Source organism: Pseudoalteromonas sp. C8, assembly GCF_011378685.1.
Lineage (GTDB): Bacteria > Pseudomonadota > Gammaproteobacteria > Enterobacterales > Alteromonadaceae > Pseudoalteromonas > Pseudoalteromonas arctica.
The window spans coordinates 1-57,671 of sequence record NZ_WTKT01000010.1 but is presented as its reverse complement, the minus strand read 5'-3'; the positions used below and the strand labels follow the sequence as shown (position 1 = coordinate 57,671).

The 57,671-nt window shown below is 40.1% G+C and carries 46 protein-coding genes, 1 other RNA gene and 1 pseudogene (1 of these 48 running past the window's edge); 19 read left to right on the top strand and 29 right to left on the bottom strand.

Going from position 1 to position 57,671, the window contains the following annotated elements:
* Positions 1–799, top strand: partial view of an ester cyclase gene (locus GQR39_RS11350; RefSeq protein ID WP_165721632.1) — the 3' portion only. Its footprint begins 224 nt before the window's first position; 799 of the gene's 1,023 nt are visible here — the last part of the coding sequence; its start codon lies beyond the left edge, outside the window; its stop codon occupies positions 797–799.
* Between the two features lie 65 nt (positions 800–864).
* On the opposite strand, the gene GQR39_RS11345 is transcribed toward GQR39_RS11350, so the two are convergent.
* Positions 865–1,878, bottom strand: a complete 1,014-nt coding sequence (locus tag GQR39_RS11345) for a nuclear transport factor 2 family protein (RefSeq protein ID WP_010553711.1) — start codon at positions 1,876–1,878, stop codon at positions 865–867.
* Positions 1,879–2,116: 238 nt separating this feature from the next.
* Here GQR39_RS11345 and GQR39_RS11340 point away from each other — a divergent pair, with 238 nt between their 5' ends.
* The 5 genes from GQR39_RS11340 to GQR39_RS11320 all read left to right on the top strand — a co-directional run bounded on the left by GQR39_RS11340 (position 2,117) and on the right by GQR39_RS11320 (position 7,090).
* Entirely contained in the window at positions 2,117–3,727 is a 1,611-nt protein-coding gene (locus tag GQR39_RS11340; RefSeq protein WP_010553712.1) for a sodium/solute symporter, read from the top strand.
* 10 nt (positions 3,728–3,737) lie between these two features.
* Positions 3,738–4,703 (top strand): ester cyclase, encoded by a 966-nt coding sequence (locus GQR39_RS11335; protein ID WP_010553713.1) that lies wholly within the window; start codon positions 3,738–3,740, stop codon positions 4,701–4,703.
* 9 nt (positions 4,704–4,712) lie between these two features.
* On the top strand, positions 4,713–5,816 hold the full coding sequence (locus GQR39_RS11330) for an ester cyclase (RefSeq protein WP_010553714.1): 1,104 nt from the start codon (positions 4,713–4,715) through the stop codon (positions 5,814–5,816).
* Positions 5,813–6,667, top strand: coding sequence for a hypothetical protein (locus tag GQR39_RS11325; protein WP_165721631.1), 855 nt, complete (start codon positions 5,813–5,815; stop codon positions 6,665–6,667). The genes GQR39_RS11330 and GQR39_RS11325 overlap by 4 nt, the downstream gene beginning before the upstream one ends.
* A gap of 105 nt (positions 6,668–6,772) precedes the next feature.
* Complete coding sequence (locus tag GQR39_RS11320) at positions 6,773–7,090, top strand: hypothetical protein (protein WP_010553716.1); 318 nt, start codon at positions 6,773–6,775, stop codon at positions 7,088–7,090.
* A gap of 78 nt (positions 7,091–7,168) precedes the next feature.
* Here the strand turns inward: GQR39_RS11320 and GQR39_RS11315 are convergent, their stop codons facing one another.
* From GQR39_RS11315 to GQR39_RS11305, 3 genes are all read right to left on the bottom strand, one after another.
* On the bottom strand, positions 7,169–9,574 hold the full coding sequence (locus GQR39_RS11315; protein WP_010553717.1) for a TonB-dependent receptor: 2,406 nt from the start codon (positions 9,572–9,574) through the stop codon (positions 7,169–7,171).
* Positions 9,575–9,912: 338 nt separating this feature from the next.
* Entirely contained in the window at positions 9,913–12,267 is a 2,355-nt protein-coding gene (locus GQR39_RS11310; RefSeq protein ID WP_165735667.1) for a TonB-dependent receptor, read from the bottom strand.
* Positions 12,268–12,735: 468 nt separating this feature from the next.
* Positions 12,736–14,934, bottom strand: coding sequence for an exonuclease domain-containing protein (locus GQR39_RS11305; RefSeq protein WP_165735666.1), 2,199 nt, complete (start codon positions 14,932–14,934; stop codon positions 12,736–12,738).
* Between the two features lie 90 nt (positions 14,935–15,024).
* Here GQR39_RS11305 and GQR39_RS20305 point away from each other — a divergent pair.
* A pseudogene (locus tag GQR39_RS20305) lies at positions 15,025–15,214 on the top strand (protein phosphatase); the annotation flags it as partial.
* Between the two features lie 132 nt (positions 15,215–15,346).
* On the opposite strand, the gene GQR39_RS11300 reads toward GQR39_RS20305, so the two are convergent.
* Positions 15,347–16,090, bottom strand: coding sequence for a competence protein CoiA family protein (locus GQR39_RS11300; RefSeq protein ID WP_165721627.1), 744 nt, complete (start codon positions 16,088–16,090; stop codon positions 15,347–15,349).
* Positions 16,091–16,152: 62 nt separating this feature from the next.
* Complete coding sequence (locus GQR39_RS11295; RefSeq protein WP_096793441.1) at positions 16,153–16,608, bottom strand: hypothetical protein; 456 nt, start codon at positions 16,606–16,608, stop codon at positions 16,153–16,155.
* 426 nt (positions 16,609–17,034) lie between these two features.
* Here GQR39_RS11295 and GQR39_RS11290 point away from each other — a divergent pair, with 426 nt between their 5' ends.
* The 5 genes from GQR39_RS11290 to GQR39_RS11270 all read left to right on the top strand — a co-directional run bounded on the left by GQR39_RS11290 (position 17,035) and on the right by GQR39_RS11270 (position 22,107).
* Positions 17,035–18,450: a sugar porter family MFS transporter gene (locus GQR39_RS11290; protein ID WP_165735665.1), complete on the top strand. Its 1,416-nt coding sequence runs from the start codon at positions 17,035–17,037 to the stop codon at positions 18,448–18,450.
* 385 nt (positions 18,451–18,835) lie between these two features.
* Positions 18,836–20,095, top strand: coding sequence for an outer membrane protein transport protein (locus tag GQR39_RS11285; protein ID WP_165735664.1), 1,260 nt, complete (start codon positions 18,836–18,838; stop codon positions 20,093–20,095).
* 2 nt (positions 20,096–20,097) lie between these two features.
* On the top strand, positions 20,098–20,511 hold the full coding sequence (locus GQR39_RS11280) for a YeeE/YedE thiosulfate transporter family protein (RefSeq protein WP_165735663.1): 414 nt from the start codon (positions 20,098–20,100) through the stop codon (positions 20,509–20,511).
* A 3-nt stretch (positions 20,512–20,514) separates the two neighbouring features.
* On the top strand, positions 20,515–20,916 hold the full coding sequence (locus GQR39_RS11275; protein ID WP_165721623.1) for a DUF6691 family protein: 402 nt from the start codon (positions 20,515–20,517) through the stop codon (positions 20,914–20,916).
* A gap of 96 nt (positions 20,917–21,012) precedes the next feature.
* The gene (locus GQR39_RS11270; RefSeq protein ID WP_165735662.1) at positions 21,013–22,107 is read left to right on the top strand and encodes a mechanosensitive ion channel family protein; all 1,095 of its coding nucleotides are present in this window, start codon (positions 21,013–21,015) and stop codon (positions 22,105–22,107) included.
* A 34-nt stretch (positions 22,108–22,141) separates the two neighbouring features.
* Here GQR39_RS11270 and GQR39_RS11265 read toward each other — a convergent pair whose 3' ends face one another.
* The 6 genes from GQR39_RS11265 to GQR39_RS11240 form a co-directional block, all read right to left on the bottom strand.
* On the bottom strand, positions 22,142–24,277 hold the full coding sequence (locus GQR39_RS11265) for a TonB-dependent receptor (protein WP_165735661.1): 2,136 nt from the start codon (positions 24,275–24,277) through the stop codon (positions 22,142–22,144).
* 219 nt (positions 24,278–24,496) lie between these two features.
* On the bottom strand, positions 24,497–24,808 hold the full coding sequence (locus GQR39_RS11260) for an EthD family reductase (RefSeq protein ID WP_002958288.1): 312 nt from the start codon (positions 24,806–24,808) through the stop codon (positions 24,497–24,499).
* A gap of 173 nt (positions 24,809–24,981) precedes the next feature.
* Positions 24,982–25,161, bottom strand: coding sequence for a hypothetical protein (locus GQR39_RS11255; protein ID WP_240918203.1), 180 nt, complete (start codon positions 25,159–25,161; stop codon positions 24,982–24,984).
* Positions 25,162–25,403: 242 nt separating this feature from the next.
* Complete coding sequence (locus GQR39_RS11250) at positions 25,404–26,930, bottom strand: acetyl-CoA hydrolase/transferase family protein (protein ID WP_165735660.1); 1,527 nt, start codon at positions 26,928–26,930, stop codon at positions 25,404–25,406.
* Positions 26,931–27,227: 297 nt separating this feature from the next.
* Positions 27,228–27,324: signal recognition particle sRNA small type (ffs, locus tag GQR39_RS11245), an RNA gene on the bottom strand.
* A gap of 139 nt (positions 27,325–27,463) precedes the next feature.
* The gene (locus GQR39_RS11240; protein WP_101217226.1) at positions 27,464–28,339 is read right to left on the bottom strand and encodes a DUF3014 domain-containing protein; all 876 of its coding nucleotides are present in this window, start codon (positions 28,337–28,339) and stop codon (positions 27,464–27,466) included.
* 239 nt (positions 28,340–28,578) lie between these two features.
* Here GQR39_RS11240 and GQR39_RS11235 point away from each other — a divergent pair, with 239 nt between their 5' ends.
* Positions 28,579–29,724, top strand: a complete 1,146-nt coding sequence (locus GQR39_RS11235; protein ID WP_007584072.1) for a patatin-like phospholipase family protein — start codon at positions 28,579–28,581, stop codon at positions 29,722–29,724.
* A gap of 28 nt (positions 29,725–29,752) precedes the next feature.
* Here the strand turns inward: GQR39_RS11235 and GQR39_RS11230 are convergent, their stop codons facing one another.
* Positions 29,753–31,726, bottom strand: coding sequence for a monovalent cation:proton antiporter-2 (CPA2) family protein (locus GQR39_RS11230; protein ID WP_165735659.1), 1,974 nt, complete (start codon positions 31,724–31,726; stop codon positions 29,753–29,755).
* Positions 31,727–31,859: 133 nt separating this feature from the next.
* Here GQR39_RS11230 and GQR39_RS11225 point away from each other — a divergent pair, with 133 nt between their 5' ends.
* Positions 31,860–32,756 carry a GGDEF domain-containing protein gene (locus tag GQR39_RS11225; protein WP_024590733.1) on the top strand — a complete coding sequence of 299 codons (897 nt, stop codon included), beginning with the start codon at positions 31,860–31,862 and terminating at the stop codon, positions 32,754–32,756.
* A 29-nt stretch (positions 32,757–32,785) separates the two neighbouring features.
* On the opposite strand, the gene GQR39_RS11220 is transcribed toward GQR39_RS11225, so the two are convergent.
* The 6 genes from GQR39_RS11220 to lpxB all read right to left on the bottom strand — a co-directional run bounded on the left by GQR39_RS11220 (position 32,786) and on the right by lpxB (position 40,743).
* A complete protein-coding gene (locus GQR39_RS11220) occupies positions 32,786–33,139 on the bottom strand; it encodes a hypothetical protein (protein WP_007581020.1) in 354 nt (117 codons plus the stop codon).
* Positions 33,140–34,444: a tRNA lysidine(34) synthetase TilS gene (gene tilS / locus GQR39_RS11215; RefSeq protein WP_165735658.1), complete on the bottom strand. Its 1,305-nt coding sequence runs from the start codon at positions 34,442–34,444 to the stop codon at positions 33,140–33,142.
* Positions 34,445–34,526: 82 nt separating this feature from the next.
* A complete protein-coding gene (accA, locus tag GQR39_RS11210) occupies positions 34,527–35,483 on the bottom strand; it encodes an acetyl-CoA carboxylase carboxyl transferase subunit alpha (RefSeq protein ID WP_007581016.1) in 957 nt (318 codons plus the stop codon).
* Between the two features lie 16 nt (positions 35,484–35,499).
* Entirely contained in the window at positions 35,500–38,991 is a 3,492-nt protein-coding gene (dnaE, locus tag GQR39_RS11205) for a DNA polymerase III subunit alpha (RefSeq protein ID WP_007581014.1), read from the bottom strand.
* Between the two features lie 2 nt (positions 38,992–38,993).
* A complete protein-coding gene (gene rnhB, locus GQR39_RS11200; protein WP_010553737.1) occupies positions 38,994–39,596 on the bottom strand; it encodes a ribonuclease HII in 603 nt (200 codons plus the stop codon).
* Positions 39,586–40,743, bottom strand: a complete 1,158-nt coding sequence (gene lpxB / locus GQR39_RS11195; RefSeq protein WP_165735657.1) for a lipid-A-disaccharide synthase — start codon at positions 40,741–40,743, stop codon at positions 39,586–39,588. The genes rnhB and lpxB overlap by 11 nt, the downstream gene beginning before the upstream one ends.
* A gap of 301 nt (positions 40,744–41,044) precedes the next feature.
* On the opposite strand from lpxB, the gene GQR39_RS11190 reads away from it, so the two are divergent.
* The 5 genes from GQR39_RS11190 to cydC are packed head-to-tail and all read left to right on the top strand — an operon-like array spanning position 41,045 to position 47,462.
* Positions 41,045–42,628, top strand: coding sequence for a cytochrome ubiquinol oxidase subunit I (locus GQR39_RS11190; protein ID WP_010553739.1), 1,584 nt, complete (start codon positions 41,045–41,047; stop codon positions 42,626–42,628).
* Complete coding sequence (gene cydB / locus GQR39_RS11185) at positions 42,625–43,764, top strand: cytochrome d ubiquinol oxidase subunit II (protein WP_024592782.1); 1,140 nt, start codon at positions 42,625–42,627, stop codon at positions 43,762–43,764. The genes GQR39_RS11190 and cydB overlap by 4 nt, the downstream gene beginning before the upstream one ends.
* Positions 43,765–43,776: 12 nt before the next feature.
* The gene (gene cydX, locus GQR39_RS11180; protein ID WP_002958303.1) at positions 43,777–43,941 is read left to right on the top strand and encodes a cytochrome bd-I oxidase subunit CydX; all 165 of its coding nucleotides are present in this window, start codon (positions 43,777–43,779) and stop codon (positions 43,939–43,941) included.
* Positions 43,931–45,724 (top strand): thiol reductant ABC exporter subunit CydD, encoded by a 1,794-nt coding sequence (gene cydD / locus GQR39_RS11175; protein WP_165735656.1) that lies wholly within the window; start codon positions 43,931–43,933, stop codon positions 45,722–45,724. Before cydX ends, cydD begins: the two co-directional genes overlap by 11 nt.
* Positions 45,717–47,462 (top strand): thiol reductant ABC exporter subunit CydC, encoded by a 1,746-nt coding sequence (cydC, locus tag GQR39_RS11170; protein WP_165735655.1) that lies wholly within the window; start codon positions 45,717–45,719, stop codon positions 47,460–47,462. The genes cydD and cydC overlap by 8 nt, the downstream gene beginning before the upstream one ends.
* Here the strand turns inward: cydC and GQR39_RS11165 are convergent.
* From GQR39_RS11165 to GQR39_RS11120, 10 genes are all read right to left on the bottom strand, one after another.
* Positions 47,445–47,837 carry a septal ring lytic transglycosylase RlpA family protein gene (locus tag GQR39_RS11165; RefSeq protein ID WP_010553743.1) on the bottom strand — a complete coding sequence of 131 codons (393 nt, stop codon included), beginning with the start codon at positions 47,835–47,837 and terminating at the stop codon, positions 47,445–47,447. The genes cydC and GQR39_RS11165 overlap by 18 nt on opposite strands.
* 146 nt (positions 47,838–47,983) lie before the next feature.
* Positions 47,984–48,754, bottom strand: coding sequence for an acyl-ACP--UDP-N-acetylglucosamine O-acyltransferase (lpxA, locus tag GQR39_RS11160; RefSeq protein ID WP_007580998.1), 771 nt, complete (start codon positions 48,752–48,754; stop codon positions 47,984–47,986).
* Between the two features lie 2 nt (positions 48,755–48,756).
* Positions 48,757–49,209, bottom strand: coding sequence for a 3-hydroxyacyl-ACP dehydratase FabZ (gene fabZ, locus GQR39_RS11155; protein WP_007580997.1), 453 nt, complete (start codon positions 49,207–49,209; stop codon positions 48,757–48,759).
* A 26-nt stretch (positions 49,210–49,235) separates the two neighbouring features.
* Positions 49,236–50,258, bottom strand: a complete 1,023-nt coding sequence (gene lpxD, locus GQR39_RS11150; RefSeq protein ID WP_165735654.1) for a UDP-3-O-(3-hydroxymyristoyl)glucosamine N-acyltransferase — start codon at positions 50,256–50,258, stop codon at positions 49,236–49,238.
* A gap of 7 nt (positions 50,259–50,265) precedes the next feature.
* Positions 50,266–50,784 (bottom strand): OmpH family outer membrane protein, encoded by a 519-nt coding sequence (locus GQR39_RS11145; RefSeq protein ID WP_007580993.1) that lies wholly within the window; start codon positions 50,782–50,784, stop codon positions 50,266–50,268.
* 11 nt (positions 50,785–50,795) lie between these two features.
* Positions 50,796–53,267 (bottom strand): outer membrane protein assembly factor BamA, encoded by a 2,472-nt coding sequence (gene bamA / locus GQR39_RS11140; RefSeq protein WP_165735653.1) that lies wholly within the window; start codon positions 53,265–53,267, stop codon positions 50,796–50,798.
* A 96-nt stretch (positions 53,268–53,363) separates the two neighbouring features.
* Positions 53,364–54,716, bottom strand: coding sequence for a sigma E protease regulator RseP (gene rseP / locus GQR39_RS11135; protein WP_010553745.1), 1,353 nt, complete (start codon positions 54,714–54,716; stop codon positions 53,364–53,366).
* 1 nt (position 54,717) lies between these two features.
* Entirely contained in the window at positions 54,718–55,923 is a 1,206-nt protein-coding gene (gene ispC / locus GQR39_RS11130) for a 1-deoxy-D-xylulose-5-phosphate reductoisomerase (RefSeq protein ID WP_165735652.1), read from the bottom strand.
* Positions 55,920–56,786, bottom strand: a complete 867-nt coding sequence (locus GQR39_RS11125; protein WP_165735651.1) for a phosphatidate cytidylyltransferase — start codon at positions 56,784–56,786, stop codon at positions 55,920–55,922. The genes ispC and GQR39_RS11125 overlap by 4 nt, the downstream gene beginning before the upstream one ends.
* 19 nt (positions 56,787–56,805) lie before the next feature.
* Positions 56,806–57,585 (bottom strand): isoprenyl transferase, encoded by a 780-nt coding sequence (locus GQR39_RS11120; RefSeq protein WP_165735650.1) that lies wholly within the window; start codon positions 57,583–57,585, stop codon positions 56,806–56,808.
* Between the last annotated feature and the right edge of the window lie 86 nt (positions 57,586–57,671).

Sequence of the window (57,671 nt, the reverse complement as noted above, 5' to 3'; positions counted from 1 at the left end):
CATTGTAATGGCGGGTAGCTCAATAAACGACTCTGATTGGGTTGGCTGCTGTGGATACTATACTGGCTCATTTGAAAAACCATGGCTAGGCATTCCACCCACAGGGCATCAAGTAAGCATGCGTTTTCATGAGTTCTATCGCATTAAAAATAATAAAGTGGTGGAATTACAAACTATTTGGGATATTCCCGAAGTAATGATGCAAGCAAACGTATGGCCACTGTCTCCAAGTTTAGGGAAAGAGTGGCATGTCCCAGGGCCTGCCACACAGGATGGGTTAATCACCCGTCCTTATAATAGCGAACAAGCTGCGCAAAGTTTAAAGCTTGTGGGCGATATGTGTGAGCATCTTGGATTTTATGCTAAAGGTGGCATTGAAGCCATGAAGCTAGATCAATTTTGGCATCCGCATTGTAGCTGGTATGGACCAAGCACAATAGGCACTGCACGCGGTATAAAAGGCTTTAGAAATTGGCATCAAATCCCGTTTTTAAATGCCCTCCCCAATCGTGTAGGCGATGCTAATAAAGGTTATTTATTTGCCGATGAAAACTACGTAGGCTTTACTGCATGGCCAGGTATGAGCATGACTATTAGTAACGGTGGTTGGTTAGGTATTGCACCCGCAAATCAGCAAATAACTATGCGTAGCCTCGACTTTTGGCGAGCCGAAAACAATTTAATTCGTGAAAACTGGGTGCTGATAGATATACTCGATGTGTACAATCAAATTGGCGTAGATATATTTGCCCGAATGAAAGAACTAACTAAAGCGCGCTACTTAAGCTTTGCTCCGTAGCCTTTTATATAACCGTTATAAAAGAAAAGCTCTGTCATTACAGAGCTTTTTATAACTTGAAAAAATTAAGTGCTCGGGTTTGCAATACTTTGCGTGCGTTTTAAAATATCTAAACCTTGTTGTTTTAACCAATACGGTAAGTCAATGATTACCCAGTTTTCAACTAATTTGTCACCTTCACGATGATATACATCAACCACGCGCATATCGGCAGGAGTATTAGCTCCAGGTAATCCTAAAAAGCCACCAATGGCGGTATTTGTTAAGTTTGGCCAACCAAAAAAGCATGCATACTCATCTTCAGCAAACCGGCAAATATGGCCATTAAATACTTTACCCGTTAACCCTTCCCTAAACGGATACATATGTTGTTGCTGATAACGCTCAATTGTATATGTAGCGCCAATCCCCGCAGGGCCATACCAAACCATGTTCTCGTCCCATGTTTTTGCAAGCACTTCGGGTGGGCAAGTATTTATACCGCTTTGATTAAGCGCGGTTAGGTTATCAATCATCTGATTAACCAAGTTCATTGTTCGCGTACCTTGCTCATCGCTACCCTTACCTAATCGCACGCCATCGTGGGTACGTGGTCCTGGGTATGTAAAATACTGCCCTGTAGAGAGCGGTAACGGGTTTAAGCCTACTTGCAGCATAACCCCAATAATATCGACAAAAAAACCAGTTTGAATAATTTTACCGTCTTTAACACAGTTAAATTCAGCGTAGCGAATTGTCGCCAATTTATGAGAAGGCGCAATACCTAACCAGTCACGATCAAACAAGCCCATAAAGTGGCCCATACTCATTACCCACTCGCCGCCATCAGCTTCGCTTTGCCCTGCAATAAAAATATCTTCGCGGCGCTGAAGTGCTTTAAAAGAGTGGAATAAAGGCTGCCAAACATGCTCAATTACATCATTGGCATTATTTAATTCATTAAACGGATGCACACCTTTAAAACTGTAATCATCTGCCAAGTATTCTTTAAATACAGCATTTAAATCATTACCTTGCGTTTTTTCTAATGCAGCATGAAACTGACGAACCAACTGCTTATTATTAATTATTTCTGCCATGATGTTCCCTTGTTGTTTGCGCAATCAAATTAACACTCTTAAACCGCAAATAAATACGCATTGCTAAAATGTATTCTATTTAAAGAGTAATTAAAAGCCTGTAAATACTAAGTTATAAATCGATTTAAAATAATACTAATGACAATTGACTTCGAAGTCAAAGTGATTCATGATGATTCAAAATAAAAAGTATAAATAGGCTAATTAGCCCGTAATACCTAATCTAACAGGATTAATTATGAATGATTTTGGATTATTGAATTGGAGCATTCTCATCGGGTACATTATTGCAAACCTCATACTTGGGTTTGTAATAAGTAAAAAGGTGAGCAGTGCTAATGATTTTTATATTGGCCGAAAAAATACACCTTGGTGGGCTATTGGTATATCAGTAGTGGCAACCTATGTTAGTGCGCTTACATTTTTAGGTGCACCAGCGTGGTCTTACAAAGAAGGTTTATCGGTTATTGCCATACACTTAAACTACCCACTCGTTATAGTGGCTGTTGTGTGTTTGTTTTTCCCGTTTTTTTACAACGCGGGTGTCGCCTCAATATACGAATACCAAGAACGTCGTTTTGGTAAAAAGGCACGTATTTTAATATCAACAATCTGGCTTATTTCACAAACGATGGGGTCAGCCGCCGTACTTTATGCAACCTCTTTAGTACTTGCCTTTATTGTTGATATTAACGTTATTACCGCCATATTTTTAGTCACTATTATCGCGCTTATATATACCATGCTTGGAGGTATAACTGCCGTAATATGGACCGATGTAATCCAATCGGCAATATTATTTATTGGCGCCGGCATTATTATGTATGCACTTATTACCTCTATGGATGGCTCATTTAGCTCAACCCTTACTGAATTAAAAGCACAAGGCAAGTTAGACCCTCTTAATTTCTCGTTTGACTTCACAAAAGTCACCACCGTTTGGTCTGGCGTACTAGCAATGTCGCTCTATCACATCACCGTTTATGGTACTAACCAAATGATGGTACAGCGTACCCTTGCAGCTAAAAATATTGGGGATGCTAAAAAGTCGTACTTACTAATGGGCTTTATTGCATTCTTTATTTACCTGTTCTTTATATTTATGGGCGTGTTGTTTTACAGCTATTACGGCGGACGCACATTTGAAAACGACAACCTAATTATTTTACAGTTTGCATCCGACTATGGTCTGCCAGGATTAATGGGAATTATAGCTGCAGCAGTAATGGCTGCTTCTATGTCGAGCCTTGATTCAGCGCTTAATTCGCTTTCAACAATTAGTACTATCGACTTTTACAAAAAGTATTTTGCACCTGAAAAAAACGACGCACATTATTTAGCTGCAACACGTTTATTTACCCTTGGCTGGGCAATCATCATCATTGTACCCGCCATTATGTATCACCTTTACAGCGAAGGCTCTATTTTAGAAATACTCACCAAGGTAGGTTCATACTTTGTAGGTGCTCAGCTAGGTATGTTTGCACTAGGATTTTTCTCTAAGCACACCACCGAAAAAGGCCTACTTATTGGCACATTAGTATCGTTTGTAACCGTTGCAATATGCGCCCTTTACACCGATATAGCATGGCCTTGGTATTGTGCAATTGGTGCCCTAACGTGTGTAGTGTTTAGTATTGTTTTGAGTATCGCTTTTGATGGTTTTCAAGAGGAGTACAACGAGTACACAATTAAAGGCCAGTTAAAAGTATTTAAAGAGCAAAACCGACCAGAAAAAGAAAACGGCTGGTATTTGGTCCCTGGTAAATTTGACTCAATAAACTACTGGTTACTTGGCTTTTTTGTAGTGAGCTTCGCGTCTCTCATGTTATTTGAACATTTTGTATAAGGTGAAATAAATGAATATTTTAGAACAACTTTTTGAAAACTTCAGCGCTGCAAAATTACCAAATCAAGCATTGCTTGCTGATACCGTTCAATGGCAGGTAAGCCACCCTTTTGAACCAATTACATCTAAACAAAATGTAATTAATAATTACTTTGGTGTGCTTAAAAACTCATTACCCGATATAGAACGTAAACCCTTTATTTCTATTAAGGGCGACTACAAAGGCGAGCAATGGATATGTGCAACAGGCTACTTTACCGGCACATTTACAAAACCGTTATTAGGTATTCCAGCCACCGGTAAAAGTATTTTTATTCGCTATAGCGAAATGGCTCAAATAGAAAACAATAAAGTAATTAACGTTTATACCTTTTTAGATTTAATCGATGTAATGAACCAAGTAGGTGTAAACCCGCTGCGTCCAAGCTTAGGTTATCCGGGTTTAATAATGCCCCCCACTACACTTGATGGTGTGCCTGCTACAGCTAAAAACGACGAACTAAGTAAAGCCAACGAACAGCTCGTAATTGATATGCTTACTGAGCTTGGCCGCTACGATGGTAAAGATCTGTACAGCATCAATTTAGAAAAATACTGGCACCCAGATTTTATTTGGTATGGCCCTGCAGGTATAGGAACAACTCGAGGCATTAGTGGTTTTAGAGAACACCACCAAGCTCCATTCTTAAAAGGGTTCCCTGATCGTGGGATCAATAAAACACTCTGCTTAGTAAGCCACGACAACTTTGTAGCAACGGGCGGTTGGCCGCATATGTACGGCACTCATACAGGGGATGACTGGCTTGGTTTACCTGCATCGGGTAATAAGCTGTTTCCGCGTGTTATGGATTTTTGGCGCTGCGAAAACGGTATTTTAAAAGAGAACTGGGTCGCTATCGATATTCCTCACTTATTAGAGGGAATGGGTATTGATATATTCGAGCAAATGCAAAATAAAATAGCAGCAGCAAACTAAGAGATACTTATGAGCACACAAAACACAATTACCCAACCTTACTGGCTGCCTTTATCGAGCGTATTAAATCCGCAAAGTAAAAAACAGCAAGCGCTTGTAGGGTTTGACGAAGAGTTTGTTGATATTGTTGATTACATTTTACGTATTACGCACCGCATTTGGGAGCAAAAAAACATTGGTTTATGTTATCGCTATTACGCTGATGTATGTCCTGTTTTTACACTTGGTGCTTACGGCGAAAATATTGAAGATGTTATTCAAGGCACGCTTAAAACCATTGCCGCATTCCCAGATAGAAGCCTTATTGGCGAAAACGTCATTTTTTCAGAAGACGGTAATGAGCATTACTACTCATCACACTTAATTAGCAGTGTAATGAGTAATACCGGTAACTCAGAATTTGGCCCAGCTACCAATAAAACAGGCCGAGTAACAACCATTGCCGACTGCGTTTGTTTTGAAAATAAAATAGTAAAAGAATGGCTAGTACGCGACAACGGCTTTTTAGTTAAACAACTTGGCCTTAATATTATAAATGTAGCCAAGCACATGGCCAAAATACCAAGTAAAGAAAAACACATACAATGGCTTGATGAAGAGTTTACCCGGGTACAAGCAATTGATCATCGCACGCCAAGCACTCCAATTTTAGACGGTGAACTGGCCGCATTTGCGCATAACTGGTTAGATACGTTATTTAACCAAAAGCAATTTGCTAAAATACACGAGTTTTATAACTTAACGGCCACACAACAATGGCCAAGTGGCAGAATGGCAACCGGCCTTGCACAAATTAATGGTGTCTTTATACAGTTTTTTGCCAATTGCCCTGATGCCAAACTAACCGTCGATCACTTAGCAGTTACCCCCTTTGGTGAGAGCACCACAGATGTTGCTATTCGTTGGTCACTTGCAGGGCATTTCAATCCACAAAGCGATGAACTAAGTGAGCTAAAAAATCTTCCTTATTTTGTGTTAGGCGCCTCACATTTACGTATCAAAAATCAAAAGATTATTGAAGAAGTCACCGTTTTTGACGAAGTTGCGCTACTCGCAAACCTATTTAGATCACACGCATTAAATAGCCAAACAGAATTGGAGGTAAATGCATGATCAACGCAATTATCGATTTATACACCAAAGCAGATATTAAAACTATTTCAAGTAAATTGTTGCGTAGTAGCCGTTGGCAACAACATCACTTTACCGCGATGGGGTCATTGCAAGCACAACCGCTATGGCTTGATTTTTTGGCGCAATATGGCGTATCAGAATTAATATCTAAAACGCACAGTAAAGGCCAGGAACTTGAGACTTTACAGCTGATATTACAACCTAAAAAATTACTAAAACCAGTAAGACTTTCGTTTGTAATTAAGCACAATAATACCTTCATAAAATCAGTGAAATGTGTTGTTGATACGCTATTATTGGCTAACAACGAATTTACAGGTGAGGCAAGTAATAATACGCTGGTGATCCCTAAGTTACCTAAAAGCGACCCTATTATGGTTTGCGATTTAGATAACCAGCTGCACCCAACGACCTTTCATGCAACGCCCAGTGATATTTGTGAATTACCAACGCAAACCGCCGAAACATTAAATAATTGGTGGCAAATTTGGCAGCTTAATAACTTAACTAATTTTGAAAGTGTTTATGCTAAAAATGCAGACGTTATTCTTGCTGGCAGTAACGAAACACAATCAAAAGATGCGCTGTTAAATTGCCATTTAGCGCTTTCACAAACCCTAAGCAGATGCTACGCCCAATTAGAAACCGTACAGTTTGACAGTGCCTTAAACCAAGCAACAATTTGCTGGACACTCGATGGTACTTTTAATGCTAAAAACGTACGCGTTCGCCAACAAATACTCACCGTTATTACAATTACTAACACTCTAATATCAAGCGAAGTAATGCAATTTGACACCCTCGCGTTAAATCAGCAATTCGCACTGTAAACACTTATTACTTCCCTTCAAGCGCTCACTGAGCGCTTTTTTTGTTTATAATTTTAACTTTTTTAGGTACATTAAACCTCAAATTATAATAATTAAGGACAATAAATGAAGTATCTCAGTATCGGTATCGTCTTACTTTTAACTGGCTGCCAATCTACGCCTACATTATGTGAAGTAGAACCCAACGCGCTTTTGTGTGACTCAAGTACTTATAATGTAGCGACGGTAAATGCATTAACCACATTCGAGTCAAGAGCTGGCAGAAAAGCATTCGCACTAGGGAAAACCGAAAATGGTGGCGAGTTTTATGGCTTTTCAGAGGGTTACAGCTCACAATCTAAAGCAAATACAAGAGCCTTGGATGAATGCAAAAAAATACTCGCCAAATATGATACTAATGCTCAGTGCGAACTAATTCGATAGCTTTTTTTAAATAAAAAAGCCAGCTAATAAATTTATTAGCTGGCTGAAAGTTATGGCCATGCGGCCATTTAGGAAACCTTAAAACTGGTATTTCAAGCTCGCACCCCACGTACGCGGGTTGCTCCAGTTTGCTTGTACTGAGTTAGCTGGCAAACCATCAACAATTTGTGAATGCACCACACCACGCGTTAATATGGCTTTGTCACCAATATTCTTAACGTATGCTTCAACCTGTACGCTGTCGTTTATAAACCAGGTTAAACGCGCATCAGCCATTAAATGCGCATCTACTCTTACCTCAGGGATGTTTGTATCAAACGCGTAGTAATCGTCTAAGTAATTCATTTGAATATACGGTACTAAGTACGAATCGCCCCCTAAACTAAACTCATAACGCGCCGAAAGCCCCATGCTGTATTCTGGTGCCATTGCAGGTCGCCAGCCTTCAAAACTAAATTGGCTAGAATTATCGTTTATATCTTGGCGGCCACCTTGGTTACCAAGTGCTAGTAATGGACGAAGTTGCTCGTTACCCACAGCGTAACCATCAGCAAATTCGCTATCCAATAACGATAACGTACCGGTAAGCGTTAAATTATCAATTGGTACCCATTGAAGGTCGGCTTCAAGGCCTTTAGTCTCAACGTCACCGCCATTTTCGTAATATTCGAAAGTTGTGGCTGTACCTGCAGACACACATTCTAAAACGGTATCTCCCGTTGTTGTATCGTTACATGACGTTGCAAACAACTGTGCTTTTACGTCTTCGTACTTATTCATAAATACCGATATATTTAAGCGCATTGCACCATCTAGCAAGTAGCTTTTCATACCCATTTCATACGAAATAACATCTTCGTTATCATAAAGGGGGTCTGCACCACGTGCTACCACGCGCGAATCGTTTGCACCACCCGTTCTGTAACCAGTGGCTACGCTTGCATACACCATTATGTCTTTGTTTATATCGTACTCTGCAGCTGCTTTATATAACATTGCAGAATCATCCCAATCGGGAATGACATCACCAGTAAACGTTTTATCGTCTTGGTTTACACGTAAACCACCTACAATACGTAAGTCTTCACTAATTTGATAACGTAACTGCCCATACGCTGCGATAGATTTAGCTGTATGCGGGTCATAATCTGGATTCCCCCACGAAGGCACAACGACAGAGTCTGATACACCATCACCTGTTGTATCTGCATGCGATAACCAGCTCCAATCTGCTTCTTGATCAAAGTAGTAAAGTCCACCAATCCACGAAAAATCAGAGTCGTCATTATTTGATGCAAACTGTAACTCAGACGATAATGTTTTTTGGTCGTCCACTCGCCCAAAACCACCTACAAAATCAATACCGCCATCGCTATAGTCGTTGTCGTAGTATTGCTTGCCGTTAAGGGTTGAATAGTTAGTCGTCCACTTAATATCAGCAAAGTCGGTATACCACTCAAGTGCTACTGTGGTCGAAAAGCTTTCTTGTTTATCAAGCGAAAAGCTATTGCGATAAACATCATATGGACCAAGGTCGTCATGTTGCGTATCACTTGGCTGATAAATATGCCCAGCTGTAATTGTAGGGTTAGGATCAAATATGCCGGAGCCAGGTGACGTTTCGCTTATTTGGTAACCCGCAATTTGCTGATAGCCCCAAATAGCTTCTGAGTTTGAGTTTTTACGCGAGTAGTCAAAACGTACCGTTGCGTTAAACTTATCGTTTGGTTGCCACTTAGTGACATTACGCATATAAAACTGATTTTTTTCGCGTAAATCATCCGAAGGCCCTGGAATCACTAAGTTATTGATATAGCCATCGTGACGATCAGAGGCCACTACAAAACGGGTCGCGAGCGTATCGCTTACAGGTATATTTATAATACCCTCGTAAGCACTGCGGTTATAACTCCCTGTTTCAACTTTTATACTCCCCAGTAAATCGTCAAAAACAGGTTGATTAGTAATTATATTAATACTGCCAGCAAAGGTGTTACGTCCGTATAGAGTACCTTGTGGGCCACGCAGCACTTCTATGCGCTGCACATCCACCAATGCTCCTAAACCAGATGAGGTAGTCGGTACGTAAATACCATCTTGAAATATACCGACTATTTGCTCAGCAATACCGGTGCCTGCTACACCCACCTCATTAGTGCGTGCGCCGCGCATTGCAGGACGAACCTCACCACCGGATGACCCCATACGTAAACCCGGTACAACCTGCTCAAGACCCGTAACATCAATAATACCTGCACGGGCTATATCAGCCTCCCCTAGTGCAGTGATTGATGATGATACTTCCTGTAGATCTTGTGAGCGACGGTTTGCAGTAACGGCTATGCGTTCAATGGCTGGTTCTTTAATTTGCTGCTGAGTTTGTGTTGATGTTGCTTCTTCGGCGCTGTGAGCATTCATTGTGGTTGCTGTAATAGCAGTTGTTACAGCAAAATGAACGAGAGTCCGTGTAAATTTAGCTTTCATTATAATTATTCTCCCGAGTTTAAAACGTGTCTACTTCTCCCCAACTCTACATTTTCAATTATTACATTAAACAAATTGTATCAATTGAAAATGCATTAATACAAAATAGACTTCGAAGTCAAAAAGATCAACAACTTTCTGCCAAATAATTAACCTGAACTATAAAAAAACATAAATAACAATGATTTAAAATCAAAATAATAATGATTTCGAAATCTATAAAATAAAAAGGCCAGCAATACAATATTGCTGGCCTTTTAAATAATATCCAATTTTATTAATAACTTAACTTTAGTTAAACCCTAACCGAGTATAAAGCAGTTAAAACGATAACTGGCTTAAAAGTTATAACCTATTCTTACGCCATAAGTGCGAGGATTAGCATAGTCAGCAGCCGCTACGTTACCGCCAAAGCGAACCGTTCTAAGCAAGATAAGTTCATCGCCTGCATTTTGAACATATGCGCGTACAGCCCACTCATTATCGGCCGAATACCATGCAATACTGGCATCGTATTTTTGATAGCTACCTTGCGTACCAAACGAAAACGGGAGATCGTTGGTCGTATACGAATCCGATAACTGAATACTGGTAGCAGGCACAATGCGGCCTTTATCACCTAAATCAAACTCGTAACTCGCTAAAAGGGTAATGTTATATTTGGGACTTAACTGCACTTCGTTACCGTCAAGTTGCAGTAAGTTATCTACGCCATTTATAGTCTCTCCGCCTTCTTCAAACACATTTGGCGTAACAAAGTCACCATAAGTAGAATCTGTAAACGCGGCACGTGCACCTAGGCGCAATGCATCACTCGCTTGCCAATCAATTTCAAGCTCAAGACCAGCTGCATCAATTTCGCCCGCATTACCAAAAAATGATACCGCCGTACCGCCTACATTTTGAAAACGCGTAGAAAGTAAATCTTCGTATTGGTTGTAATATAAAGAGGCGTTAAATCTTAATGAATTATCAAGCAGCATGCTTTTAAAGCCTACTTCGTAAGCCGTTACTGTTTGCTCATCGTAACTGTTTTCACCGTTAAAAGCGCCCTGTGCATTACCAGCTAAAAAGCCTGTAGATACTGTAGCGTATAGTAGCTGATCGTTTGTTAAGTCGTGTTCAATACCAACTTTCCACGTTACTTTACTCCAATCGCCATCTGCATCTTTTACCTCTAACTCTGAAAAATCGATCGTGCTTAAATCATTGGTATTTTGACCGTAGATATCCCACTCACGTTTATCATTTGTGTACCTTATACCTGCTATACCGCGTGTATCATCACTAAATGTGTAGTTACCTTGAAAGTAAGCCGCCGCTGATCGCGTTTCTAGCTGAATTTGGTTTAACCATGGTGCATATTGAAGTGCTTGAGGCTGCGTTGTATCGGGTACATTATCAACCACAGCTCCGTAGCTCGCATTTAAAAAAGCGTTATCTAGGTCCTCTGAAAATAAGTAAATACCAGCCACCCATTCAAAATCACTTTCGTAGGTAGAGCTAACTTGTACTTCTAACGAGTTAGTTTTAGATTCAATTGCGTTACCATCTACTGTGGTTGCATAAGTCGAAAAATCACCATCGGTAAGGCGTGTTTCTTCGTAATCCATTGAGGCTGCAATTACTTTTAAATCAACCGACTCAAGCGACCAGTTTAACTCGGCGCTAATACTTACATCGCTCACATTGCGTGATGGCTTATAATCAAACTGCTGAGTAAATGGGTCTGACGATACACCTTGGGCAGTATCAAGCCCAGGCGTTGCTGCATTATCTAGGCCTGCACCAAAACGACCACAATTACTGCCACACACATCATCGCGACCAATGCGCTGAGTTAATGGTGCAGATAAGCTTGTTTTACCTGTCGCTGGGTTTATAGGCACACCTAAAATATGGTAACCAAAAGCACCGCCGCCATTTGACTCGTCCTGCCACGTTTCTACTTTTACATTTAAATTTACATCGTCGTTAAATTCAGTAAATACTTGGCCACGTAAAAAATACATATCGGCATCTTTCAAGCCTGCTGATTCATTAAACGAATTCTCTACGTACGGGTCACGTATTTCTCGCACCCCAGTAAAGCGTACTGCGGTGTCATCGGTTAAAGCAGCATTAAAAAAGCCTTCACCGCGCAAATGGCCATAATTACCAAACGTTGTAGCCATACCACCTGCGGTGATATCAAGTTCAGGCTTTTTAGCTATTACATCAATTGCGCCACCAAATGAGTTACGCCCGAACAACGTCCCTTGCGGGCCGCGTAGTACTTCAACACGTTCTAAATCAACAAAGCCAGCGAGTGCTTGCCCATGGCGTGGGCGATAAACACCGTTAGAGTAAAATGCAATAGCAACATCATTAGCCTCTACTTGCTCTGTTCTGGCACCGCGCATAGCTGGACGGGCATCGCTCCCCGACACACCCGACTTTAAACCCGGCGCTAGGCTATCAAGGCTTAAAATATCGGTAATGCCATTTTCTAGTAAATCTTTAGCCGACACCGCAGTAACTGCTAAAGGCACCGACTGAATACTTTTAACTCGCTTAGTAGAGGTAACAGAAATCACCTCCAGCTCTTTATTGGGGTTTAACTTTGCTTCTTGTGAAAATACAGATGCTGAGCCTAATAACGCCGTATTTACAGCAGCAAAAATAAGTGTTTTACGTAAAATATTCGTCGTCATGAGATAAATTCTCCACCTGTTGAAATGAATTTTATTAAGCATTTATGGACGCTATGCTCCACCACCGAATTTTTATTATTTATAATTATTAAAAACGCAGTATTTAAATGACTATTTTTTCGACTCATAAAAACTACCGCCTTTTGCATTCGAATGCAACAACGATTAATGCAACTTTTACATGTAACTAACAGGTGTTATAAAAACAAAAGCTTAAAACCCACTCAAGCAGCTAATAGTAAACAAATTTAATTTTTATGGCGGATTTAAAATTACTGGTTTGATCAGTTTAATGCGAGGGATTTAAACAAAGAAAAGGAATGAAATTCGAATAGAGCATATAATTTAGACTTCGAAGTCTAAATTATATTAAAGACCCACTTTAAGTGTCAGCACATAATTAATTTTCAATTAAGTGCTGATTATTCATGGCATAACTATTTAGTGGCTTTTAGTTAACCTGAAGATCTATTCACTACTTTGGGATTGCTGAATAAGTAACAATAACTCAGCAGTAGCCGTTGCATCAGCAAGTGCGCGGTGATGGCTGGTTAAATTTAAATTAAAATGCGATGAGAGATTACCAAGCGAATACGACTTTAAGCCTTTAAACGCTTTGCGCGATTCAACCACGGTGCACATTTTTGGCATTTTAAAAAAGTGCCCTGCCATCTCGCATTCTTTTTTAATAAAGCCGTAGTCAAAATTAACGTTATGGGCTACAAAAATACTGCCTGCGAGTTTATCTAATAGCGGCTTGGCTATATCGGCAAATACTGGCGCGTTGCGTACCATGCTATCGCTTATGCCAGTTAGTGACGTTATAAATCCAGGTATATGGCGCTCAGGGTTAACTAAGCTTGTCCAAGTATCAATTACTTTACCGTGCTGCACTTTAACGATGCCAATTTCGGTAATCCGGTTGCCGCCTTTTAAGCCGCCCGTGGTTTCTATGTCAACTACGCTGTAAACACGGTTTGGGTCTACAAACCACTTAACTGCAGCAATATGTACTGTAAAGCCCACATTTTTTAAATTATCAATAGTAGTTAATTGGTTGCGCCTAAGTTTGTCGCCCGGGGCTTTTACCTCTTCAAAATGTACTTGGCCATTATTGATAACCATTAAGTCGGGGTAGCCGTCTTTTAGCTGTAAATAATGTTTGCTCATAGCCGTTAAATGAGTAATTAATGCCTCAAGTGGGCTGTTTAAAATAAGTGCTTCTAGTGGCTCTAATAAATTGCTGCGCCACCTAAACAAACCGTTAGGTTGATCAAAGTATTGCGCTGCATTTTTGCATACTAAATTAAGTAATGCTTGCGACGTTTGGCACTGTGCTAAGCGCTCATTTATCTGTGTTTGCTGCGCTTCATAAAAATTACCAAGTCTTAATACTTGCGGATAAATATCAAACTCATTGCATGGCGGATAAGGCGACTCCACAAATAACTCATGCCAAAATACTAAACCAAACAAACTTTGCCAAAGCGTGTTTTCGGTATTAAATACAGCCATACCTTGGCGAGTATAATAATCGTTTACGCCCTGCTCTACTTCACCTCGGTAAAGTTCATCTATTTCTAGCACGCATTGGGTGTCGGCAAGCATGGCACTTAAACGAGAACGTGTTTTTTTATTAAACTTACGCATTAAAAAATCGTCAGCAAAATACAGTAAATCATCAGTGAGCGGGTTTTCGATAATGGCTTCTAATCGTGCTTTTACCCACTCTTTATTGCCAAGCCTGTATTGCTCTCTTATTTGAATTTCTTGTGCTTCGCTATCATCCGCGCACCCTTCTAGTAAGCTAAAAGCAAGTTCGCTATCAACTGTTTTTAGCTGCCTATAAAGCCTAACTAATAATTTGTTTTTTAATACAATGGCAATTGCACCATGTGCAGCTTGCACTAAAACCTGCGACGCTAAAGCAAGGTAATCACTCTCATCTGTAATATTTTTAAATGCTAACCGGTAACGGTTTAGTAAATAGTTTGATTGTGCTTCGTCAAGTGTTTCAAACCGCGACAAGCTCTCACTGTGTCCTTCGCGCGTAGCGGTTAAGCCTAAGTCTCGCATTACAAAACGGTTTTGATGATTTACATCACCACTGCTTAGTTTGCCTGCAAATAAAAACTCAAAATACTCGTAGTAATCACTGCGGTTGTTAATTACATACTGGCTATAAAGTGGCACAAGCTCTTGTGGGCATGCCTTAAAAAACTCACGCGCAATATCCACCAGCGCGCCTTTAGCGGCGCTCTTTTTAAAGCTTATTTGCTCGTCGTAATTACTTAGTAACTCAACCAAAGAAGGCTTAGTTAGGTGCGCTAAAAGCTGCGAATAATGCTGCTCGTTTGGCTCAAATAAAATGCTCGCTTTTTTTAGCGTATAAATAGCCTGATGCGGCGATGTTATCTCTTCATAATTGAGCGATTGCGCCTGCACCAAATAAGGCTTTCGCGAGTACACGCGCGCTAACATGCACTGGCTTTGCTCATCTAGCTGGTTAATTTTACTAATAAATTCACTATGTTTAGGCTCAAGTAAATGCATACATTTACTTGTTACAAACTCAATAAGCTCTCTAAAATGCGCTAAATAGTATTTTGCTGGTAATTCTTTTTTCATAATACCGCCACAACTGTATATAAAAACAGTATCTAGCATTTGCGCTTATTATTCAATCTTAAACTTGTAATCAGTAATGCTTATAGTTGCCATATAAAAATAATGTAGAGTCGATAAGCACTAAATGTAAAAACCGACATACTACAAGCAATACAATACAATACAATACAAACAAACCATTGCCATACATTGTAAAGACGGCACTGGCCGCACAAGATTGGTCGCTGCACTTATTTTAAATTTGACAGGTTACACATAAGAAGAGGTATACAGCCTAGTACAAGGCATTCGCCCTAAAGCACTCACTATAGAGCTGTAAAAAGAGTACTTTGAGAGCTTTGAGGTGTAAGGCAGAGGTTGGGGAAGATTTAGCACTATAAATAGTGCTAATAATTCTATTTATAGCCTGTAATGAATTAGCACTGATAAGATTGATCACTTGTTATGCAACTCATTTAAACTTTGCCAAGAAATCATTTTTAATACATGCCTTAATACAGAAACTACTATAATTGTTAAAACGCATTAATTGCCAGATGACACCTTGTCCAAAGTCCAAATAAACTGGTTTTGTTGCTTTAAACCAAACATATCTAGGCCTTTTCCACTCAAAGAGGAAGTGTCCTACATGCGTGGATTTAATTATTCCATCTATTTTATCTGAGCTATGTATTTCTACTAACTCATTCGGACCTCGATACTCAGAAATAAAAGAATAAACGAAATGAGTTTTATGATTACTTGAATGAATAGATATATCTTCCATTGATTCATGCAGAGGATCAGGAAGCATCGCACGTAATTTTATGTTTTTCGCTAGATTACGACCATTAATTACCCAAATCATATCCCCGTAGAAATCCTCTCTTGATTTCAACTCAGCTTCAGACATTGGGGAGTTTTGAAATTCAATTACAATATTCTGCTCATTAACAACATCTGCAATATGCTTTTCACCACTTTTATCAAAGTATACTATTTCTTGATTACGATCTTCCCAATGATTTTTCCAATCTCGATGCCATTGGGATTCATTATCCCACCAAGGATCACAACTACATTTTACCTTGTGCGCCCAATGCCATCTAATTTTTGAACCACACTTTGCTACGGTTGGACTACCACAATATATACAAACTCCTTTCATCTTGGGCAGAGGAGCTTGCTTAAATCCGTCAACTAATGAAAATTTCATAAGTACATAACACTCGGTTGTATAATGCCTCAATCAGCCGCTGCTGGATTGGCTTGTTATATTTATTTACCCAATTCAGGAGCGGGTAAAGTTTTTGTAATACTTTTATTTAGCGAATGATTGTCAAATGCTATAGAAACCATTGAAAGCTTCGCCACCAATTTTTTCCCCTTAAATAGAGCTAAATCCGTTCCTAATTCTGCACCGTCAAGATCGGAGAGTGGAAAAGTTTTGTCAATTTTTTTCCAGCCAGATAATCCTTTAAGTAGGATTACTTCACTGTCTATTTTGATTTCGTATTGCCGAAAGCTGAGTACCATCCACCAAGCAAAAATAGATGTTGTAACCAAAGCGAGAATTAACGCCAAAAGTTGTTCATTTGGCGATAACGAAGTATTACTCTCGCTAAGGAATAAAAGAGCGCCAGCATATATTGCAAAGAATCCGATACAGTTAAATAATAGTAAAAAAATTGATTTAAAAATGATTTGAAAAACTGAGCTACGAATTACAGACATGGTATCTCTATAAATATGACAATTTAATCTACGACATTTGACGCTTTATAAACCGACAAATGTCCCTATTTTATAATCTATTAACCTTAACCACCAAATAACCACATGTAAACAATTACTAAACCTCATATCAGTTTATGTAATTGCAAAAACATACCAAAATGGTAGAGAACAGTGATATTGCTCCAACAGGCACTTTCCATAAAGTGCATATTATTCTTTGAAATTTAGTTTTTGTTATTAAAAGGCGCTACTTAATTTCAAAGTATTGAATCTAACGCCTTTAGCTAATACCTTTAAATTGAAACCTTTAAAAACAACTTAATTTATACTTGCCAATCCCTTTATACCCGCACAAGCATATTCAACCATAACGCTTTACGATATTATGCTCTTTTATATTTAATTTAACTTTCAGGGCATATAATGACAACGCACACACCGCCTTCCAACACAGCTGAACACACCTCTCTTTTTTACGTAATATTTATATCGGCCGTGGCTGCTATTGGTGGCTTTTTATTTGGTTTTGACTCGGGCGTTATTAACGGCACGGTATCGGCACTCGGTAATGCGTTTAATTCAAGTAGTGTGGCTACGGGCTTTAATGTTGCCTCTGTGTTACTTGGCTGTGCCTTAGGTGCACTTGCTGCGGGGCCGCTGGCAGATAAGTTTGGCCGCCGTGCAATTATGATCATCACCGCGATTATTTTTGCCATTAGTGCCTTTGGGTCGGGCATTAGCGAAAGCTCTGCGGAGTTTATTTTTTACCGCTTATTTGGTGGTTTAGGTATTGGTGCTGCATCGGTATTGGCGCCAGCTTACATTGCTGAAGTTGCACCACCCGCTCTTCGTGGTCGTTTAGCGACACTACAACAACTCGCTATTGTACTGGGTTTGTTTGCGGCATTTTTAAGTAACTATTTAATTGCTGATGCAGCAGGTAGTGCGCAAAATATTTTAATGCTTGATATAGCCGCTTGGCGCTGGATGTTTTGGGCTGAGCTTGTGCCTGCAGTATTGTTTTTAGTCGGTGTTTTATTTATTCCAGAGTCGCCTCGTTATTTAGTGGCGCAAGGTAAAGTGGATGATGCAAAATCGGTATTTAGCAAAATATCGAACGACAATGCCGATGCGCAAATAAGCGATGTTAAACGCTCATTGCATAGCGACACAAAGCCAAGTATTCGCGACTTATTTATTGATAACAGTAAAAAAGTACACCCAATTGTTTGGGTGGGTGTGGCACTGAGTGTATTTCAGCAATTTGTGGGTATTAATGTGGTGTTTTATTACGGCTCTGAGCTTTGGCAAGCCGCTGGGTTTGATGAGTCGCAATCGTTATTTATAAATGTATTAGCGGGCACCACAAATATTGTATCGACCTTTATTGCCATTGCCCTAGTTGACAAAGTTGGCCGTAAACCGCTGCTGCTTGTAGGTAGTATTGGTATGTTTATTAGCTTAAGCGCGCTTACTTATATATTTGGCAGCGCAGGCCTTGATGAAGCAGGCAAACTTGCCCTTAGCGATAACATGGGTACGTTTGCACTTATTATGGCTAACTTATTTGTGGTATTTTTTGGCTTAAGTTGGGGCCCAATTGTATGGGTATTATTAGGCGAAATGTTTAATAACCGCATTCGTGGTGCAGCCCTTGCTGTTGCAGCAAGCGCACAATGGATTGCTAACTTTGCAATTACTATGACCTTCCCTATTATGCTAGCTAACATTGGCCTTGCCGGTGCTTATGGCTTTTATGCGTTATCGGCACTTATAAGCATATTCTTTGTTGTTAAATACATTAAAGAAACCCGCGGTAAAACGCTCGAATCTATGTGATTTTTAAAAGCGGTGCTATTAATCGTAATCGCCGCTTTGCTTTTACCTACAGTAGTACTATTTAAGAATGATTGTTTAGATGAGCTAAACAATCATTCTTAAATATATTTTAAACTGCTGTTGATACGTAAACGCTGCTTTTACCAGCAAACTTTTAATACCAAAGTGTATAGCTACCGATTGCATACTTAAATATCATTATAGCTCAATACGTTAGCGAACCTTTTAACTTAAGCTAAGGCTGAATAGTAATCTACGCTCATTTATTTAAACTTTATAACCATTGCCGTATTACCTTTTATTATAACTAATCTATTTAAATTCCTTTTTAGAATATCAAAAATTAGCTATTGTCCGCCCATTCCAACTTTATGTATTTACTAAAATGAAAAAACAGTTAATTTCAGGCTTAGCTTTAACGTGTGCGTTAGGTTCGTTCAGTGCATTTGCTACTAATGGTTATTTTACTCACGGCTATGGCATGACCCACAAAGGCATGGCTGGCGCAGGTGTAGCGCTGTCAGAAGAGTTAATGTCTGGCGCTAATAATCCAGCAACTTTTTTACCTAACGGAACAGAGCTATCTCTGGGCTTAGAGCTTTTTTCACCTGAACGAAAATATACTGCATCAAAAGTAGATACTTTTTACCCTGGCGCATTTTATCTTGAAGCAAAAACACAAAAAAGCGACAACACTGTATTTGCAATTCCAGAGTTTGCTATTGGCCATCAATTAAATGAAAAAGTAAATATTGGCTTATTAGTGTATGGCAACGGCGGTATGAATACCGAGTACGGCGCAGAATCCTCTCCTGAGGGGACTTTTTACGCTGGTACAACAGGCGTTGATTTAAAACAACTTTTTATTAGCCCAACAGTAAGCTATAAATTGAATGAACAAACACGCCTTGGTGTATCCCCTATTTACGTGGTGCAACAGTTTGAAGCACAAGGGCTTGGAAACTTTGCTCCTTTTTCGCAATCACCAGAAGCGCTTACAAATAATGGCACCGATACAAGTACAGGCCTAGGCATTCAACTGGGTATTAGCCAAGATATAAATTCGTCATTAAGCTGGGGAGCAAGTTACCGCTCATCAGTGTCTATGCAAGAGTTTGATAGCTATAAAGGTTTGTTTGCAGAGCAAGGCGGATTTGATCTGCCAAGTTCGTTTCAACTTGGTGCTGCCTATAAGCTTACCCCTAGTAATCAGGTTGTATTTGATTGGCAAAAAATAAATTACAGCGAAGTGAAAAGTATTGCAAATCCAGTTAATAACTTGATGTCAGCGCCTTTAGGGGCTGATGCAGGAGCTGGGTTTGGCTGGAACGATATGACTATTTATAAGCTTGGCTATCAATGGCAGCGTACATCGCAACAAAAAATTCGTTTTGGGGTGTCTTACACCGAGCAACCGATTCCTTCGTCCCAAGTTATATTAAATATTTTAGCGCCGGGCGTTCAAGAGTGGCATTTTACAACTGGCCTTAGCCATTCTTTTACCAACAAGGTACAATTAAACGCTATGGCTTTTTATTCGCCAGCAAAAAAAGTAACGGGTGCTAACTACTTAGCGCCTAATCAACAATTATCAATCGAAATGAAACAAACCGGTTTAGGCGTTTCTATTGTTTGGGAAATTTAAAAATGATAACAGAATTCACCCCAGTATCGGCTGCAATAGGCGGTGCATTAATAGGTATAGCGTGTACGTTATTACTGGTTTTATACGGAAAAATTGCGGGCATATCAGGCATTGTTAAGTCTGTATTTGCTAAAGCCAATTCAGACTCTCGTTGGCAATTATACTTTATTTTAGGATTATTGTTGGCAGGTGTAGCGGTAAGAGTATTTGCCCCTTCTTTATTAGAAGGCGAATTACAGTTACCGCCTTGGCTTATTATTGTTGCAGGGCTTTTAGTTGGCGCGGGTACAACTTTAGCTAACGGGTGTACAAGTGGCCATGGCGTGTGCGGCATGTCGCGCTTTTCTGCTCGCTCTTGGGTTGCAACATGTACATTTATGCTTGTTGCCTTCATTACAGCAAACCTTGTAGGATAAATAATGAAAGCAATTATGATGGTTGTTATAGGCTTTATATTTGGCTTAGGGCTTATTATTAGCGGGATGACAAACCCTGCTAAAGTGATTAACTTTCTTACCTATGGAAACCAATGGGATGGAAGCTTAATTATAGTGATGGCTGTTGCCATGCTAATAATGATGCTTACATGGTTATGGGTTGCAAAAAAAGAGAAACCACTTATTTCAGGAACATTTAATTTAAGTAATTTAAAAAATATTGATGCGCGCTTAATTATCGGCTCAGTATTTTTTGGTTTAGGCTGGGGTTTAAGTGGCATTTGCCCAGGCCCAGGCTTGGTTCAATTGGTATCTCTTAAAATGGAATTTTTATTATTTTTTGCAGCCGTCTTAGGCGGTATGTGGTTAGCCAAAAAAGTATAATATTTGCTGCCGACTAAAACTCGGCAGCTACTTTTCCAAACAAAGGTACATAACTTGCTGCAATATATATAAAACTATATTGAACAGGTTTAAGTTATGCTAAATAAAGCGCTGGAATTTTCCAACAGCACCCCCTGGTTAAGCGCGATTTCATCTCTCTTACTTATAGCTATACTACTGTTTTTAATTCGCTTTTTTGTAATGTACTGGCTAAAAAAATGGACTTCAAAAACCAAGTTTATATTCGATACTTTACTAATAGAGTCAATATCTAAACCGCTAACACTGTGCACAATTATTGTGCTGCTCACCATTTTAGAGCACGACACCTTCATTATTAGTACTTCTATTTCTCAACAAATTCCTTTTAATAGTATTAATATTGTACTAGCTCTACTGGCACTTATTATGTTTTTAGACCGCTTTATTATTGGCACTATTAATTACTATGGTAAACAATCTGCCGTTGTTTTTAATTCAAAAAGCATAATTAAAGGCGTGATACGCGTTACATTATCATCCGTAGGAATACTAGTATTAATGGGCACGTTAGGTATTTCTATTACACCCATTATTGCCTCGTTAGGTATTACATCACTGGCTGTTGCCCTTGCTTTACAACCTACCCTCGAAAACTTTTTTTCTGGCGTGCAGCTAGTGATAGATAAACCCATAAGAGTGGGCGATTTTATTGAGCTGGAATCAAAAGAACAAGGCTTTGTAGATCACATAGGCTGGCGATCTACATGGGTTAAAATGCTACCTAACAATATGATTATTATACCTAATAGCCAATTATCTAAGTCGCGTATTATTAATTACTTTTACCCTGAAAAAGAGTTAAGCGTGCCTGTTGATATAAGCGTGCATTACGATTCAGATTTAGAGTTTGTTGAGCAAGTAACACTTGAAGTGGCTCGCGAAATACTTATTTCACACGAATGGGGCGTTGATGATTACAATACCTTTGTGGTTTTTCATACCTTTGATAGATCAAACATTAACTTTACGGTAATGCTTAGAGCTAAAGAATACTTTAATCGCTTTTGGGTAAAATCTGCTTTTATAAAAGCCCTGCATAAACGCTATAAAAAAGAAGGTATTGTAATCCCCTTCCCTATTACGGCTATTAACACTACTCAAGAATCCGCTAAATTTAATAGTGATAAAAAGGTGCAAGGCGATACTTAAAACAAAGCGCGAGAGACTCTCGCGCTAATAAGTATTAAAACTTGTAGGTTATTTGCCCAACAATTTCGCGAGGGCTACCGGGAAAGTGGCCATTACGCTCAGTAAAGCCACTAACCGCGTATTCTTTATCAAACAGGTTATTAATATTTACACTCAATAACACGTCATCAAAGCGACTCGTCCAGCTCATATCAAATACGGTAAATGGTTTTACTTTTTGACCACTTGTACTAAGTTGCTCACTTACGTAATTTGCACCAAAGGCAATTGATGAGTCAATCGAATCCAGTGCGTAGCGAGTCCATAAACCTGCCTGGTGGCGTGGTGCATTAGCAAAGCGCGAACCATCTCCAAATGTATTTGAAAGCGTATCACCCGTTACGCCGTCTACCACTTGCGTATCGTTGTAAGCGTAGTTAGCCGTTACGGTCCAGTGCGCTGATAAATCGCCTACTAAGGTTGTTTCAAAGCCTCGGCTTTCTACTTCACCTATATTTAAAAGTGCAGCAATGCCATCTCCCGCGCCAGTATCGTCTGGGTTGCTCATTACCACGTTTTCTTTATTAATTTGATAAACAGCAAATGTACTCATTATTTTGCCATCAAACCATCTGTTTTTCATACCCAGCTCGGTTTGCTTGCCGGTTTCTGGTTCTAAATTACCTTCGCCTTCTACATCTTCTTGGTCGGCTGATGATGTAGGGTTAAAGCTCTCTGAGTAGTTAATATATACCGATGTGTTTTCTACTGGCTGATAAGTAACAGCAACGCGCGGCGTTATGTCGCTATCTGAGTAACTAAAACCAGTTTCTTGATTAAACTCTTTAAAATGGTCATAGCGCAAACCTGCAATTATTGTCCACTGCTCGCCTATGCTAATTACGTCTTGCGCGTATACACCAAATCGGTCGGTATCAACGCCATCGCGGTTTAAATCGGTGAGGTTATAAGTACTTGGATCGGTTTCACCGTAGTTTAAATTAAAAATATTTAAATTAGCGACGCCATCGGTCTCATATCGGGCGCGAAAGTAGTCATATTCGGTATCAACGGTGTGGTAATCACCACCAAATAAAAACTGATGTGTTAATTGTCCTTGTCCAAAGTTATAAACAAAGTCGGTGGTTAAGCTTGCCTCTTTATTGGCGCGATATTGCTTGCGGTATTCTCGTTTGATGGTTTCGTCATCAATATTGGCAATGCCATCACCGTTTACATCTACCCAGTTTTGCGACTCATGGTAGGCTTGGTCTCGCTCGTTATCCATGTAACGCAGTGTGCTACTTACAGAAAAATCATCACTAAAGTAATGACTTATCTCGGCTTGAAGTACCAAAGCTTCCATATTTTGATAATCAAACGACTCATTGACGTTATAACTTGGGTCAACTAAAAAATTGCCGTTGTCATCTACCGGTACGCCACGTAGGCGGTTTCCGCCTAGGTCTTGTTTAATGTAGTCAACACTTGTGGTTAGGGTTGTTGAATCACTTAAATCAAATAACAATCCACCTGTCAGCTCGGTGTTTTTTGAGTCTGCATTATTACGAAAGCTGTCTTGCTCCTCGTAATAGCCACCTACACGGTACGCCATGGTGTCGGTTAAACCGCCGGTCATATCGAGTGATGCACCACGGGTGTTGTAGTTACCCAAAGTAAGCTTTAATTCACGTTTTTGTGTGTAGCTTGGCTTTTTGGTTACGTAATTAATCATCCCACCAGGTTCGCCACCGCCATACAAAGCAGAGGCTGGCCCTTTTAATACTTCAACACGTTCTACATTAAATAACTGCGGTACACCAAAGCCCGAATATGGGTCGCCACGCACACCATCGTAAAATACATTTGCGTCATCTCTAAAACCACGAAAAGTTACGCCTGAGTAGCTATATTCGCTCACTCCCGCAATAGATCGGTACAAATCGGTAATGTCACGAGCTGCTTGGTCAATTATAAGTTGCTCTGTTAAAACCTGAGCCGATTGCGGAAGCTTAATAAGATCTAAATTAGTTTTAGTCCCAATTTTACTTTCGGTTTCTAGGTAAAATTGCTGGGCACGGCCAGTTACTTCTATTTTTTCAATATCGTTATTTTGCTCTGCAAATGCCATATTAGAAAAAACAGATAAAGACGCAGCAATACTTAATGCCAAATAATTAGGGTTAAACATGATAATTCCTGGGAGAAGTGTAGATAGCCAACAACCTAAATGATAACTTTTATCATTTTCATAATCAACACAAGGGCGGGTTTAATACATCTAAATATTAGAACTAATATTAATTAAAACAGAGCGCTAGCCCTTTTATTGCAGTTAAAATAAAACCCCTACTGTATTAAATACAGTAGGGGTTATTAAGTAATTCTTAAATTAGTTTTAGCGTGTAATTTACCCAGCAATATTGCTAATTTGAATTACTGGAGACACGTTAGTAAAATTAACTAAATCAGCCGCTATTACTTCTTGATGAGGTGCAAAGGCTTGCTGAAAAGATTCTACCGATTCAAACACTAAATGCCCCATAGCAATATAAGTTGGCGCTTCGCCCGGTGCGCCACCAGCTAAACCTGCATCTGCACTACTTGATATAAGCGCTTTACCAACTAACTCTGCAACTAGTGGTAAATGTGTTTTACAGTAGTAGTCCATATCGAAAGTAGCACTTTCATTATTTGGGTATAATACGCTTACTTTAATCATTACATTCTCTCTTTTATTTACTAAAAAATTTAAAGCATCTTTTGAAATAGTATGAATCATACTTAAGTAAAAAGCGCATAAGTGAGCAGTCGCTCAATTATGTAGTATTCATGCTCATAGCGCCAGTAATTTGATTGCAGTGCTTATTTTAATTAAGGTGATACTTCGCTAATTTACTTAAGTACAGGTCGTTTTTTAAAAGGTTTGGGCGGTAAAGGTTCTACAAAGTTAACGCACGTATTTACCCAATATGCTAAATCAGAATCAGACTCAAAACCTTCAGGCAAAATATAAACCAAGCCCTTAACTGGTTTTACTGTAGGTCTCTCTTCTAATCCTCTATCAAACGCCATTTAGTACCTATATTTTTAATAAACACATTACACACTTAATAACGGTAATAGCACTTAAACCTAAGTGAATAAAATAACAGTAATGAAGGTGATTAAGAAAGGTATGCAAAGAGTAGGTATAAAATTATTTTGGACTTACAGTTTATATCAAACCGCACTAATCAAAGCTGATTGAGCTGACACTAGTGCGGTTCAAAAGTAAGTATAAAACTAACTAATTCAATTTTAATAAACCAAAATGCTTATGCAGACAGTTGCACTTGAGCATCGGTTACAGATACTTTTTTCATGCTGCCTTGTTGTTCAAGACGAATATGCCAGCTAAACGCTTCTTCAAGTAAATGAGGGGTGTGCCCACCACGCTCACAAGCGCGATTGTAGTAATCTAACATATCGTCACGGTAATCTGGGTGCACGCAGTGCTTAATGACTTGTATCGCTCGCTCACGCGGCGCTAAACCGCGTAAATCAGCTAAGCCTTGCTCGGTTACTAAAATATCAACATCGTGTTCGTTATGATCAACATGACTCGCCATAGGCACTACGCTTGAAATAGCACCATTTTTAGCAATCGATTTAGTCACAAATATTGCTAAATGAGCATTACGAGCAAAATCGCCCGAGCCGCCAATACCATTCATCATCCGTGTGCCACAAACATGTGTTGAATTTACATTGCCATACATATCAAACTCAAGCGCAGTGTTTATTGCAATAATTCCTAAACGGCGCACTATTTCAGGATGGTTCGAAATTTCTTGAGGGCGTAACACTAGCTTGTCTTTGTATTGTTCTAAATTATTAAATACTTGCGCGTTACAACGCTCTGACAAAACAATTGAGCTGCCCGATGCAAAACTAAGCTTACCTGCGTCAATTAGGTCAAACGTCGAATCTTGTAGTACTTCAGAGTACATTGTTAGGTCTTTAAAGTCAGAGTCGAGTAATCCCATCATTACAGCATTTGCAATGTTACCAATGCCTGCTTGTAGCGGTCCTAAATTAGCTGGCAATTTATTTTGAGCCACTTCGTCTTTAAAAAAGTTAACTAAATGGCGCGCAATAGCGGCGGTGTCTTCATCAGGGTCGGTAACGGTAGAAAACGAATCGCTTTGGTTAGTAAAAACAATACCAACAATTTTTGCAGGATCGATAGGAATAGCAGTGCTACCAATTCGGTCATCCACTTTAACTAACGGCATTGGTTGGCGAGTAGGACGATACGAAGGGATGTATATATCGTGCAAACCTTCAAGATTCGGGTTATGCAGCATATTAATTTCAACAATGACTTCTTTGGCAAAAATAGCAAAACTGGCTGAGTTACCAACCGATGTAGTTGGCACAATATGCCCTTCTTCGGTAATAGCGACTGCTTCAATAACAGCTACATCAGGCATGGTTAATTGATGATTTCGTAGATGCTCAACCGTTTCAGATAAATGCTGATCAATAAACATAACTTCGCCGTTATTAATCGCTTTACGTAAAGTGCTATCTACTTGAAAAGGCATACGACGCGCTAAAATGCCCGCTTCTGTTAATAGCTTGTCGAGATCATTACCTAATGACGCACCCGTCATTAAATTTATTTTGATTGGATTTTTTTTGACTTGCTCAATTAATGCTCTGGGTACTGCTTTAGCTTCTCCGGCGCGAGTGAAGCCACTCATCCCTACAGTCATTCCATCTTTAATAAATTGGCTTGCTTGTTCTGCCGGCATCACCTTGTCGTGCAGGTTACTATTGCGAATACGTTCCAAGTGCATACTGAGCTCCTCTCTAAATTTGACATTATTCTAATCCTAACTTCGTACTACACAATCTAGACTTAAGTCGTATTTACGAATCGAGGATGAGCAACATGTTTAAAAGGGAGGTTAATTTACTTTTAATTAATACTATCATGTAGTTATTAGTAATATTTTTAACAAAAATGACATAACAATCTATAAAGTAATTTATAAAGTAATCTATAAATAAATAGTATTATTTAATTAGAGGAATTATTTTTGAGGAATTAACTTTATTAGTTCAAACACCCAAATGAGGAATTTGGGTGGCAGTCTTACCAGCCACATCTCGGCACACACGTCACAAACTGTGGCTGCTCCCTTCCGGGCCTGACCAGGTTCGCCTGCTAGTGTTGCGAGAGGACCAATAAGACTACCATTGAGGGCCTTGGTTGGCGCGGGAGGGATTATCTCTACTTTTGCTCTGTTATTCAAGGGATAATCTAAAAAGAAAGTGCGATTGCATACTTCATATACAATCGCGGCGTATTTAGCTATTTTAGTGCGTATTAATTGTTCTCTAACTGCGCTTTTATATTACGTAATGCTGCTTTTACTTTTTTCATGTTTTCTGGACCCATACGTAAAAGCTGTTTTTGTGCATCTGGTAATTGCTCCCACTCCGAAAACGCATACTGATACGTTACTGAATCACGAAGTAACGGCAAGTCACCTTCAGGCTCTGGCGTATCAAGTAATAAATCGATTGCATCGGTTAGCGTTTGATTAAACTCGTCATCGCCGTAACCAATTTCACTGTATGCATTATTAATAAGTGGCTTGTACTCTTCGTACATGCGAACGGCTTGCGCTGCACTCATACTGGTAAATATTTTCACATACGGTGTATAACGCTCGTAGCTGTTAGGGTTAATAGTTAAGATATCACCTTCATTCACGCTAAATTTTTCTTCTGGCTGTACAACAGGCATGTGTTTTTTAGCTATTTTTCCTTTTGCTAAGTTATCTACATATACCACACCACGACGAATAACATCGTCGGTCACCATTAAGCTCATTACTGAGTCGCTTAGGTACTCGTCCATTTTAGCAACAACAACTGCATCACTTTCGTTAAGCGTTGGTAGTGGTTTTACTTCAGGCACAGGCTCACTTGGACTTTGTGCTGGTACTTCAAGCTCTGCTGGCTTTTCTGGATTTACAGACGGCGCATCTACCACGGGGTCGTTCTCGGGTTTAAGCTCCATCATAGGTTGTTCTTTAACTGTGGGCTCTACCTCAGTGCGTGTTGCTTGCTCGTCACTGGGTGTTAGCAATACGAAGGCGGCCGCACATGCTACGACTATTAAAATAATAACGGCGAAAAGAATATTGTTATTAGGTGGACGTTTTTGAACATCTGATGCTTCTGGTTTATCTGACATACGAACTCCATAAAAATTAAAATGCGATATCACTTAGAGTACGCTAAGTGGATTAAATTCATTCTTACACAAATACTATTACATTTTATAATACGGCAATTATAGCAAAGTAAGTTACGTACTAAATTGGGTGATTAAACAATGTAATAAGTATTAGGGCAGTTATCCTTTGATTCTTCTAGCTTAAAGACTTACAGTTAATAAATAAAGTAAAGACGTAGAACAGTTTAACCACCAATATGAAAATCAAGCAAGTTGATCCACAAAAACCTAAAATTGCCTTATTACTCACAGGTGGTGGCGCACGTGCTGCTTATCAAGTGGGTGTCCTTAAAGCGCTAGCTCATAGTATGCCTCGTACTGCTCCATTGCCATTTAGAGTAATAAATGGCACCTCTGCTGGAGCTATTAACTCAGCTGCGTTAGCATGTTACGCCTCCTGTGCGCATTTGGCTGTACGAAAGCTTGAATCAGTTTGGAAAAACTTTTCAACCTCTATGGTCTATAAAAGTGATTTTTTAAGTGTATTTGGTCATATTGCGCGTAATATTTTAACGAGCTTTCAGTCAGAACATATTAACCATCCACCAGCGAGCTTGCTAAACAACCGCCCTCTGCGTGGTTTATTAAACGAAATTTTAGATTTACACCGCATTGAGCGCAATTTACATCGTAATTATTTAGATGCGCTGTCTATTACGGCCTCAAGTTATACAACGGGCGACTCTGTTGCATTTTTTCAATCTAATACGCAAACATCTTGGCAGCGTGCTAAACGCGAAGGCCGTGCAACTCGTATTAATGTTGAGCACTTAATGGCATCGAGTGCCATCCCTATGGTGTTTCCAAGTGTAAATATTTATAACCATTACTTTGGGGATGGCTCTATACATCAACTTTCTCCGCTGAGTCCGTCGATTCATTTAGGCGCTGAAAAAATATTTATTATTGGGGTCGACCAACCCAAAGAATTACACCCACCGGGTTACTCGCCACATTATCCGGGTCTATCTGCTGTTGCAGGGCATTTACTCGACAGTGTATTTACCGACACTATGCAATCGGATTTGGAGCGTTTGGCTCGTGTTAACCGAACATTAGGGCTATTACCCGCTCGCGACAAACATCAAGAACTTAAACAAATAGATACCTTTGTCATTAACCCTTCGCAAAACTTTAATGCCATTGCAGCTCAGTATTACGACGATATGCCATGGGCCATTAAAGTATTGCTACGTACCATAGGTGTTAAAAAGCATTCGCAATCGAGTTTAACCAGCTACCTATTGTTTGAAAAACGCTACACCCAGCATTTAATGCAAATTGGCTATGAAGATGGTATGGCGCAGTTGCCTAAGATGCGTGAATTTTTAGAGTTAGATTAATCTTTTAGAGTTAGATTAATCTAAGTCACTATTCGATTCCGTCGAGCAGATAGTGCTCTACCCGCTCAACACGCCTTGGTTTACCTTGTAATACTAAAACGTCATTAGCCAATAATGTTGTTTGCGCTGATGGCGTATCTATTTCGGCTCCTTCTCTGCGCAGTGCTTTTACGAGTACTCGCCGCTTTTCTAAATTAAGATCTTCAATTGTTTTACCCACGGCATAAGCTTGCTGAGGTAGCGCTACAACATGTAAGTATTCTAATCGTTCACTTGAGGCATCTTCGCTATCTTTAAAATACCCTGCGTAAAAGCTTTGCATTAACGGATAACGATTACGACGTTCTTTACTTACTCTACGCACAATACGCGTCATCGGTACGCCCGACATAGACAACACATGCGACACGAGCATTAAGCTCGCCTCTAACGACTCTGGCACTACTTCGGTTACGCCTAGCCCTTTTAAATAATCTAACTGCCTATCGTCACGAGTACGAATAAGTATTTTAACGTTGGGCGCTATTTGTTTTATGGCATCAATAACAACTTGTGCGTGATCAAGCTCTGTAAAAGTAATAATAACCAAGCGAGCTCGCTCTACTCCTGCGCACTTTAAAATATCTTTTTGTTTAACATAGCCAAATATAACAGGCTCACCTGCCGCTTTGCCTTCTTGTACTAAAATTGGGTTACTTTCAATGGCAACGTAGTCTATTGCTTCGGGCTTTAAAAAACGCGCTATAGTTTGCCCAACACGCGAAAAACCACAAATAACAACATGGTCGCTATAAAGTGTACTACTTTGTGGCTCACTCTCCAGCGCTAAACTAGGGCGATCGAGTATACCAAAACGCTTTAAAATAAATGGCGTTTTATCAATCAAAAATGGTGTAAATGCCATTGATAACACACCAAGGGCAATTAAAAATGAAGCTTGCTCTGAGTTTAATAACTGATGCTGGCCAGCAAGTGCTATAAGTACAAAACCAAACTCCCCCATTTGCCACAGCATAATGCCACAGGCGAGCGAGTCTTGGTTTCGCTCATGCATTAGCCGCGCACTAAGTGCTACTACTGTAATTTTTAATACGAGTAACCCAAGCAATGCGCCAATAATTATTACTATATGCGCCAGTACAAATAAAATATCCAACTGCATACCCACAGTTACAAAAAACAGCCCCATTAAAATATCGCGAAATGGACGTATATCGGCCTCTAACTGATGCCTGTAATTGCTCTCACCTAACATCATTCCCGCTAAAAAAGCGCCCAATGCCATAGACAAGCCAAACATATACGTTAAAAAGCCCGCAAATAAGGCGACTAATATAGTGGTAAGCACAAATAACTCATCGGTTCGTACTTGCGCTATTTCTTTAAACACAATGGGCAATACCCATTTACCAATTGCCCAAAGAAGCACGCATACAAATGCGCCCTTACTTAGGGCAAACGCTAAAGCCCAGCCAATACTTTGAGAGTCGCTTGATGCAAATAAAGGAAGTATTATTAATAGAGGAACAACAGCAATATCTTGAAAAAGCAGTACACCAACTGCTAATTGCCCACGGCGCTGATTAAGCTCACCCGTTTCCTTTAATAGCTTAACCACTACAGCCGTAGAAGAAAGCGCCATAATTGTACCAATGGTAAAACTGGTGAGTAGGGAAAAGTCTAAACAATATAAAATAATAATGAAGAGTAAGCTGGTTATACCTACTTGTAACGAGCCCAGCCCAAATACTAGGCTTCGCATTGCCATTAGTCGCGAAATAGAAAATTCTAACCCCAAACTAAATAACAAAAACACAATACCAAGCTCTGCTACAAACTCTATTTCATGAGATTGCGCTAACCAACCAATACCATGACTACCGGCTAAAACCCCCGTTGCTAGGTACGCCAAAATAGGCGGCAAGCCAATGCGTTTAAAAAACCACACAAAAAGAACTGCTGCCACTAGCAAGCCAAAAATTTGAACGTTAATACTCTGCAAATTCGGCCTCACGCGTCAATTAAACCAAGGGACTTACTTTAAATATAGCAACCTTCTGTTTTTCAGCCAGTTTTAAAATATGGCACAAAAATCGCTTAGTAATTGCAAAGTAACACCCTCGGGGGAGAATTTAATGGAAAACGTCCATATTTTGACGCAGCGTGTGTCTGGTCGCGGTGATTTTTTGCCGTTTTCGGCTGAACATTCGCCAACAAATGAAATAACAGAAACACATAAACTCGTTACAGAGCTACAAACTAGCTTAGTGATTGAGGATGTTTTAGCTATATACGCAAAATTTACAAAACAATTGTTAAATTTCTCCGGTTTACAGTTTCAGTCAACACTGGGAACTACGCAAACATCACAGAGTGATACAAATAGTACACCCTATATTTTTGATTTGGCGATTGGTAAAGAACACTTAGGGCAGCTAATTTATTTTAGTAAATTCCCGCTTGGTCAAGCCATTGAGAAAAAGCTACATACTTTACATACTGCGCTGGTTTATCCACTTCGTAATGCGATGATGTACAGCCGAGTATTAAAGCTTGCCACAAAGGATGCATTAACCGGCTTAAATAACCGTAGTCAGTTTAATGACTTTTTACTGCAAAAGCTTGAAAACTGCCGTCGTTACCAGCGTCCATTTAGTTTAATGCTGCTTGATTTAGATAATTTTAAACAAGTTAACGACAACTTTGGCCATAAAATTGGTGACGATACACTTAAAGAGTTTTCAAAAGTACTGTGTAGCAGCATACGCGGCACCGATTCGGTATTTAGATTTGGTGGTGATGAGTTTGCTTTACTTATTGAAGACCCTGAGTTTACAACGAATAAAGTGATTGCTGAGCGGATAATGTGCTTAGTAAGAAAATCGCCTCTAATGTCTAAGTATAAAGTAACAACCAGTATTGGTTTTACTTTAGCTAACAGCCAAGACAGCGAAACTGAAATATTTGCTCGCGCCGATAAAGGTTTATACAAAGCAAAAGCATCTGGTAGAAACTGCGCAAAAGCCTATTAGTCTTTACTTAACTGCATTAAATAAAAAGCCTAGCTTCCCCCGCTAGGCTTTGCACTTACCAATTTATAAATAAACAACGCGGCACAAAAACCAAAAAAGAATCCGCTAATTAAATTAAGTAATGCGGTAATAGTAGCAAGCGGTGTAAATAATACTAAAAGCAGTGGCAGGCTCACGCCTAAAATAAAAAACAATCCACCTTTACCTAACCAATAAGCTAATAAAAGCACTGCAGATACAATTCCACCCGCAACTGCATAACCTAGCGTAACTATATTTAGCTCAAGTAAAATATTAGCAATAATAGCTATAACGGCCGTTATTAGCATACCCATTGGCGCTTTAGTAACTAACGACAAACCAACATGCGGCTGTTTACTCATTTATTTACACTCCCAAAAAATACCATTTTCATCAATATGTTTAGCACTTATAAAATAACCAACCACTTGAACTAATTCATCATTATAAAAAATAAGCGGCACACTGGCGCGAAGCCAGGGCGCTATTTTTGCATCTTTAAACCAATGCTTAACTGTATTACTACCAGGCTTTTTAAGTGGTTTAATGCGTGCGCTATTGCAATCAAAGCGCACTACTACTTGCTCATTAGCGTGTGGAGGTCTTACTCCGCAACCGGTGCTTTTAATTAATAAGCGCCCGTCTGCCAGTTTTAGCTGTGAATGATTCAGCTCAATATCTGTTAATACTTCACTTGGTGTTACAAAATACAAATAACCTTGATGACGACGTATTTGCCCATCGAGCAAATCAATACGCATTTGTGCATCGTTTTTTGCGCGCATTGCTTGATTAATAATTTGCTCAAGCTGCTTTTGCGATGGCATCACTTGTGTAAATAGTGCAAGCCACGCACGTACTATATTTGCAATGCGCGCTGCGCTGTACTCGCTTATTTTGCTAATGCACAGTGCTTGATGCTCGTTAATACACTTATTTAAATCAAGCTGGGTATATTCATCAAGTAGAGTTTGCTGTTGCTGTAGTAGTTCAATGCTTCGTGCAGTGCATTGTTCAAACCCATTAAAGCGCTCAGCTAACACGGGTACTATTTTTGATCGTAAAAAATTACGGTCAAAGCTTTCATCTGTATTAGAGTCATCGGTTATGTGGTTAATATTAAACTGCGCTGCAAACGCTTCTATATCGCTGCGAGCTACATTTAGTAATGGTCTAAAACATATACGCCCACTTTGCAGCAAGCGCTCTTTATACATAGAACCAAGCCCTTTTAAACCTGAGCCACGCTTTAAGCGCAATAAAAACGTTTCTACTTGGTCGCTTAAGTGTTGGCCCAGTAAAATAATGCTGCCTTGTGGGCTTAGTTCATCAAGTGCTTTATAACGGGCGTCGCGTGCTTGGGCTTCAAGACTTGTGCGCGACTGCGGCTCAATAACAACTTTCGCAGCTTCAAAAGGCACATTAAGCTCAATGCATACGTTTTTGCAAAAGTGTTGCCAGTCATCAGCATACTGGCTCAAACCATGGTGAACATAAATAGCCGATACATTAATTGCAGGGTTATCTTCTTTTAAAGTGCGCATTAAATGCAACAGCACCACAGAATCAACGCCACCAGAAAGCGCCACTGTAAAAGCGGTGTTACCTTGCTCAATATAGCTATTTAATGATTTTTTTAATTGCTGATAAATTGCTGATGTATACATATGGGCGCACTTTTATATAAAAACTCTGAACATTTTAAAGCAAAAAAGCCGCATAAGCGGCTTTTTTTAACATTTAATGTGTTTAGCAATAACCAAACGACATTAAACGTTTATAACGTTGATCAAGCATTTCTTCAAGCGTAAGCGCTTGTAGGTCTGCTAAGTCACGTTTAAGGCGAACTTTTAAGTTACGTGCCATAGCATCGTAATTGCGGTGCGCGCCACCTAGAGGTTCATCAATTAAGTTACTGATTAAATCTAGTTCTTTAACTCGCTCTGCGGTTACACCCATTGCTTCTGCTGCAAGTGGTGCTTTGTCGGCGCTTTTCCAAAGAATAGACGCACAACCTTCAGGAGAAATTACAGAGTAAGTGCTGTATTGCAACATGTTAACTCTGTCGCCAACACCAATCGCTAATGCACCACCTGAACCGCCTTCACCGATAACCGTACATATTGTCGGCACTTTAAGTGTCGCCATTACTTTTAAGTTACGCGCGATTGCTTCAGATTGACCACGTTCTTCAGCGCCAACACCTGGGTATGCACCCGGCGTGTCGATAAAAGTCATAATTGGCATTTTAAAACGCTCAGCCATTTCCATTAAGCGTAATGCTTTACGGTAACCTTCTGGCTTTGGCATACCAAAGTTGCGTTTAATTTTTTCAGCAGTGTCACGGCCTTTTTGTTGGCCAATAACCATTACTGGTTCGCCATCTAAACGCGCAACGCCTCCTAAAATAGCCGGATCGTTAGCAAAAGTACGATCGCCAGCAAACTCGTCAAATTCCGTGAAAATGCGCTCGATATAATCTCGAGTGTAAGGACGCAACGGATGACGTGCTAACTGTGATACTTGCCAAGCGCCTAAATTAGAAAAAATCTCCTGTTTTTGTTTGGCACTTTTTTCTTTTAATTTGCTGACTTCCTCTTCTAACTCAAGGTCTAATTCGCCAGCGCGGCTTATATTTTGTAATTCTTCAATTTTTGCTTCTAATTCTGCAATTGGAAGCTCAAAATCAAGATAATTGAGGCTCATGCTCTAAACTACCTAATCAGTTAAATTCTAGTTCTACATCTTGCGCAGCCATTAGTGATAACTTATGAATTAAGTCGTCACTTGGCGTAACACACCATTCGATCCCAAGAGTTAATTGCGCCAACGCATCTGGACGTTGGTAATAAACCTTGATCGGACACGTTCCCATTTTATAGGGTTCGAGTACTTTTTGTAATTTATCGAAGAAACCTGCCTCGACTTGCACCATGTTCAGCGTCATTTTAATCGCTTTAATACGCTTTTCACGCGCTTGAGCAATGGTGTTTATTTCTCTGGCGGTCATTGTAATACCACCGGAGAAGTTATCAAAGCTGACCTGTCCAGATATTACCAAGATATTGTTAACTTGGAGCATATCTTGGTACTTTTCAAACTCGTCTGAATACAAGCGTACATCAATCCGTGCACTCTTGTCATCTAAAGTTACTAAGGCCCAACGATTTCCTTTTTTGTTAATTAATACCCTAGAAGCAATCACCAAACCTGCGGCTGTTGCAAATACATCGCGGTTCGTTGGCTGTAAATCAACTATTTTTCCGCTGGTATAATGCCTAAGTTCGCGGCGGTACTGATTTATCGGATGCCCAGTTAAATAAAGGCCTAGGGTTTCTTTTTCACCATCTAACCATTCGTTATCAGTTAGGCCTGTGGCTTTAATAAAGGCTTGTTCTACTTCATCAGGCTCAGTGGCTAATAAACCAAACAAATCACTTTGCCCTAATAGCTCAGCTTTGTTGTGTTGGTCGGCTGCCCGCATTGCACTTTTTAAACTCGCTAGTAATGTAGCACGGCCAGCTTGGGTTTTTTCTGGCCCTAAATTATCTAGTGCACCTGAATAAATTAATTTTTCGGTCACGCGTTTATTTAAGCGTTTTAAATCAACTCGGGCACAAAAATCAAATAAATCTTTAAATGGGCCCCCTTTTGCACGCGCTTCTAATATTGCATCAACCGGTGCTTCACCTACGCCTTTTATCGCGCCAATGCCGTAAACAATCTCGCCTTGCAAGTTTACTGTAAACTTAAACTCACCTGCATTCACATCTGGCGGCAATAAGGTGAGCTTCATGTTTTCACATTCATCCACCAAAATAACGATTTTGTCGGTGTTATCCATATCAGCCGACATTACCGCAGCCATAAACTCTGCAGGATGATGCGTTTTCATCCACAGCGTTTGATACGAAACAAGTGCATACGCCGCCGAGTGAGATTTATTAAAACCGTAACCTGCGAACTTTTCTACCAAGTCGAAGATTTTTATTGCGAGTTCGCCGTCAATGCCGTTATTTCTTGCGCCATCTTCAAACGTTGAACGCTGCTTTGCCATTTCTTCGGGTTTTTTCTTACCCATTGCACGACGCAGCATGTCGGCACCACCTAGCGTGTAACCTGCTAGTACTTGCGCAATTTGCATTACTTGTTCTTGATACAAAATAATGCCGTACGTTGGATCAAGTATTGGTTTTAAGCTTTCGTGCTGATACTGCGCATCTGGGTATGAGATTTCTTCGCGGCCCAGTTTTCGGTCGATAAAGTTATCTACCATGCCTGATTGCAGCGGACCTGGTCGGAACAAGGCCACGAGTGCAATCATATCTTCAAAGCAGTCGGGCTTAAGTCGGCGTACTAAGTCTTTCATACCGCGCGACTCTAGCTGGAATACAGCAGTCGTTTCAGCGCGAAGTAGCAACTCAATACTTTTTTTATCATCCAGTGGGATGGTATTTATATCAACGAGGTCTTTACCTTGGCGCTCCATGCGCACATTGGTCATTTCGACCGCCCACTGCAATATAGTCAGTGTACGTAAACCCAAGAAATCGAACTTAACTAAGCCTGCAGTTTCTACGTCGTTTTTATCAAATTGCGTTACCGGAAACTTACCTTCGTCATCGCAATAAAGCGCGGCAAAGTCGGTAATAGTGGTTGGCGATATTACTACGCCACCCGCATGTTTACCGGCGTTACGTGTACACCCTTCTAGGATGCGACACATGTCGATTAAATCTTTTACTTCGTTATCGCCATCGTAGGCTTCTTGCAAGCGCGGCTCTATATCAAACGCTTTAGCAAGTGTCATCCCAGGATCGCCTGGAATCATTTTTGAAATACGATCAACAAACCCGTAAGGGTGCCCAAGCACTCGCCCTACATCGCGTATTACCGCTTTTGCAGCCATGGTACCAAAGGTAATAATTTGCGATACCGCATTTCGCCCATACAAAGCCGACACGTGATCAATTACTTCGTCTCGTCTATCCATACAAAAATCGACGTCGAAATCGGGCATTGATACACGTTCTGGATTCAAAAATCGTTCAAAAAGCAAATCGAATTCGAGTGGATCCAAATCGGTAATTTTAAGTGCGTATGCAACTAACGAACCTGCACCTGAACCACGACCAGGCCCAACCGGAATATTGTTATCTTTACTCCACTGAATAAACTCCATTACGATTAAGAAGTAACCTGGGAATCCCATTTGGTTAATTACGCCAAGCTCTATATCAAGTCGCTCATCGTATTCAACGCGTTTTACTTTTCGCTCTTCTTCGTCGGGGAATAAAAACTGTAATCGCTCTTCAAGACCGTCTTCTGATACTTTAACTAAAAACTCATCAATCTTAAGTGAGCCAGTTGGGTAATCAGGTAAAAAGTAAGTCCCTAGCTGAACCGTTACATTACAACGTTTAGCTATTTCTACGGTGTTTTGTAGCGCCTCTGGTATATCGCTAAACAGCTCAGCCATTTGCTCTGATGTTTTTAGGTATTGTTCTTCAGAGAACCGTTTAGGTCTGCGTTTATCGTCAAGCGTGTAGCCGTCAAAAATAGCAACGCGAATTTCGTGCGCTTCAAAGTTTTCAGGCTTTAAAAACACTACTTCGTTGGTCGCTACAACAGGTAACTGCTCTTTGGTAGCAAGCTCTACCGCCATGTGTAAGTAGTCTTCTTCAAGCGGTCGGTTAGTGCGAACAAGCTCAAGGTAGTAGTTATCGCTGAAATGTTGCTTATAAAAGCTAATTACCGACTCAATAACACTTGGATTATTTTTTAGTAACGCTTTACCTAAGTCACCATCTTTAGCGCCCGAGAGAATAATTAAGCCCGTTTTATGCTCCACCAGCCATTCTCGGTCAATCACTGGGCGATGAAACACATGCCCACGTTGATACGCTTTAGATATTAATAAGGTAATATTTTTATAGCCGTCGTTGTCTTTGGCTAATATGGTTAAGCGGCTTGGCTCGTCAGGAAATTCTGGGCTACGAACCCAAAAGTCAGCACCCACAATAGGCTTAATACCGGCGTTATGTGTTGCGCCATAAAAACGCACTAAGCCACAAAAGTTCATTTGATCGGTAATCGCAATAGCGGGCATTTGCAGCTCTTGTGCTTTAGCGACTATCGGCTTTGTTTTAGCGAGGCCGTCAACCATCGAAAAATCTGAATGAACTCTTAAATGAACAAAATCAGGAGCAGCCATGCTTAACCCTCACCATTGGCTTGCGCCAATACACGCTGCACAGGTTTAAAGCTTTTACGATGCTCATCAATCGCGCCGTACTGCTCAAGCGCTGCAAAATGTGCTTTTGTTGGATACCCTTTGTGCCCTGCAAAGCCATATTCAGGGTGGCGTTTATCAAGCTCAATCATTTCGTCATCGCGTGCTACTTTAGCTAAAATAGACGCCGCTGAAATTTCTGCCACTAAGCTATCGCCTTTAACAATAGCTTGCGCGGGCATAGTGAGTTTAGGTAAGCGGTTACCATCTATAAATACAAATTCAGGTTGCGTACTTAATGCCTCTACTGCACGGGTCATGGCAAGCATAGTCGCGTGCAGAATATTTAACTCATCAATTTCTGTTGGATTGCAGCGCCCATAGGCATAACACAATGCTTTTTCTTTTATTTCAATCGCAAGCGCTTGGCGTTTTTTATCTGTTAATTTTTTAGAATCCGCTAAGCCAGCAATTGGTTTAGTGGGATCTAAAATGACGGCAGCAGTAACTACATCACCAACAAGCGGGCCGCGCCCTACTTCGTCTACACCGGCAATTAAGGATACATTAGGTCTATCAATTTGCATTTATTAACTCCGCCACAGCATTCGCTGCTTGTTCGCTGGCATTTAATCTAATTTTTTCGTGAATAGCTAAAAAGCGTGCTTTTAGCTCTTTGTTATCAGTGTTGAGCATAGGAGTTAGCGCATTTGTTAAATTAGCCACATTACACTCACTTTGTAAAAACTCAGGCACTAGCTCTTCGTCTGCTAATAAGTTAGGCAACGAAAAATACTTAATATTAAACGTAAATAAAGTTTTAAATATCCAATAGCTCAACGGCTTTATTTTATAACCGACTACCATTGGCTTTTTATAAAGCATACCTTCAAGTGTTGCAGTGCCCGACGCTAATAAAATAGCATCAGCAGCTTGCATCGCTAATTTTGATTGTCCATCCAGCAGGTTAACATTAAGGTTTGGCGCGGTAGCGTTTAAAATAGCAGTAAACTGCGCTTTGCGTTTTTCGTTAACCAATGGCACCACAACTTTAAGATTGGGATTTTTAGCTTGCAACTCTGCAGCTGTTTTAATGTAAGTTTCGCTTAGTAAACCAACTTCTGAGCCTCGACTACCAGGTAGCAGCGCCAGTACTTTGTCATCAAGGCTTAAGCCGAGTTCTGCACGTGCTTTAGTATCGTCGTGCTCAAGCGCTATATCGTCAGCCAAGGTATGTCCTACAAATGTACATGGCACTTGGTGTTTATCGTAAAACTCTTTTTCAAATGGCAGTAACGCAAGCACTAAGTTAGTGGCTGCACTTATTGTATGTATACGCTTTTCGCGCCACGCCCAAACAGATGGACTTACATACTGTACTGTTTTAATGCCCGCATCTTTAAGTGGCTTTTCAACGCGTAAGTTAAAATCGGGTGCATCAATACCAATAAATACATCAGGTGGGTTATCTACAAAATGCTGCACGAGTTGTTTACGTATTTTAAGCAAACGCGGCAAACGCCCTAGCACCTCAACAAGCCCCATTACCGAAAGCTCATCCATGTCGTAAAGTGTTTTACAGCCCTGCGCTTGCATTTTAGGTCCTGCTATTCCTTCAAAAATAGCGTCCGGAAAATGTTTTTTAAGGGCTTTAATTAAACCTTCACCTAAAATATCGCCCGACAGTTCACCTGCCACAATACCAATACGTAGTTGTTTTTTATCTTTATTCATTTGATTTTATTTCACAAGTAAACCAGGCGTTCATGCTTGTTAGTTTACCGTGTTTTACTGTTTGGTTAAACGCTTTAAATAACTGGTTTTTTATCACGTAAGTTAAGGCTTTATGTTGTTTGTTTTTAATACTGATGTAGCATAGGAAATATATATTAAGTTTTACTAATATGTATGTTGACAAAAATTGCACAAAAGTAAATACTATTACAAACTTTCAGTAATTACTGAAAGTTCATTAAACCTTAACTTTGCCAATTAAATGTTGCCCTGTTAATCCGTCACTCTCAAGGAGCCAATAATGATAGATGAAACCTTTGTGGATCTATCGCGATTACAGTTTGCTGTTACCGCTCTCTTTCATTTCTTATTCGTACCGTTAACGATAGGTATGACCTGGATTTTAGTTATTATGGAATCGGTTTATGTTATGACCGGTCGCGAAATTTATCGTGATATGACTAAGTTTTGGGGAAAATTGTTTGGTATTAACTTTGCAATTGGTGTGGCGACAGGCCTTACCATGGAATTTGAGTTTGGTACTAACTGGTCTTATTACTCCCATTACGTAGGTGATGTTTTTGGGGCTCCCCTTGCTATTGAAGGTTTAATGGCATTCTTTTTAGAATCGACCTTTGTAGGTATGTTCTTTTTAGGCTGGGACAGACTCTCTAAACGCCAACATTTAGGTGCAACCTTTTTAATGGCCATTGGTACCAACATGTCGGCGCTGTGGATTTTAATAGCCAACGGCTGGATGCAAAACCCAGTAGGTGCTGAATTTAACTATCAAACCATGCGCATGGAAATGACCAGCTTTGCAGAGCTTGTGTTTAACCCTGTAGCACAAGTTAAGTTTATTCATACCGTATCGGCAGGTTATGTAGCTGCATCTATGTTTGTACTGGGCATAAGTAGTTGGTACATATTAAAAGGCCGTGATTTAGCGTTTGCTAAACGTTCTTTTTCGGTCGCATCGGGCTTTGGTTTAGCATCAATTTTATGTGTAATTTTACTCGGTGACGAATCAGGCTACGAGGTAGGTGAAGTTCAAAAAGTAAAACTTGCCACGATTGAAGCTGAATGGCATACAGAAGAGGCTCCGGCTGCGTTTACCGCATTTGGTTTTCCTGATTCAGAAGAGCAAGTAACACATGCTGCGGTTAAAATACCTTACGCACTTGGGTTAATTGCTACGCGTTCACTTGATGAGCAAGTAACGGGTATTAACGACCTAGAAAAACAACACGAAGTACGTATTCGCAACGGTATGATTGCTTATGAATACCTTACAAAACTCAGAAACGGTGAAGATACGCCAGAAAATGTTGCTAAGTTTAATACCCTAAAAGATGATTTAGGTTATGGCTTGCTACTTAAGCGCTACACACCTGATGTTGTAGATGCTACCGAAGAGCACATTCAAAAAGCGGTTAAAGACTCTTTCCCTAAAGTAGGCCCTATGTTTTGGTCATTTAGGATTATGGTTGCCTGTGGTGTAGCCATGTTGGGTGTATTTATATTGGCATTTTACTACAACGCACATCGCGTTATTGAGCAAAAACGCTGGTTGTTATGGGCTGCCGTATTGAGCATTCCACTACCTTGGATAGCTATTGAATTTGGCTGGATAGTTGCTGAGTATGGACGTCAACCTTGGGCTATATCTGAAATACTGCCGACTTTTTTAGCCACGTCGTCACTAACAGTAAACGATATTTTAATTAGCTTAACTGGATTTATTGTTTTCTATACTGGTTTAGCCATTGTTGAAGGTTGGTTGATGATCCGCTTTGTTAAGCAAGGACCAAGCTCGCTACATACTGGTAAATATCATTTTGAATTGCCAAATAAAACTGATCAAACTGAAGGAGAGCAATCATGATTTTTGATTATGAAACATTAAAAATGCTTTGGTGGTTGATCATTGGTGTGCTGCTTATTGGCTTTGCTATTACCGATGGCATGGATATGGGCGTTGCTATGTTGCTTCGCCTCGTTGGTAAAACAGATTCAGAGCGCCGCACAGTAATAAACACAATTGGCCCGCATTGGGATGGTAACCAAGTATGGTTTATAACTGCAGGCGGCGCGTTATTTGCGGCGTGGCCTATGGTTTATGCAGCTGCATTTTCGGGCTTTTACTTTGCCATGATGCTAGTACTCTTTGCTTTGTTTTTTAGACCACTTGGGTTTGATTACCGCAGTAAAGTAGACTCAAAACGCTGGCGCAATAACTGGGATTGGGGCTTGCTTGCAGGCAGCGCAATTCCAGCATTAGTTTTTGGTGTTGCTTTTGGTAACTTATTTTTAGGCGTACCGTTTAATATTGATAACTTAATGCGTGTTAGCTACCAAGGTTCATTTTTTGGTTTACTTAACCCGTTTGGGTTACTTGCTGGTTTAGTCAGTATTACTATGTTAGTTGCTCATGCGGGGATGTGGTTGCAGCTTCGTACAGCTGATGCAGTAGCAGAACGCTCAGGGCAATATGGTCGTTATTCACTGATTGTGTTTATTATACTGTTTGCAGGCGCTGGTTTTTGGGTTGCTAATTTAACGGGTTACCAAATTGTATCTATGCCTGATACACAAAGCCATGCAGATCCATTAGCTAAAGTAGTAACAACAGCCCAAGGCGCGTGGCTTAGCAATTACAGTGAACGCCCATGGACTATGACCTTTCCTATTTTAGCGTTTGTAATGGCACTAAGTGCGCTATTGTTTTCTAAATTAAACAAACCAGCACTTGGACTTATTTCAACAAGCTTAATGTTAATTGGCGTGATTATGACGGCCGGTGTTTCACTGTTCCCATTTATTATGCCATCAAGCAACAATCCAAATATTAGCTTAACAATTTGGGATGCGGTATCGAGCCATAAAACGCTCAATGTAATGTTTGTTGCAGTGTGTATTTTTGTCCCACTTATTTTAACTTACACCACCTGGTGTTATGTAAAAATGTGGCGCAGAGTAACGGTTGAAGAAATTGAAAACAACACTCACGGTAGCTACTAAGGAGACTAAACTATGTGGTATTTCGCTTGGATTTTAGGTGTACTTTTGGCCTGTACCTTAGGTGTAATAAATGTAATGTGGTACGAATTTCATCAAAATAAAAACAGCATTGCTGATGATGAACAAGCCATGCACGATTTATTAAACGATGCTAACAACACAAAAGATGACGACTAACCCCCGACCAGATCGCGCGCAGCAGCAATCACTGCGCGCTTTTTTAAAGCGTCAAAGTAAACCCGCTGCAGTGTGGTTAAAGTTAAGCATTGCACTGGGTACTTTTAACGCATTACTGATGATTGCAGGTGCTTATTTACTTGCGCAAACTATTCACAACGTTATGTTTGAAGGTAATAATTTAGCCCAAGTTACTCATCTATTATGGCCCTTAGCAGGCATTATTTTATTGCGCGCGGTGTTTTTAGCATTAAGCGAACGCTTGAGTGCATATGCTGCACTTAAAATAAAATCGGCTATGCGCCAAACACTTCTAAATAAGCTCAGCTTACTTGGCCCAAGCTATATCGAACAACACGGCCAAGGCGCTACATTAAATACCCTACATAATGGCGTAGAAGCACTCCACGACTATTATGCTAAATACCTACCTGGTGCTGCTTACAGCGCGCTTATTCCGCTGGCAATATTGGTTGTTATTTTTCCGACAGATTATAAAGCTGGGCTGATATTTTTATTAACCGCCCCGCTCATTCCTTTTTTCATGATTTTAGTAGGCTCAAAAGCCGAAGCTTTAAACCAAAAACGCTGGAAGCAACTTGCTGTACTGGGCAATTACTTTTTTGACCGCGTACAAGGTTTAACTCAACTCAAGCTATTTAATGCAACACGTACCGAGCTTAAACAAATAGCTAAAATTTCAGATGATTTTAGACACGCTACACTCGATGTTTTAAAGATCGCGTTTTTATCATCATTTGCACTTGAGTTTTTAGCCACCATTAGCGTGGCATTAGTCGCAGTAATTATTGGTTTTAGACTGTTTTTTGGCACTCTTGATTTTGCTACTGGCTTTGTGGTGCTACTTTTAGCGCCTGAATTTTATTTACCACTGCGCCAGCTAGGTAGCCATTACCATGCACGCTTACAAGGCATTAGTGCCGCTGCCGATATGGTTGCGATTTTAAATGCACCACTGCCAAATGACGAAAATGCGTCAGTGACTACAAGCACGCCTGAAAACAATTTAACTTTAAATGCAATTAACTCCATAAGTATTACCGACCTTAATTTTATATACCCAGATAGTAACGAAGGCATTAAAAATATAAATTTAACACTGCCAAATAAAGGCTTAATTGCCGTTGTGGGCAGTAGTGGCTCAGGTAAAAGTACGTTGTTTGATTGCCTATTAGGGTTTCACCCTGAGGTGATTAACCACCTATCTATTAATGGGCAGAGTTTAAGCACAACCGATATTACTTACCTGCAAAATAACATTGCATGGATACCACAAAAAGCGACGCTGTTTTACGACACCATTGCTGCCAACATTAAATTGGCCAAACCAACTGCCACACAGCAAGAGCTTGAACATGCTGCAAAGCAAGCTGGTGTGCTTGAATTTATAAATACCCTACCCGATGGTTTTAACACACTGATAGGTGAGCAAGGGGAAGGGCTTTCTGGCGGACAAAAGCAACGCATCGCACTCGCACGTGCATTCATAAAACAAGCACCAGTTTTAGTGCTTGATGAGCCTACAGCACACCTTGATAGCCAAACAGAGCTGCTTATTCAAGATGCTATTAATGAATACGCTAAAAATAACTTAGTATTAGTCATTGCTCATCGATTAAATACCGTTAAACATGCCAGCAATATCATTGTTATGCACGATGGGAAAATAGCTGAGCAAGGTCACTTTGAAACACTTGCAGCGCAAAATGGTGCATTTGCTGATTTATTAAAAACGGCTAAACAAGGGGTTGCGCATGCATAATTTTATTCGCTTATTAAAGCTTTGTGCTCCTCATTATAAAGCTATGCTATTGGGTACATTTTTAGCAACGATTACGGTATTAGCTAATGTGGGCTTGTTGGCTATTTCTGGCTGGTTTTTAGCGTCAATGGCGGCTGCAGGTCTTGCGGGCGTGCAAATGAACTACTTTACTCCAGCAGGAACGATTCGGTTTTTAGCAATTGTACGAACTGCATCGCGCTATGGCGAACGCCTAGTTACTCATAACGCCACATTTTTATTACTAAGTGAAATACGTACCAATGTCTTTGCAACGTTAAGTAAGCTTAACAATGTTGATTTAGCAATGAGCCGCAGCGCTGATCTAGTTAACCGATTACAAAACGATGTAGACGCACTCGACAAGTTTTATTTAAACGTTTTACTTCCTATGCTAGTCGCTCTTTTAAGTGTGCCAATCATCATGCTGTTTATGTCGGCCTATAATGGCAACGTCGCCCTTATTTGCTTTATTGGCATTATACTTATTGGTGTGGTTATACCTGCCCTACTCAGCGCAAAGCTCACTAAAAACAGCCACAAAGAAACACAACTTAGTGCACAACTTCGCTCTGAGCTTTCAGATACACTCACAGGCCTTAGAGAGCTTAGTATTTATCAAGCCCGTTCGCAGCAGCTTAATAAGTGCGACGAATTAAGCGAGCAGTACAATCAGCAATTATTTATTCGCCACAAAGCACTAGCAAACTCAGATGGGTTAAGCTTGTTGGTTGTTCAATTAGCCATGCTTGCTAGCATAGTAACCATAGTCCCACTGGTTTACGCAAGCAGTATGGTAAATGTAGAACTTGCTATGTTAAGTTTATTTGTACTGGCAAGCTTTGAAAGTGTATTGCTACTACCCAATGCGTTTATAGAGCTTCCTAGTGTATTAAAAGCAGCAGAGCGATTGTTTACACTTGAAGATAAAGCCGCTAGCTCACAAGTTAAAGATACACATGTAGACGTTGATAAAAGCTTTAGCGCGCAAAACTACACGTTAGCACTTAACAATATTAGCTACCAATATGGTGAGCAAACAGCGCTTACTAATATCAGTTTTGAGCTAATGCCCCAGCAAAAAGTAGCGATTGTAGGTAGAAGCGGCAGCGGTAAAACAACGCTTGTAAATCTACTTACTGGTTTATGGCCTTTACAACAAGGCAGCATAACGCTAAATAATCAAAATAGCGTTGTTGACTTACATTCGTTAAATAATGATATACGCGCAAGTGTGATAAATATATTAGCTCAGCAGCACCATATTTTTGATGGCACACTGAGTGAAAATTTACGTTATGCCGCGCCAAATGCAACTAAAGAGCAAATGATTGAAGCGCTCTCATTAGCGCAATTAAGCCCATGGTTTAATGAACTAAAAGTAGGTTTAAAAACACGATTAGGCACTGGCGGGCGTAATGTGTCGCAAGGTCAGTCTAGACGTATAGCTATTGCACAAGCATTACTTAAAAGTCCGGCTATTTTAGTTCTTGATGAACCAACAGAAGGTCTTGATAATCAGTCTAAGCAAGGGGTAATGCAAGCAATAATGCATGTTATGAATAACGCGAGCGTGCTCACAATTACGCATGATCCCGCTCTACTTGCTCAAATGGATAATGTTGTATGGTTGGAAGGCGGAAAAGTAGTCGCACAAGGCTCTCATAAAGAGCTCAGTGGGGCTTATCCTGGTTATGTTGCGCTAACTACCCGGTTTTAAAACCTTTACTGATACATCAATAACGCCGACTTTAGGGTCGGCTATCTTTTTAAACATACTTTTTGATAAATCAATAATACGACCTCGCACATACGGGCCTCTATCGTTAATTCTTACCGTGACTGATTTGTTATTAGCTAGATTAGTAACAACCACCGTAGTACCAAAATCGAATTCTAAATGGGCTGCCGTGGCGGCTTGTTGACTAAAGCGCTCTCCGTTGGCGGTTGTTCTTCCGTGGTATTTATCAGCATAAAAAGATGCTTTCCCAACTTGAGTGATTTCTCCAGCAGATGATTTAACAATAGGCTGGCTACTACAAGCGGCTAAAACTGAAGTAATAAAAAGAGTGACTACTAACTTAGGTAAACGCATAGGACGGCTTTTATTATATAAATTACCCGCATACTAACTCAATTACCCTGAGTATTAACTGAATTAGCTTAAAGCAGGGCAATAAAAAACCACCTTCGATTTATCATCTAGGGTGGTTTTTTTAATGCTTAAAGCAAAGCCTGTAATTATCTTACGATGCCGCGCTCTGAGTTTTTAACAAAGTCGACCATCAATTTCACAGCAGGATACTTTGCGGCATCCTCACTAAGCGACTCAATAGCTTCTTCAGCACCTAAGCTTTTACGATAAAATGCTTTGTATGCACGTCGTACAGCCATAATTTCATCACTTTCGAAACCACGACGCTTCATGCCTTCTTTATTGATAGCTGCAGGGCCTGCTGGCATACCAATGGTAGTAACAAATGGTGGTACATCTTTGTTAACACCTGAATACATACCAATAAAGGCATGTGCACCAATTTTACAAAACTGATGAACACCCGAATTACCACCAAGGATAACCCAGTCACCAACATGTACATGGCCGGCCACACTTGCGTTGTTAGCAAAAATTACGTTATCGCCAATTACCGCGTCATGTGCAACGTGTGTATAAGCCATAAACAAATTATTACTACCAATTTTAGTAACACCTTGGTCTTGAATCGTACCACGGTGAATAGTGGCACATTCACGGATAACGTTGTTATCACCCATGATTAATGTGGTTGGCTCGTTGTTGTATTTTTTGTCTTGGCAGGCTTCGCCCACAGACGCAAACTGAAAAATATGATTGCCAGAGCCAATAGTTGACGGCCCTTTAACAACAACGTGAGACTCAATAATACAGTTATCACCGATAACAACATCATTGCCAATATAACTATACGGACCAACTGAGACATTGTTGCCTAGTTTAGCGCCAGGTTCGATTATTGCTGTAGAATGGATCACTATTAAAACTCTCTTCTCGCACACATAATTTCGGCACTACACACTATTTTGCCGTCGACTCTAGCTTCTGCAGCAAACTTCCAAATGTTGCGACGTTCTTTTAAAAACTCAACATGAAGATGCATTGTATCACCAGGAATTACAGGTTGTTTAAAACGTGCATTATCAACAGCAGCAAACAAATATAATTCGTTTTCGCTACGGTTTTCTACTGTTTTAAAACCTAATAAACCCGTTGCTTGCGCCATTGATTCTAATATTAGCACACCAGGAAAAATTGGCTGATTTGGAAAGTGCCCAGTAAAAATTGGTTCATTTATAGAAACATTTTTAATAGCATGTAAAGACTTGCCAGGTGTAAAATCAATAACACGATCAATTAATAGCATCGGGTAACGGTGCGGTAATAAACTTAAAATTTCTTGAATATCAAGGCTATTTAATTCGTTTGCCAAAATAGCATCCTTATTAGTGTTCAACGTTATGACTTAGCCAATGCTTCAAGCGCTTTAAGACGAGATTTCATGTCTGAAAGGTTACGCAAGTGAGCTATTGATTTACGCCATTCTTTGTTTGTTGTATGGGGCATACCAGATGAGTAAATACCTGGTTCGGTGATTGATTTTGTCACCATACTCATGCCGGTAATTATAACACCATCACATACAGACATGTGACCATTAATTGCAACCATGCCACCAATTTGACAGTTCTTGCCAATGGTAACGCTTCCTGCAAGTACAGTGCAGCCCGCTATTGCGGTGCCTGAATTAACTTCAACGTTGTGCGCTATTTGACACTGATTATCGATAATAACATTGCTATGAATGATGGTATTGTCCAGTGCACCACGATCAATTGTCGTACTTGCACCAATTTCAACTTTGTTGCCTATGATCACTGAACCAAGCTGAGGTATTTTAACCCACTGCCCGCGCTCATTTGCATAGCCAAACCCATCACTACCTACAACACTATTTGCTTGAAACAAACAATCTGAACCAATTTCAACATCGTGATAAATAGTCACACTAGGCCAAAGCTTAGTGCCAGAACCTATTTTAACACGTTCCCCGATAAAACTGTTCGGACCAATTTGCGCGTTGTCACCTATCACTGCATGAGCTTCAATGACTGCGTTAGCACCAATAGCGGCGCTATCACTAACAATCGCTGTTGAATGAACAGTTGCACTTGGATGAATACCCGTCGAGGCTGAGCGTGGTGTTGTATCCATAAATTGCGCTAATTTTGCGTAACTTACATACGGATTAGCAACAATAATTTTGTTACCACTAAAGTACTCTGCATCGGCTTGGCTTACTATTACAGCACTAGCTTGAGTAGTCTCAAGTTGCGATCGATATTTTGAGTTCGCTAAAAATGCAATATGCCCAGAATGGGCATTTGCAAGTGTCGCTATTTTTTTTATTTCTAAAGCGCCATCACCCTGAAGTTCGGCGCCTAGAAGTTCCGCAATTTGCGAAAGCGTATAATTTTGCATAGAGTGATTATTTCTTACTAACAGCGGCTACAACTTTAGATGAAAGATCAGTCACTTCTTTAGGGTTAAAGTAAATAGTAGTGTCTTTTACTTTAACTTCGTCGAAGTCGCCGTCTTTAGCAATCTCTTCAATTGTTTTGATGATTACACCTTGAACTTTAGCAAGCTCTTGGTTTTGACGCGCTTTAATTTCTTGCTCTAAAGGGCGACCTTGTTCAGCAAGATTTTTTTGCATGCCTTGAATTTTTTCACGCAGAGTATCTTTTTGAGCTTGGCTCATAGTTGTACTTTCACGTTTAAATTTTTCAGCTTCAAAACGAATATCGCCTTGTAACTTTTCAAGCTCTTGACGACGTTCAGCAAACTCAGTTTGTAAAGACTGTTCAATTTTAGCCATTTGAGGAATTTGCTTGTAAATTTCCTGCATATCAACAATACCTACTTTGTGTGCAAATGCATTCACAGAAGTACCCATCATTAACGTTGCTAAAACTGCTACAGCTGTTGATTTAAATAATTTTTTCACAAAAAACTCCTTTAGAAAGTGTTACTAATGTTAAAGCTGATGGTTTTCGTATCGTCATCTTCTTCTTTTTGCAATGGATACGCAAAACTGATCAGCATTGGACCCATTGGAGAGATCCATTGTAATGAAAGACCGGTTGAAACCCTAAAACGCATTGGGTCTGAATAGTCATCTAATTTAGCACGTTCATCAACGCCTAAGTTTTGATAGCGGTCTACGTTAAACTCAGTATCCCATACGTTTGCAGCATCAACAAAGAAGCTAGTACGTACAGAGCTAGTATTTTCTTCATCTAAGAATGGTGTAGGAACAATTAGCTCCATACCTGCCACTGCTTTAGCATTACCACCAATACGACCTTGTGGCCGTAGCTCATCAAATTCTGATGCACCACCAATATTACCCGTTGTAGTGCCGTCTGCACCTGGCGTACCCGGAATAGACGAAGGTATACGCGACACAGCACGTGGTAATATTGTATTACGGTCAAAGCCACGTAGTTCCATTTCCGTTATACGGAAGTACTCTTGGAATGGAAGTGTTTGCTCATACCCGTTTGTAGAACCATAACCATTACCATAACCAAGTGCTGCACGCGTTGAGAATACCCAACGGTGGTCATTTGATATAGGCCAGTAAAAACGCGAATCGTAATTCAGTTTAAAGTACTGAAGATCTGAGTTAGGCGTTGTTGCTGTTAAGTTTAGAGTTTGACGCGAACCCGCTGTTGGGAATAAACCACGGTTAACAGTAATACGCGACCAGCCAACACTCAGCTCATACTTAGTAAAGTCAAAGCCTGCATCTGGGTTATCTGGATCTAAGAATGTTTCACGAAGTACACGCGTTTGCTCGTACTCTGCAATATCCGAAAGCTCTTCTTTAATCCAACGGGCGCCAAAGTTAACACGATTTACAGCATCAATTGGAAAACCAATATTTGTGCCTAAACCATAACTTTTCGATTTATATTCAACAAGACTGAATTTACTTGCGTCGTAGTTTCTGTAAAAGATGCTACTGCCTTGCGATACACCATCTGGCGTAAAGTATGGATCTGTGTACGATAAGCTTAAGCTTTCAGAACCTGTAGACGTATTAAGGTTTAAACCAATTTGGTTACCTGTGCCTAAAAAGTTAGATTCTGTTACACCAATATTAAACTGCAGACCTAAGTATGAACCATATGCAAGACCTGCATTAAAGCTACCAGCTGATTGCTCTTTTACAGTGAAGTCTACATCTACTTGGTCATCCACACCGGGTACAGGCACTACGTTAAAATCAACAGTTTCCATGTAAGGTAGACGTTGAATTTGCAGTTTTGAACGCTCAAGGTTTTGATTAGATAACCATGCGCCTTCAAGTTGTGTCATTTCACGACGAAGTACTTCATCTGCCGTATTTTGGTTACCGCCAACAATAATACGACGAACGTATACACGCTTACCTGGATTAACCGATAGTGTTAATTGTACTTCTTGCTTTTCGTCGTCAATTTCTGGAATTGTACGCACTTCAGCATTAGCGTAACCAAAACGTGCTAAGTAGCTTTTAATAAACTCTTCAGATGAAGTAACTACAGAACCGTTATAAAGCTCACCCGCTCTAAGTGGGATAACACTTTTAATTAAGTCTTCACGGCCAAGCAAGTCACCAATAAAGTCAAAACCTTTAACTTTATATTTTACGCCTTCAGTTAAGTTAGCTGTAACGTAAACCGATTCACGTTCAGGGCTCACTGAAACTTGCGTTGAGTCGATATTAAAACGCAGGTAACCACGGTCTAAATAATAACTACGAATTTTTTCTAAATCGCCTTCAATGGTTTGCTTTTGGTAACGGTCGCTACCCATAAACTGCCACCAAGGTAAATCTTGCTGCGATTCAGCAAGTTTAAGAAGCTCTTCATTAGAAAAAAGTTCATTACCCACTAAGTTAATTTGGCGGATAGAAGCAGCATCACCTTCATCAAACTCTAACTTAAGTTTAACGCGGTTACGTGGCAGCTTAGTAATACTGATATCTACTTTAGCGTTGTATTTACCAATGCTGTGGAAAAACTCAACTAAGCCTTTTTCGATACTATCGATAACGGTTTTATCAAGTGGTTCACCTTGGCGAATATCTTGCTGATCAAGAGACTCATTAAGCTGCTCGTCTTTAATGTCTTTATTGCCTTCAAACTCAATAAAGCTGATGGTAGGACGTTCCGTTACTTTAAAAATAACGTTGTTGCCATCACGAAGTGCTTTTATGTTATCAAAGTGCCCAGAACGATAAAGTGACTTTATTGTTTTTGAAATCGTATAGTCATCAACATTATCGCCTACGTTAATAGGAATATGTGTTAGCGCTGCACCAAGTGCTACGCGCTGCAAACCTTCAACTTTCAGGTCTTCAACAATAAAGGAGTTTTGGCCTAGGGCTGCAAAACTTGCACCCAATAAACTTGTTATTGCCAAATGTTTTTTTATAGCCATTTTATTATCTTTATCCTTTACAACTGTATTACCGCATAACACCTTACTAGTGGTGCTTTACAATCGTGTTCTAATTAGTAATTTGCCACGCTGTAACTACAAACGCGATACATCATTGAACAAAGCGAAACATGTTAGAAAAATGAGCAACAAGGCACCCACTTTAAAACCAAACTCTTGTGTCTTTTCAGAGACCGGCTTTTTACGAAAAAGTTCAATTATGTAATACATTAAGTGTCCGCCATCAAGCACTGGTAGGGGTAATAAATTAAATACACCCAAGTTAACGCTTATTAAGGCTAAAAAGCTTAAAAAGGCCACTAACCCATAGCTTACGCTAGTTCCAGCGCCTACTGCAATGCCCACAGGACCACTTAAATTTTTAACCGAAACCTGGCCTGTAATTAAATTACCAATCATGTCAAAACTGAGTGTAATTAAGCGCCACGTTTCTTTTGTGCCTCGCACAATACTATCGAGCGGGCCGTAATGCCTTGTCTCTACATAGCCATCAGGCCATTGCTGTACAACAGGAGCAACACCTAAAAAGCCTTGCTCAATACCGTTATTATCAATGCGCCCTTTAGGGGTAACTGTAATGGCTTGTATAGTATCTTGTCTTTTTACACTAAATTGTAAAGATTTGTTAGCTGATTGCGTAATAAGATTAACTAATTGCTGCCAATTGCTTATTGTTTCACCGTTTACAGCCAAAATTGTGTCGTTAACTTGTAAATTAGCGTGTTCTGCGGCTGAGTCTTTAGTTACGGCGGCAATTGTTAAAGTTGCTTGAGGTCTAAATGGCACAATACCTAACGAACTTAATGGTGGTACGTCTCGCTGATCAAGCTTCCACCCCTCTAAATTAAGCGTTTTAACGCGTGGTTGAAGGTTTTTATCACGAACAATAACTTCAACGCTTTCTTCGCCTAAGTTAGACATAAGCGCAAACGTGGCATCTTGCCATGTCGTTATGTCATCATCACCAATTTTTATAATATGTTGAGAAGGCATAATGCCCGCCTGCTCTGCGCGACTGCCTTCGGTTATGCTGCCAACAACTGGCTTAACCGATTGCACTCCTACCATATACATCACCGCAAGAGCAAAAATGGCAAACAGAAAGTTAGCCATTGGTCCCGCAGCAACAATAGCAATACGCGCTTGTACAGATTTAGAGTTAAACGATAAGTGACGTTGATTTGCTGGTACGTCATCAACTCGCTCATCAAGCATTTTTACATAACCACCTAATGGAATAGCGGCAATCACGTATTCGGTATTATATTTATCATGCCATTTTAACAGTGGCTTACCAAAACCAATTGAAAAACGCAGCACTTTAACGCCCATTTTTCGTGCAACCCAAAAATGGCCATATTCATGTATGGCCACTAAAATACCAAGCGCTAAAATAAATGAGCCAAGATTCCAAAAAAAATCAAACATATTAATGCGCCACTTTTGTTATAAATTCTGAAGCGCTAATACGCGCTAATTTATCACACTCTAAAATTTCATCTAGGCTTTGCACATTGGTGTAAGTTGCAGCTTCTAGCGTCTGTGCATTTATTTTGTATATATCGGTAAAACCAATTTTACCGTTTAAGAATGCGCCCACAGCTATTTCATTTGCTGCGTTAACCGTTGTTGTCGCGCCCTGCCCTGCACTACACGCATCAATTGCTAATTGTAAATTTGGATAACGAGAAAAATCAGGTTTAGTAAACGAAAAATCACAAATATCAGAGAAGTTTAACGGTTTAACACCCGCATTAATTCGCTCAGGATACGCAAGTGCATGGGCAATTGGCGTGCGCATATCGGGGTTACCCATTTGCGCTAAAATAGAACCATCGTGATACTGCACCATTGAATGAATAATACTTTGAGGATGAATAACTACATCAATATCACTAGCACCACAATTGAATAACCACTTAGCTTCAATAAACTCTAAGCCTTTGTTCATCATAGTTGCGGAATCTACTGATATTTTTTGACCCATCGACCAGTTAGGGTGTGCAACGGCTTCACTTACGGTTACATCTTTTAACGTATTTATATCACGCGTTAAAAACGGGCCACCAGAGCCGGTAAGCAAAATTTTACTTACGCCATGTTGCTGTAGTTTTTGATCGCCTTTGGCATTTTGTAACGAAGAAGGTAGGCATTGAAAAATTGCATTATGTTCACTATCTATTGGCAGCAAAGTGGCTTTATGTTGTTTAACTTTATCAATAAACAACTGACCTGACATAACTAAAGATTCTTTATTAGCTAGTAGTACTTTTTTACCCGCTTCAACAGCACTTAATGTGGGTAGTAAACCAGCTGCACCTACAATTGCCGACATTACAATGTCAACATCAGGATGAGCGCATAAGTCACTCATTGCTTGCTCACCGTGCATAACAAGAGTTTGGCACTGAGTATTAGCTAAATACGCAGATAATTGCTCTGCGGCCTGCTGGTTAGCCATAATCGCATAAAGCGGTTCATGTTCAATACACAACTCCGCCATTTTCTTTGCATTTTGTCCTGCAGCCAAAACAAAAACATCAAATAACTCTTTATTGCGCGACACAACATCAAGTGTACTTAAACCAATTGAGCCCGTTGCACCTAAAATAACCAGCAATTGCTTTTGGCTCATAAACTAAGAGTCCACGCATAGCACATAACAAACATTGGAGCAGCAGCCGTTAAGCTGTCAATTCTATCTAAAATACCGCCGTGCCCTGGTAAACAACTACCACTATCTTTAAGGCCAGCTTCGCGTTTAAACATACTTTCGAGAAGATCACCAACCGCAGAAAACAACGCAATAAATGCTGTCATTATCGCGTACACAGGCCATACAACTAAATCAACATCGGTAAAGTGACAAAATGCTAATACAAAAATAATAGAAGCGACTACACCGCCTGCTAACCCTTCAATTGTTTTATTAGGGCTTACTTTAGGCATTAACTTATGTTTACCAAAACTTTTACCCGTAAAGTAAGCACCCACATCTGCGCTCCATACAATACCGAGTACCACTAAAATAAGCACCGAACCAAAATGAGTTGATTCAGCATATTGCGCGCTACGTAGTGTATTTAGAGCAAGCCATAGCGGTACAAGCGTGAGTAGCCCTGCAATGCCGCGCATAACTAGGCCTTCATTCCACGCTTTAGCCATCTCTGGGTAGCGCCAAATTAAATAGCTAGCAACAATCCACCAAGCAAACGAAAGCGTAAATACGTAATTTGCATCACCGACTAGCTTGCCATTTTCCCATAATGATTCAATAGGCCAATGTAAATTAAGCAAGGCAAGTAAAGCGCCAATAAACACAACAAAGGCAGCACGTTTAAGCTTGTCGCAAAGGCCCATAAATGCAGACCATTCCCATGCGCCTAATAATACAATTGCACCAGCAAAGTAACTAAATAACGTAAGCGGTGTATAAAAAACCAAAGCCAATGCTAATGGAGCTAGCACTAGAGAGGTTAAAATTCGTTGTTTTAACAAAATGTGACCCTTATTCTATTTAGGTTTGAGCGAGTAATTGTTTTATTTGTTCGCCCGTACAACCAAAACGTCGCTCTCTGGCAACGTAACACGCAATGGCCTCAGCAAATGCTGCTTCATTAAAATCTGGCCAAAGTGTCTCGGTAAAGTAAAGTTCTGCATAAGCAACTTGCCATAGTAAAAAATTACTAATACGAACATCGCCACCAGTGCGAATAAGTAAATCAGGTTCTGCCTGATCTGCCATGCTCATATACTGTGCTAAGCGCTCTTCTGTAATATCTTCTGCGTTTAGTGTGCCCTGCGCAACTTGCAAAGCAAGTTGTTTTGCCGCATTGGCAACATCCCAACGACCACCGTAATTAGCTGCAACATTTAAACGCAACCCGGTGTTATTTTCAGTCAGCTTATGCGCAGCGTCTACCTTGCTACGTAATCCTTCAGAAAATCGTGATAAGTCTCCAATAATGGTCAGTTTTACATTGTTTTTATGAAGCTTTTTAACTTCCTTTGTTAAAACAAATAAGAAAAGCTCCATTAAAGTGTTTACTTCGTCTTCAGGGCGGCGCCAGTTTTCACTACTAAAAGCAAATAAGGTTAACGATTGTATCCCTAATTTAGTACAAAACTGAACAGATTGACGAACTGCGTCTACGCCTTTTTTATGCCCATACACACGAGGTCTATTTCTAGCTTGCGCCCAACGTCCGTTCCCATCCATGATGATAGCAACATGTTTGGGTAAGCATTGCTGTGAAATTGTGTCAGCATCTAGAACCATAAATATCGAGTATTCCATAAAAAAACGCCGCCTAGTATACCCTAGACGGCGTTTCAAAACTAATAATTTTAATAGGTCCTGTCGACCTTTCAGGATTGTAATTT

Coding starts and splice junctions, on each gene's coding strand:
- GQR39_RS11270 (WP_165735662.1), top strand. CDS start 21,013: ATGCTAAATAAAGCGCTGGAATTTTCCAACAGCACCCCCTGGTTAAGC.
- GQR39_RS11310 (WP_165735667.1), bottom strand. CDS start 12,267: ATGACGACGAATATTTTACGTAAAACACTTATTTTTGCTGCTGTAAAT.
- GQR39_RS11300 (WP_165721627.1), bottom strand. CDS start 16,090: ATGAAATTTTCATTAGTTGACGGATTTAAGCAAGCTCCTCTGCCCAAG.
- GQR39_RS11250 (WP_165735660.1), bottom strand. CDS start 26,930: ATGCACTTGGAACGTATTCGCAATAGTAACCTGCACGACAAGGTGATG.
- GQR39_RS11165 (WP_010553743.1), bottom strand. CDS start 47,837: ATGCGTTTACCTAAGTTAGTAGTCACTCTTTTTATTACTTCAGTTTTA.
- bamA (WP_165735653.1), bottom strand. CDS start 53,267: ATGGCTATAAAAAAACATTTGGCAATAACAAGTTTATTGGGTGCAAGT.
- lpxD (WP_165735654.1), bottom strand. CDS start 50,258: ATGCAAAATTATACGCTTTCGCAAATTGCGGAACTTCTAGGCGCCGAA.
- GQR39_RS11305 (WP_165735666.1), bottom strand. CDS start 14,934: ATGCTAGATACTGTTTTTATATACAGTTGTGGCGGTATTATGAAAAAA.
- GQR39_RS11235 (WP_007584072.1), top strand. CDS start 28,579: ATGAAAATCAAGCAAGTTGATCCACAAAAACCTAAAATTGCCTTATTA.
- GQR39_RS11120 (WP_165735650.1), bottom strand. CDS start 57,585: ATGGAATACTCGATATTTATGGTTCTAGATGCTGACACAATTTCACAG.
- GQR39_RS11340 (WP_010553712.1), top strand. CDS start 2,117: ATGAATGATTTTGGATTATTGAATTGGAGCATTCTCATCGGGTACATT.
- ispC (WP_165735652.1), bottom strand. CDS start 55,923: ATGAGCCAAAAGCAATTGCTGGTTATTTTAGGTGCAACGGGCTCAATT.
- rseP (WP_010553745.1), bottom strand. CDS start 54,716: ATGTTTGATTTTTTTTGGAATCTTGGCTCATTTATTTTAGCGCTTGGT.
- cydC (WP_165735655.1), top strand. CDS start 45,717: ATGCATAATTTTATTCGCTTATTAAAGCTTTGTGCTCCTCATTATAAA.
- rnhB (WP_010553737.1), bottom strand. CDS start 39,596: ATGCAAATTGATAGACCTAATGTATCCTTAATTGCCGGTGTAGACGAA.
- GQR39_RS11285 (WP_165735664.1), top strand. CDS start 18,836: ATGAAAAAACAGTTAATTTCAGGCTTAGCTTTAACGTGTGCGTTAGGT.
- dnaE (WP_007581014.1), bottom strand. CDS start 38,991: ATGGCTGCTCCTGATTTTGTTCATTTAAGAGTTCATTCAGATTTTTCG.
- GQR39_RS11330 (WP_010553714.1), top strand. CDS start 4,713: ATGAGCACACAAAACACAATTACCCAACCTTACTGGCTGCCTTTATCG.
- GQR39_RS11295 (WP_096793441.1), bottom strand. CDS start 16,608: ATGTCTGTAATTCGTAGCTCAGTTTTTCAAATCATTTTTAAATCAATT.
- GQR39_RS11320 (WP_010553716.1), top strand. CDS start 6,773: ATGAAGTATCTCAGTATCGGTATCGTCTTACTTTTAACTGGCTGCCAA.
- GQR39_RS11225 (WP_024590733.1), top strand. CDS start 31,860: ATGGAAAACGTCCATATTTTGACGCAGCGTGTGTCTGGTCGCGGTGAT.
- GQR39_RS11280 (WP_165735663.1), top strand. CDS start 20,098: ATGATAACAGAATTCACCCCAGTATCGGCTGCAATAGGCGGTGCATTA.
- GQR39_RS11255 (WP_240918203.1), bottom strand. CDS start 25,161: ATGGCGTTTGATAGAGGATTAGAAGAGAGACCTACAGTAAAACCAGTT.
- cydX (WP_002958303.1), top strand. CDS start 43,777: ATGTGGTATTTCGCTTGGATTTTAGGTGTACTTTTGGCCTGTACCTTA.
- GQR39_RS11220 (WP_007581020.1), bottom strand. CDS start 33,139: ATGAGTAAACAGCCGCATGTTGGTTTGTCGTTAGTTACTAAAGCGCCA.
- GQR39_RS11265 (WP_165735661.1), bottom strand. CDS start 24,277: ATGTTTAACCCTAATTATTTGGCATTAAGTATTGCTGCGTCTTTATCT.
- GQR39_RS11325 (WP_165721631.1), top strand. CDS start 5,813: ATGATCAACGCAATTATCGATTTATACACCAAAGCAGATATTAAAACT.
- accA (WP_007581016.1), bottom strand. CDS start 35,483: ATGAGCCTCAATTATCTTGATTTTGAGCTTCCAATTGCAGAATTAGAA.
- GQR39_RS11260 (WP_002958288.1), bottom strand. CDS start 24,808: ATGATTAAAGTAAGCGTATTATACCCAAATAATGAAAGTGCTACTTTC.
- GQR39_RS11315 (WP_010553717.1), bottom strand. CDS start 9,574: ATGAAAGCTAAATTTACACGGACTCTCGTTCATTTTGCTGTAACAACT.
- tilS (WP_165735658.1), bottom strand. CDS start 34,444: ATGTATACATCAGCAATTTATCAGCAATTAAAAAAATCATTAAATAGC.
- cydD (WP_165735656.1), top strand. CDS start 43,931: ATGACGACTAACCCCCGACCAGATCGCGCGCAGCAGCAATCACTGCGC.
- GQR39_RS11275 (WP_165721623.1), top strand. CDS start 20,515: ATGAAAGCAATTATGATGGTTGTTATAGGCTTTATATTTGGCTTAGGG.
- GQR39_RS11345 (WP_010553711.1), bottom strand. CDS start 1,878: ATGGCAGAAATAATTAATAATAAGCAGTTGGTTCGTCAGTTTCATGCT.
- GQR39_RS11290 (WP_165735665.1), top strand. CDS start 17,035: ATGACAACGCACACACCGCCTTCCAACACAGCTGAACACACCTCTCTT.
- GQR39_RS11240 (WP_101217226.1), bottom strand. CDS start 28,339: ATGTCAGATAAACCAGAAGCATCAGATGTTCAAAAACGTCCACCTAAT.
- GQR39_RS11190 (WP_010553739.1), top strand. CDS start 41,045: ATGATAGATGAAACCTTTGTGGATCTATCGCGATTACAGTTTGCTGTT.
- cydB (WP_024592782.1), top strand. CDS start 42,625: ATGATTTTTGATTATGAAACATTAAAAATGCTTTGGTGGTTGATCATT.
- GQR39_RS11335 (WP_010553713.1), top strand. CDS start 3,738: ATGAATATTTTAGAACAACTTTTTGAAAACTTCAGCGCTGCAAAATTA.
- lpxB (WP_165735657.1), bottom strand. CDS start 40,743: ATGAATAAAGATAAAAAACAACTACGTATTGGTATTGTGGCAGGTGAA.